The sequence below is a fragment of the Kamptonema sp. PCC 6506 genome, from assembly GCF_000180455.1.
GTDB classification, from domain to species: Bacteria; Cyanobacteriota; Cyanobacteriia; order Cyanobacteriales; family Microcoleaceae; genus Kamptonema; species Kamptonema formosum.
The window spans coordinates 1-57,671 of the sequence record NZ_CACA01000271.1; the positions used below are offsets into that span (position 1 = coordinate 1).

General features: G+C 43.1%; 43 protein-coding genes (1 of these 43 running past the window's edge). 20 read left to right on the plus strand and 23 right to left on the minus strand.

Annotation, left to right across the window (positions count from 1 at the left end; translation table 11 throughout):
• Positions 1-554 (minus strand): hypothetical protein (locus OSCI_RS14420; protein ID WP_039962329.1); only part of this gene is annotated, 554 nt, incomplete at its 3' end.
• Positions 555-967: 413 nt separating this feature from the next.
• Between OSCI_RS14420 and OSCI_RS14430 the strand changes: the two genes are divergently transcribed.
• Positions 968-2,164, plus strand: a complete 1,197-nt coding sequence (locus OSCI_RS14430) for a DUF2330 domain-containing protein (protein ID WP_007355734.1) — start codon at positions 968-970, stop codon at positions 2,162-2,164.
• Between the two features lie 55 nt (positions 2,165-2,219).
• On the opposite strand, the gene OSCI_RS14435 is transcribed toward OSCI_RS14430, so the two are convergent.
• Positions 2,220-2,615 carry a hypothetical protein gene (locus OSCI_RS14435; RefSeq protein ID WP_007355735.1) on the minus strand — a complete coding sequence of 132 codons (396 nt, stop codon included), beginning with the start codon at positions 2,613-2,615 and terminating at the stop codon, positions 2,220-2,222.
• A gap of 250 nt (positions 2,616-2,865) precedes the next feature.
• On the opposite strand from OSCI_RS14435, the gene OSCI_RS14440 reads away from it, so the two are divergent.
• A complete protein-coding gene (locus tag OSCI_RS14440; protein ID WP_007355736.1) occupies positions 2,866-3,603 on the plus strand; it encodes a cytochrome c biogenesis protein CcdA in 738 nt (245 codons plus the stop codon).
• Between the two features lie 190 nt (positions 3,604-3,793).
• On the plus strand, positions 3,794-5,197 hold the full coding sequence (locus OSCI_RS14445) for a cytochrome c biogenesis protein (RefSeq protein ID WP_007355737.1): 1,404 nt from the start codon (positions 3,794-3,796) through the stop codon (positions 5,195-5,197).
• A 174-nt stretch (positions 5,198-5,371) separates the two neighbouring features.
• On the opposite strand, the gene OSCI_RS14450 is transcribed toward OSCI_RS14445, so the two are convergent.
• The gene (locus OSCI_RS14450; protein ID WP_007355738.1) at positions 5,372-8,137 is read right to left on the minus strand and encodes a PAS domain-containing protein; all 2,766 of its coding nucleotides are present in this window, start codon (positions 8,135-8,137) and stop codon (positions 5,372-5,374) included.
• 288 nt (positions 8,138-8,425) lie between these two features.
• On the opposite strand from OSCI_RS14450, the gene OSCI_RS14455 reads away from it, so the two are divergent.
• The gene (locus tag OSCI_RS14455; protein WP_007355739.1) at positions 8,426-9,436 is read left to right on the plus strand and encodes a LysR family transcriptional regulator; all 1,011 of its coding nucleotides are present in this window, start codon (positions 8,426-8,428) and stop codon (positions 9,434-9,436) included.
• A gap of 230 nt (positions 9,437-9,666) precedes the next feature.
• On the opposite strand, the gene OSCI_RS14460 is transcribed toward OSCI_RS14455, so the two are convergent.
• Complete coding sequence (locus OSCI_RS14460) at positions 9,667-11,889, minus strand: serine/threonine phosphatase (RefSeq protein ID WP_007355740.1); 2,223 nt, start codon at positions 11,887-11,889, stop codon at positions 9,667-9,669.
• Positions 11,890-12,110: 221 nt separating this feature from the next.
• Here OSCI_RS14460 and OSCI_RS28525 point away from each other — a divergent pair, with 221 nt between their 5' ends.
• The 6 genes from OSCI_RS28525 (at position 12,111) to OSCI_RS14485 (ending at position 16,064) form a co-directional block, all read left to right on the plus strand.
• Positions 12,111-12,377, plus strand: coding sequence for a hypothetical protein (locus tag OSCI_RS28525; RefSeq protein ID WP_007355741.1), 267 nt, complete (start codon positions 12,111-12,113; stop codon positions 12,375-12,377).
• Between the two features lie 21 nt (positions 12,378-12,398).
• Complete coding sequence (locus tag OSCI_RS14465; protein WP_007355742.1) at positions 12,399-13,061, plus strand: hypothetical protein; 663 nt, start codon at positions 12,399-12,401, stop codon at positions 13,059-13,061.
• Positions 13,062-13,299: 238 nt separating this feature from the next.
• Positions 13,300-14,136: a hypothetical protein gene (locus tag OSCI_RS14470; RefSeq protein WP_007355743.1), complete on the plus strand. Its 837-nt coding sequence runs from the start codon at positions 13,300-13,302 to the stop codon at positions 14,134-14,136.
• Entirely contained in the window at positions 14,133-15,329 is a 1,197-nt protein-coding gene (locus OSCI_RS14475; RefSeq protein ID WP_007355744.1) for a tetratricopeptide repeat-containing sulfotransferase family protein, read from the plus strand. The genes OSCI_RS14470 and OSCI_RS14475 overlap by 4 nt, the downstream gene beginning before the upstream one ends.
• 173 nt (positions 15,330-15,502) lie before the next feature.
• Positions 15,503-15,691 (plus strand): hypothetical protein, encoded by a 189-nt coding sequence (locus OSCI_RS14480; RefSeq protein ID WP_007355745.1) that lies wholly within the window; start codon positions 15,503-15,505, stop codon positions 15,689-15,691.
• On the plus strand, positions 15,678-16,064 hold the full coding sequence (locus OSCI_RS14485) for a type II toxin-antitoxin system death-on-curing family toxin (RefSeq protein WP_007355746.1): 387 nt from the start codon (positions 15,678-15,680) through the stop codon (positions 16,062-16,064). Before OSCI_RS14480 ends, OSCI_RS14485 begins: the two co-directional genes overlap by 14 nt.
• A 211-nt stretch (positions 16,065-16,275) precedes the next feature.
• Here OSCI_RS14485 and OSCI_RS14490 read toward each other — a convergent pair whose 3' ends face one another.
• Both OSCI_RS14490 and OSCI_RS14495 read right to left on the minus strand, forming a co-directional pair.
• Positions 16,276-18,798, minus strand: a complete 2,523-nt coding sequence (locus tag OSCI_RS14490; protein WP_007355747.1) for an S-layer homology domain-containing protein — start codon at positions 18,796-18,798, stop codon at positions 16,276-16,278.
• 174 nt (positions 18,799-18,972) lie between these two features.
• Positions 18,973-19,656, minus strand: a complete 684-nt coding sequence (locus tag OSCI_RS14495) for a polysaccharide deacetylase family protein (protein ID WP_007355748.1) — start codon at positions 19,654-19,656, stop codon at positions 18,973-18,975.
• Positions 19,657-19,829: 173 nt separating this feature from the next.
• Between OSCI_RS14495 and OSCI_RS14500 the strand changes: the two genes are divergently transcribed.
• From OSCI_RS14500 to OSCI_RS14510, 3 genes are all read left to right on the plus strand, one after another.
• Positions 19,830-21,362, plus strand: a complete 1,533-nt coding sequence (locus OSCI_RS14500; protein ID WP_007355749.1) for a WG repeat-containing protein — start codon at positions 19,830-19,832, stop codon at positions 21,360-21,362.
• Between the two features lie 331 nt (positions 21,363-21,693).
• Positions 21,694-22,470: a ChaB family protein gene (locus OSCI_RS14505; protein ID WP_007355750.1), complete on the plus strand. Its 777-nt coding sequence runs from the start codon at positions 21,694-21,696 to the stop codon at positions 22,468-22,470.
• Positions 22,471-22,790: 320 nt separating this feature from the next.
• A complete protein-coding gene (locus tag OSCI_RS14510; protein WP_007355751.1) occupies positions 22,791-23,990 on the plus strand; it encodes a site-2 protease family protein in 1,200 nt (399 codons plus the stop codon).
• Positions 23,991-24,017: 27 nt separating this feature from the next.
• Here the strand turns inward: OSCI_RS14510 and OSCI_RS14515 are convergent, their stop codons facing one another.
• The 6 genes from OSCI_RS14515 to OSCI_RS14540 all read right to left on the minus strand — a co-directional run bounded on the left by OSCI_RS14515 (position 24,018) and on the right by OSCI_RS14540 (position 31,672).
• Positions 24,018-24,743, minus strand: a complete 726-nt coding sequence (locus tag OSCI_RS14515; RefSeq protein WP_007355752.1) for a lipoate--protein ligase family protein — start codon at positions 24,741-24,743, stop codon at positions 24,018-24,020.
• A gap of 219 nt (positions 24,744-24,962) precedes the next feature.
• Complete coding sequence (locus OSCI_RS14520; protein ID WP_007355753.1) at positions 24,963-25,463, minus strand: YbjN domain-containing protein; 501 nt, start codon at positions 25,461-25,463, stop codon at positions 24,963-24,965.
• A gap of 393 nt (positions 25,464-25,856) precedes the next feature.
• The gene (locus OSCI_RS14525) at positions 25,857-26,702 is read right to left on the minus strand and encodes a nitrate ABC transporter ATP-binding protein (RefSeq protein ID WP_007355755.1); all 846 of its coding nucleotides are present in this window, start codon (positions 26,700-26,702) and stop codon (positions 25,857-25,859) included.
• A 169-nt stretch (positions 26,703-26,871) separates the two neighbouring features.
• A complete protein-coding gene (locus OSCI_RS14530; protein ID WP_007355756.1) occupies positions 26,872-28,872 on the minus strand; it encodes a nitrate ABC transporter ATP-binding protein in 2,001 nt (666 codons plus the stop codon).
• A 339-nt stretch (positions 28,873-29,211) separates the two neighbouring features.
• A complete protein-coding gene (gene ntrB, locus OSCI_RS14535; protein ID WP_007355758.1) occupies positions 29,212-30,057 on the minus strand; it encodes a nitrate ABC transporter permease in 846 nt (281 codons plus the stop codon).
• Between the two features lie 226 nt (positions 30,058-30,283).
• Positions 30,284-31,672, minus strand: a complete 1,389-nt coding sequence (locus OSCI_RS14540) for a CmpA/NrtA family ABC transporter substrate-binding protein (RefSeq protein ID WP_007355759.1) — start codon at positions 31,670-31,672, stop codon at positions 30,284-30,286.
• Positions 31,673-32,158: 486 nt separating this feature from the next.
• Here OSCI_RS14540 and OSCI_RS14545 point away from each other — a divergent pair, with 486 nt between their 5' ends.
• Positions 32,159-33,178 carry a cysteine peptidase family C39 domain-containing protein gene (locus tag OSCI_RS14545; RefSeq protein ID WP_007355760.1) on the plus strand — a complete coding sequence of 340 codons (1,020 nt, stop codon included), beginning with the start codon at positions 32,159-32,161 and terminating at the stop codon, positions 33,176-33,178.
• A 94-nt stretch (positions 33,179-33,272) separates the two neighbouring features.
• On the opposite strand, the gene OSCI_RS14550 is transcribed toward OSCI_RS14545, so the two are convergent.
• On the minus strand, positions 33,273-34,172 hold the full coding sequence (locus OSCI_RS14550; RefSeq protein ID WP_007355761.1) for a ferritin-like domain-containing protein: 900 nt from the start codon (positions 34,170-34,172) through the stop codon (positions 33,273-33,275).
• A 375-nt stretch (positions 34,173-34,547) separates the two neighbouring features.
• Positions 34,548-35,969: a type I glutamate--ammonia ligase gene (gene glnA / locus OSCI_RS14555; RefSeq protein WP_007355762.1), complete on the minus strand. Its 1,422-nt coding sequence runs from the start codon at positions 35,967-35,969 to the stop codon at positions 34,548-34,550.
• A gap of 525 nt (positions 35,970-36,494) precedes the next feature.
• On the opposite strand from glnA, the gene apcB reads away from it, so the two are divergent.
• Complete coding sequence (apcB, locus tag OSCI_RS14560; protein WP_007355763.1) at positions 36,495-37,004, plus strand: allophycocyanin subunit beta; 510 nt, start codon at positions 36,495-36,497, stop codon at positions 37,002-37,004.
• A gap of 39 nt (positions 37,005-37,043) precedes the next feature.
• Here apcB and OSCI_RS29995 read toward each other — a convergent pair whose 3' ends face one another.
• Positions 37,044-37,205 (minus strand): hypothetical protein, encoded by a 162-nt coding sequence (locus tag OSCI_RS29995; protein ID WP_155523402.1) that lies wholly within the window; start codon positions 37,203-37,205, stop codon positions 37,044-37,046.
• Between the two features lie 5 nt (positions 37,206-37,210).
• Complete coding sequence (locus OSCI_RS14565; protein WP_007355764.1) at positions 37,211-37,411, minus strand: hypothetical protein; 201 nt, start codon at positions 37,409-37,411, stop codon at positions 37,211-37,213.
• Positions 37,412-37,844: 433 nt separating this feature from the next.
• Here OSCI_RS14565 and OSCI_RS14570 point away from each other — a divergent pair, with 433 nt between their 5' ends.
• The 3 genes from OSCI_RS14570 to cobA all read left to right on the plus strand — a co-directional run bounded on the left by OSCI_RS14570 (position 37,845) and on the right by cobA (position 41,180).
• Positions 37,845-38,723 carry a TlyA family RNA methyltransferase gene (locus OSCI_RS14570; RefSeq protein WP_007355765.1) on the plus strand — a complete coding sequence of 293 codons (879 nt, stop codon included), beginning with the start codon at positions 37,845-37,847 and terminating at the stop codon, positions 38,721-38,723.
• Between the two features lie 7 nt (positions 38,724-38,730).
• On the plus strand, positions 38,731-39,420 hold the full coding sequence (locus tag OSCI_RS14575; protein ID WP_007355766.1) for a hypothetical protein: 690 nt from the start codon (positions 38,731-38,733) through the stop codon (positions 39,418-39,420).
• Positions 39,421-39,572: 152 nt separating this feature from the next.
• Positions 39,573-41,180 (plus strand): uroporphyrinogen-III C-methyltransferase, encoded by a 1,608-nt coding sequence (gene cobA / locus OSCI_RS14580; RefSeq protein ID WP_007355767.1) that lies wholly within the window; start codon positions 39,573-39,575, stop codon positions 41,178-41,180.
• Positions 41,181-41,200: 20 nt separating this feature from the next.
• On the opposite strand, the gene OSCI_RS14585 is transcribed toward cobA, so the two are convergent.
• Complete coding sequence (locus OSCI_RS14585) at positions 41,201-41,413, minus strand: hypothetical protein (RefSeq protein ID WP_039962332.1); 213 nt, start codon at positions 41,411-41,413, stop codon at positions 41,201-41,203.
• Positions 41,414-41,435: 22 nt separating this feature from the next.
• Between OSCI_RS14585 and OSCI_RS14590 the strand changes: the two genes are divergently transcribed.
• Positions 41,436-42,632 carry a tetratricopeptide repeat-containing S1 family peptidase gene (locus OSCI_RS14590; protein WP_007355768.1) on the plus strand — a complete coding sequence of 399 codons (1,197 nt, stop codon included), beginning with the start codon at positions 41,436-41,438 and terminating at the stop codon, positions 42,630-42,632.
• Between the two features lie 171 nt (positions 42,633-42,803).
• Here the strand turns inward: OSCI_RS14590 and OSCI_RS14595 are convergent, their stop codons facing one another.
• Together OSCI_RS14595 and OSCI_RS14600 are read right to left on the minus strand one after the other, a co-directional pair.
• Positions 42,804-45,653, minus strand: a complete 2,850-nt coding sequence (locus tag OSCI_RS14595) for a calcium-binding protein (RefSeq protein ID WP_007355769.1) — start codon at positions 45,651-45,653, stop codon at positions 42,804-42,806.
• Positions 45,654-46,015: 362 nt separating this feature from the next.
• The gene (locus OSCI_RS14600; protein ID WP_007355770.1) at positions 46,016-49,789 is read right to left on the minus strand and encodes a DNA polymerase III subunit alpha; all 3,774 of its coding nucleotides are present in this window, start codon (positions 49,787-49,789) and stop codon (positions 46,016-46,018) included.
• Positions 49,790-49,937: 148 nt separating this feature from the next.
• On the opposite strand from OSCI_RS14600, the gene OSCI_RS14605 reads away from it, so the two are divergent.
• Entirely contained in the window at positions 49,938-50,543 is a 606-nt protein-coding gene (locus OSCI_RS14605) for a tetratricopeptide repeat protein (protein WP_007355771.1), read from the plus strand.
• A 249-nt stretch (positions 50,544-50,792) separates the two neighbouring features.
• Here the strand turns inward: OSCI_RS14605 and OSCI_RS14610 are convergent, their stop codons facing one another.
• The 4 genes from OSCI_RS14610 to OSCI_RS14625 all read right to left on the minus strand — a co-directional run.
• Complete coding sequence (locus OSCI_RS14610) at positions 50,793-51,998, minus strand: hybrid sensor histidine kinase/response regulator (RefSeq protein WP_007355772.1); 1,206 nt, start codon at positions 51,996-51,998, stop codon at positions 50,793-50,795.
• Positions 51,999-52,047: 49 nt separating this feature from the next.
• Positions 52,048-55,647, minus strand: a complete 3,600-nt coding sequence (locus tag OSCI_RS14615; RefSeq protein ID WP_007355773.1) for a response regulator — start codon at positions 55,645-55,647, stop codon at positions 52,048-52,050.
• A gap of 494 nt (positions 55,648-56,141) precedes the next feature.
• Positions 56,142-57,395, minus strand: coding sequence for an MFS transporter (locus OSCI_RS14620; RefSeq protein ID WP_007355774.1), 1,254 nt, complete (start codon positions 57,393-57,395; stop codon positions 56,142-56,144).
• A 143-nt stretch (positions 57,396-57,538) separates the two neighbouring features.
• Positions 57,539-57,671: the 3' end of an HlyD family efflux transporter periplasmic adaptor subunit gene (locus tag OSCI_RS14625; protein ID WP_007355775.1), read on the minus strand. It continues 1,526 nt past the right edge of the window; only the last 133 of its 1,659 coding nucleotides appear in the window; its start codon lies beyond the right edge, outside the window — the gene reads right to left on this strand; its stop codon occupies positions 57,539-57,541.

A 57,671-nucleotide genomic window follows, 5' to 3' on the forward strand; every position in this document is an offset into this window, starting at 1 on the left:
TTGATAGATGCAATGATATTTGTCACCATCTCCTCTTGCCTTGGAACTTCAATCATCAAGGCATAGTGATTATCTTTCAAGCTAGTATATCCTTCCATTTCGATCGGAAATTCTTGTGGAAATTCTGGCAAGAATTTCAGTGCATAACCTTGCCATTCAGGTAATGTTTGACCGTAAATATTAATATTTTTTGCCCATTGACTTTGAGATAAATTGTCTAGGCTAGAGGTATCTTTTACTTCTAGTAACAACAGACTATAATTAGGAATAAATAGCGTCCGTCGCTTTACTAAAGGAAGAAAATAATTAGTTTTACCATAAACATCAAGTGTTTTGCCTTCGGTGTCGCTATAGTGGCTAATCCAACCACAAAAACGATCGTTGGCATTTCGGTTAATGATTCGCATCCAGATGTCAAAAACATCGACTTTTGAGCAGTATGGATCGCCGCGAAATTGATAATTTAGTAAGTTATTTAGTTCGGCATTTGAGGGGGAATTGTGACTGCAAATAAGATTGATAAGATGACGCAGATCGTTATTTATTAGTACCATTAAATTATGTATATTACTAATGCAAAAGTGGGAACCTGACCACCATGATAAAAATCTCTTTGCCAGATTTCAAGAACATCTACGAATTTATCTAAGGTCAAATTGAGGCGATTAATCAAGGTATAGATCCCGAAAATCTGTCGCAGAATCTCATCATTCACAGGACTGTTTTCAATGATGTATTCTTCCAAATTTTGGATGATAAATGCTATAAACTTCGTAAATAATTTAAACATAAGCTAAATATCTTTCTGTAAAATAGTTGACTTAAATTAGCAATGTTTTAGATTCTTATTTCTATTTATAAGTTAAGATTTAATCGCAACTGCTTTGAGGGTAAGCTTAATAAAGCAAAAAGTGAGCTTGGGTGTGGTAAGCTGTTGTTCATATAAGTCTGGGAGGAAAATTGCTCTATGTCTAAAAGTTTAAGAAATTTATCTTTAAGTTTAACCGTGCTTCTGGCTTTACTATCCGTGAATGCCAGAAGTGTTTTAGCTTTCTGCGGTTTCTTTGTCGCCAAAGTCGATGCACAGCTATTCAATAACCGTTCTGAAGTTGCGATCGCACATCGAAATAACGACACTACTTATAGTCTAGCCTTTGACTACAAAGGCGATCCCAAAGAATTTGCTCTAGTTTTGCCAGTGCCCATAGTCCTGAAAAAGCAAGATGTCAAAGTCATAGATGCTAAACTATTTCAACGCTTAGATGATTTTACCGCACCTCGCCTAGTTCGATATCAAGATTTCCGACAGAATGCACCCGCTGGAGCCCCCAGAAGCGCAACTGAAACCAAAAGAGATCGGGCACCCGTAACAGTTGTTGAACGCTTTACTGTCGGGGAGTATGACGTTGTGATTCTGAGTGCAACTGAGTCCAATGCTTTAGAAACTTGGCTGAGGCAAAATAAGTATAGACTTCCTAATAATGCTGCTCGTTATCTCAAACCCTATATCGACCAAAAACTCTACTTTTTTGTCGTTCGGATTAATTTTAAAGAACAGCAAAGACTAGGCTTCCAAAACTTGCGACCATTACAATTTACAGTGGCAAATTCTAACCAAATTATGCTACCATTTCAGTTAGGAAAAATTAACTCAGAAGGCACTCAAGATATTATTGTTTACTTTCTGAGCGACAAAGGCAGAGCTGAAGCCAAGAATTATACTAATGTAATGATTCCCAGTAACTTTGGCGTTCCTGAAGAGATAGAATCCAAATTTGGGGAATTTTATAAAGGTTTACTGACGACTACGATTAAAGCAGTTGGTCGTGAAGCTGTAGTAACAGAATATGCTTGGGATACAGGTTCCTGCGATCCTTGCAGTACATCACCTTTAAATGCCCAAGAGTTAAAAGAATTGGGGATGAACCAGGAACGAGCTTTCATTACTCGATTGCATCTTCAATATACCAAGGATACTTATAACCGAGATTTGGAATTTCGCTTAACTGCCGATACCAGAACTTATCAGGGTCGATATATCTTGACTCCAAAAGCAACTTTAGCAGCAGATGCACAAGCTAACAAAGCTCAGGTACAAGCACCCTATGGTAAACCGCTATCCACTTTTCAACTACAACCTTTGTTTGAAAAGTATCAGCGATGATGGTTAATTGCTAATTACTTATTATTGATAGTAGTTAGCGATTAGCTGTTAAAATTTAAACATCAGCCATTTCATATTCAAAAGGGATGGAGAAGAATTTGCAGGCCATATACTCTGGGGGAAATTTCCCTGTGTCTTTTGTATCCCTGGGTTGCTGTCCCTGATTTTCAGAGGGATTTAGGCAAATTGCTAATATTCCTACTCCTGCCATGAGTGTAGCAACTCGGTTCACAAGGCTATCGATTTCTTCGATTAGTTCCTCTGCAACCCCAAGGGAGGGGGCGACAATAAAAAAGGTTTTGACTCCATCGGGGCTGGGGGCAAAACCTAGAATACACTCATTTAATAGGACTTGTGCTGAAACGGTTAAAGAGTCGTGGAAGCGATTGATTAAGGTGCGGTATAAGGATTCGCTTAGGGCGCGATCGCCAAAAATAGGTTGATACAACATCGTAGAATTCCTCAAGTGTGGCTAATTGGAGGTTATAAAATATATTAACACTTTTTAATGTAATTTATTTCTCGAAAGTGCTGTGTGATAGGAGTCTTGACAGATTGTGACAATTATGAGATAAGCGAGCGATTGCGATCAACTCTTAAGTGTGATATGGGTTAACACTATTAGCGATCGGCATCACTCATAACTATTGACTTCATTTCCGTTACAATCCTATACAGAATCCAGAACAGTACCAAGTCCGATGATTGAAACCCTGCAAACCCAACTTTACGAAATAGCGCAATTTGCTAACGCCTTAGTTAAAACTCAACTGACACATATTAGCAGCGTCAGCATCGGAGTCATATTTCTTGCAGGATTGCTCACCAGCTTAACCCCCTGTATGCTTTCCATGTTGCCGATTACCATTGGCTACATTGGCGGATATGAAGCTAAAAGCCGCATTCAAGCTGTCGCCCAGTCTACTTGGTTTTCCTTGGGATTAGCAACAACCCTTGCAGCTTTAGGTATCTTAGCATCATTTGCTGGGAAAGTCTACGGTCAAATTGGCATAGGCTTGCCAATCATCGTCAGCATCATCGCCATCTTAATGGGACTGAATTTACTGGAAGCATTGCCGTTGCAATTGCCATCATTTGACGCTGCTGGTTGGATTGCAAAAGATTTACCAGCCGGTGTACGCTCGTATTTATTAGGCTTAACCTTCGGTTTGGTAGCTTCTCCCTGTAGTACCCCTGTTTTAGCTACATTGTTAGCCTGGATTTCTACCACAGGAGATACAATTTTAGGAGCAGTTTTACTATTATCCTACACTGCTGGCTATGTCATGCCCCTGATCTTAGCAGGTACTTTTACTGCTAGTATTAAAAAGCTGCTAGAGTTACGTCGCTGGTCTAGTTGGATTACCCCAGTTAGCGGAGTATTATTAGTAGGATTTGGCGTTTTCTCTCTGCTATCGCGGTTAGCACCCATTACTTAATTTACCAAAGAAGGGATTAGGGGCTAGGGGCTAGGGGCTAGGGAAAGAGGGAAAGAGGGGGAGCAGGGGAGCGGGGGAGCAGAGGAGATGAGGAAACCCTTTCCCCAATTAGCAATTAGCAATTAGCAGTTAGCAATTAGCCATTAGCCATTAGCCATTAGCCATTACCAATTACCAATTACCAATTACCATGCCATCAAAAGAGTTATTTCTATCTAAAATTTCCCACTGGGTAAACACTCCTAAGCTATTTTTCCGCCGAGAATTATTGCCAGTGCTAGCCGATTTACGATTAGCAATTATTTTACTACTAGCGATCGCAATTTTCAGCATCAGCGGTACGATCGTCGAACAAGGTCAACCAGTCCAATTTTACCAAGCTAACTATCCCGAACATCCTGCCTTATTTGGTTTCCTAACTTGGAAAGTTTTGCTAATTCTAGGCTTAGACCACGTTTACCGTACTTGGTGGTTTTTGTCAATTCTAATTTTATTTGGAACTAGCTTAACTGCTTGTACATTTACTCGACAATTTCCCGCCTTAAAAGCCGCCCGTCGCTGGAAATTTTATGAAGAATCGCGACAGTTTGAAAAGTTAGCTTTGAGTGCAGAATTAGAAACATCTTCCTTAAATTCCCTAGAGGAAATATTGCAAAAACGTAGGTATCGCGTATTTCGCGAAGGCGATACACTTTATGCTCGGAAAGGCATAGTTGGAAAGATTGGGCCGATTATCGTTCACGCCAGTATGTTAATTATTTTAGCTGGTGCCATCTGGGGAACAATGACAGGATTTCTCGGTCAAGAATTAGTGGCCAGTGGCGACATATTTCAGATTAAAAATATTACCGATGCGGGGCCTTGGGCAGAGGCGCAAATACCTAAAGATTGGGGATTGCGGGTGAATCGCTTCTGGATAGATTATACACCAGATGGGAATATCGATCAATTTTATTCTGACCTCTCAGTTTTGGATGAAGAAGGGAAAGAAGTTGACAAACAAACAATTTACGTTAATAAACCTCTAAGATATCGCGGAGTCACTATTTATCAGGCAGATTGGGGAATTGCTGGAGTGCGAGTACGCATCAATAAAAGCCCCGTTTTACAACTACCAATGGCTCAGTTAGATACTCAGGGAAAAGGGCGCATTTGGGGAACTTGGATTCCTACAAAACCAGATTTGAGCGCAGGGGTTTCTCTGTTAGCCAAAGACTTACAAGGAACTCTGCTAATTTATGGTTCTGACGGCAAGTTGCTAACTACTGTGCGTGCGGGAATGGCAACAGAAGTTAACGGAGTGATGTTAACTATTGACGAAGTTATTGGTAGCACAGGGTTGCAAATTAAAGCCGATCCGGGGATACCGCTAGTTTATACGGGCTTTGGTTTACTGATGCTGAGCGTGATGATGAGTTATGTATCTCACTCGCAGATTTGGGCTTTACAAAAGGGCGATCGTCTTTATATTGGAGGGCGTACAAATCGGGCTCAAGTTACTTTTGAAAGAGAGATTGTGGAGATTTTGGATAAATTGGGAGAAGGAGACAAAGATGGTGCGATTGCGCCTACAACTCTTGCTAATCAAAGTTAATTGTAACTAAGTAGCTAGACAAAAATAAACACTGTCATTGCGAGCCCAGCGAAGCAATCTCAAAGCTTTGCGATTGCTTCGCGGAGCTCGCAATGACATGATTACATTTATTTATAGCAACCTTCTTGGTAGTTAGGACATTCTTCCTTCTTCCTTCTTCCTTCTTCCTTCTACTTATCTGCTTCTTTCGAGCAGTGGTAGCCTGATCGTGAAAGTTGCCCCCATTCCCTCTCCCGCACTCTCAGCGTGTACTGTACCGCCATGTATTGTCACAATATGTTGGACGATCGCTAAGCCCAGTCCCAGCCCTCCGTAAGATCTGGTTGTGGTACTGTCAGCTTGACGGAACCTCTCGAAAACATGAGGTAAAAACTTCTGACTGATACCAATTCCTGTATCGGTAATCTGAATTTCTGCATAAGAAATAATAGAGGAAGATAGGAAATTTTGAGTTTTGAGATTGCTTGGTTGCACTTCCAACGCTAAACCCTTTGGGTAGGCTTCACGATCGCGGTTTTGAGTTTGAATAGTAACTAAATTTCCTGCCTTTTCCATCTCTTCATCTTCCTTCTCCTTCCCATCTCCCCCTTCCCTCCAATCCCCCATCCCCAGTCCTAGCCGCACTTCTACCTGCCCTCCGTTGGGGGTAAACTTGAGTGCATTGGAAAGTAGATTCCAAATTACCTGCTGCAAGCGATTAGTATCCGCAAAAACTAGCCCCACTCTTTCATCATAGAAACTCAAAAGTTGAACTCCTTTTGCTTCAGCAATAGGACGCAGGGTATTGAGCCCGGCTTCAATGATTCCCACCAGTTCAACGGGCCCCAACTTCAGGGAAATCTTACCTGCCAGAATCCGGGAAACATCGAGGAGGTCTTCGATCATCTGCACCTGCAAACGAGCATTGCGTTCAATTGTCTCTAGAGCGATCGCCATTTTTTCCTGAGTTAGCTTTTTCTGCTGTAATATTTGCGACCACCCCAAAATTGCATTCAGAGGTGTTCGTAATTCGTGAGAAAGCGTTGCTAAAAATTCGTCCTTGATGCGGTTGGCTTCTTGAGCTTCCCAGTAAAGCCGTGCATTATCGATCGCGATCGCGGCGTGGTGAGCTAGACGTTCTGCTAAATCTAACTCAGTTCGTCCATAGCGTCGGCCCGACTCCCCACACAGTAAGGAAATAACTCCCAGTTTGCGCCCGTGAGCGATGAGTGGGACGCACATCGCTGATAATAAATCGTACTCGCGCAGCAAAGAGAGGGCTGCCTCATTGGGAGCAACTGCTTCGAGCACTGCGTCGGGAATATTTGCATATACCTTGGATTCCCCCGTCCGCAACACCTTCGCCACTCCGTGCCGTCCTTGGGGGTCAATCGGCTGGCCTTTCTCTATCTCCCACATCAGCTCTACTTTCTGAGCATCGCTGTGGGCAACTGCCACCAAGCGAATCGCTCCTTCGGGTTCCACCAAATGCACGCAACACCAATCTGCCAATTGCGGTACTGCCAAATCTGCCAAGCGTTGCAGCGTTGTTTCGTAATCTAATGAAGAAGCGAGCACAGCGATCGCCTCAGCGAGAAAATTAGCTCCTTCCTCTGCTTGCTTGCGTAAGCGAAGTTCGGCGTAGGCATCGCTAATATCGCTTGTCACCCCAATCCATTTGTAAGCCTTGCCCGTATCATCTCGCACCGCAGTACCGCGATCGATCCAGTAAAGAAACGTCCCATCTTGCTGCTGGATGCGATACTCCACAAAAAAGGGTTCGTGGGTCTGCAAATGCTGTTCGGCAGCCACACAAAGGCGATCGCGATCGTCGGGGTAAATGGCATTGAGCCAACCCTCTCTCGTCCTTGGAAATTCAGCTTTGACATATCCGAGAGCTTCGTCAATATGACCAAACCACAGGACGATGCCAGTATTAAGATCCCATTCATAAATCAAATCGCTGGCGCACTCCGCAGCAATCCGAAACCGCGCCTCTGACTGACGCAGAGCTTCCAGAAAACTATAGCGCTCCGTCACATCCAGAACTAGAGATAACACCGACACTAAGGAGCCAGCGTCATCGTACAGAGCCGAGTTATACCACTCGCAATAAACAATAGCTCCGTCTTTTCTATAATTACGGTTGGACGAAATATTGCGCGATTCAGCGCCCTCTCTCAACCGGGCTGTGGTTTTGCTGACGGCCTCTGCGTCTGGAGTAAAGACGAAGTTCCAATCGCTACCCTGCAAATTCATTACTTCCTGTGCAGTCCACCCAAAAATCTTCTCAGCAGCGGGCGACCACCGACAGACTCGATGAAAGGTGCTATCCCACTCGACTACTGCTAGCGGCGTGTTCTCAAAATGGAAAGTTAGTTTCTGGAGAGCATCTTGTAGTGACTCCTCTACCTGTTTTCGGGAAGCTATTTCGTTCAGCAATAGGTTGTTGCTTTGCCTAAGTTCGGCGGTGCGTGCTTCGACACGGCTTTCGAGTTCAATATTAGCCCTGTATAGGGCGACTTCTACTCGCTCGCGTTCAGCAATTTCAGCGGTGAGGGCCCGGTTTGCTGCTTCTAATTGTGCGGGTGAAGGCAGGGCAAGAGCTTTGGGCATTAATGGTATCAGTTCGGCTGCTGTGTACAGGGAGATTGCAGCGGTAATGGCTTTGATCGTGCCGGATAGCCAGTAAGCTGGATGCCATAGTGTCCAGACTTCCATGATGTGAGTAGTGCCACAAGAGATGATGAAGGCTCCGAACAGTAAGAATATCCAACTAAAGGGTACGTCGCGCCGTTTGTAAACAAAGTACACGAGCAAGGCGGGAATTGAATAATAAGCTAGGGCAATTAATAAGTCGCTCAGCAGGTGCAGCCCTACTAGCTCTCGCTGCCAGAGGTAACAGTGACCGTGCGGTATAAAATTTTCATTAAAGAGCATATTATTAATAGATTCCAACATTTCGGCTTGTCCTTTGCAGTTTAGTCAGTCGTTGTCGGTTCTTAGTTCCTAATTTCTAGTGTTGCAAATATTCCACACTTCTGTCTTCAGAATATACAATTCAGAATTCCAAGTTCTGCCTCGTGCCTCCTAACTCCTGTCTTCTTCCTGCCTTATTCCTGCCTCCTGCCTTCTGCCTCCTAACTCCTGCCTTCTGCCTTCTGCGGTATCAAAGTGTACTAAATTGTTTGAGGAAATCGGTTAAGGTCATTCAGAGCAATAAATTTTAATCTTTAAAGTTAAACCTCAATGCGCCTAGAGCAACTGCAAGCATTTCTTTCTGTTGCTGAAACTGGCAGCTTTCAGCAGGCTGCCCGTAAGTGCGGCGTTACCCAATCTACTATTAGTCGTCAGGTGCAGGTTTTAGAAGCTGAGCTGGGAATGCCTTTATTCCACCGTACTACTCAGGCTAAGCTAACTCTGGGGGGGGAAAGGCTGCTGCCTCACGCTCGCAAAATCTGTCTGACTTGGAATAATGCTACAGAAGAATTAGCTGATTTGCTGGCGGGGAAGCAACCTGAACTTTGTGTGGCGGCGATTCACTCAATTTGTGCTTCTTATCTACCGCCTGTGCTGCAAAGGTTTTGTCGGGAGTATCCAGATGTGCAGTTGCGGGTGACGGCTTTGGGTAGCGATCGCGCTCTGAAGGTGTTAAAAGATGGGATGGTGGATGTGGCGATCGTGATGAATAATCGCTTTTTTACTCAAGGGCCGGAAATGCTGGTGGAAGTGCTCTACAATGAGCCGATTGAGGTGTTGATGGCTGCTAACCACCCCCTGATACAATACGAACGGATACCTTGGTTGGAGTTGAGTCGCTACCCACAGGTAGTTTTTAAGGATGGCTATGGGATGCAACGCTTGGTACAAGAGCAGTTTGCGCGGATGGGTTCGACTCTGAATGCAGTTTTGGAGTTAAATACGCTGGACGCTTTTCGGGGTGTGGTGCGTCAGGGTGAATTGATTGCTTTATTACCACACTCGGCTTTGATGGAGGCCCGTACAGATTCTACTTTAGCAGTGCGCGCGATCGCACCTTGTCAGTCTAATTCTAAGGTTTCTGGGATTACGGAGGCGATCGCCGATCCGATTTGGAGCCGCCAAGTTGTTTTAGTCACTACTCACGATAGAATGCAAATTCCTCCTATTCAACATTTCTGGCGGCTGGTACGTGAATTAATATCACCTCAATTGTCCCTTATAAGTAAAGGGAAATCTTGGGTAAATGAGCAACCAGAGGCATTCAATATTAGAATTTAAGTTAATTGGTAATTGGTAATTGGTAATTGGTAATTGGTAATTGGTAATTAGCTAGGCATAAATAAACGCTTCTATAGCTTGTAAGGTGGGCGCTCGCCAATAACTATATTAGGCTATGAGTTACAGACTTGGGCGGCAAGCGCCAACCCTACGTTATAATTGTGTCTAACAACCAACAACCAACAACCAACAACCAACAACTAACAACTAACAACTAACAACTAACTAATTTAGAATCGGTAAGGTCGTACTTGTACACGAATAACAATAGCTGTAATGTTGTCATGACCATTATGCTGATTAGCTAAGTCGATTAACTCCTTCACACCTTGCTCCAAATTACTTTGGGGGTTGAGAAGAGGTTCGAGCTTACTTTGCCAGTGAGTTTCCAAGAAATTGTTGTCCGTCAGACCGTCGGAGGCCAAAATTAAGAGGGTATCTTCAAGTAGTTCTATAAACTGCACCTCTGGCTTGACAAAATTATTATCTCGTGGGCCGAGAGCTTGAGTTAGCTGATAGGCATCGGGGCGGGAGTATGCAGTTTGCGGATCGACACCCCGCTTAATTTCCCGTTGGCCTACTTCGTGATCGGTGGTAATTTTTTTGAGTTTCCCTCCTCTCCTGAGTCGATAAAGTCGGCTATCACCGACGTGGGCAACGGCAACTTGAGAGTCTTGAATTAAGACTGTAACAAGAGTAGTACCCATACGGGCGCTACCAGAGCGAACATCTTTTTGATTAACTTCATAGATGGCTTGGTTGGCTAACAGCACTGCTTCGCTGATGGTTTGGGCAGAGGGTAGCTCATCTCTCCAATGGGTTTGAAAGTATTGCTTGAGGCTTTCTACGGCTAATTGGCTGGCTACTTCACCGCTGGAGTGTCCGCCCATGCCGTCGCAGAGGATGTAAAGTCCTTTAATCTGAAGGATGCGACCAAGCGAGCTTTCTAGCTTGTTCGTCTGAGTCCAAATGGTGAAAAAATCCTCATTGCGATCTCGCTGGCGACCAACATCTGTGCGTCCGCAGTCTTCCAAACGGTAAACTTGCATGGGCAAGGGGAGGGTTGTACTGTCGTCGCCTGCATCAGCGAGCTTGTGCTGAAATTTGCCCAATTGCAGGTGGGTGAGGGCTGAGGTTGGGGTTGGTTCGGGTTGCAGTGAGCTGTGCATATTTTCTAGATGCGATCGCAGTAAGTCTATCGTTTGAATATTTCCCTGATGCAGATCGCGCAACAGGGCGGCCAAAGCACTAAATAGGGTGCGCTGAGACTGGTTAAATAAAGCCTGCCACAATTCTCCTAAAGTTTGAAGAGTTAGAGAGGATGGAGCTGTTTCTGGATAGAGTCTTTGCAGGCGGATTGAGGCTAAAGAGGCTGTGGGATTCGGATTTACCCGCAAATTTGTCATTTCTAGTAAGCTTTGACGGCTCTGCCAGGGTTCTAGTGCAGCCCAAAGCTCTGTCATCTCGTTGAGCCAATATAAGATTTGCTGGGTTGAAGTTTGGGGATTGCTCCACTGTGTTGATAGCAATGGCCAGTCTGAGCAGTCTTCTAAGAGTATTACTGCTTGTCCGTTTTCCTGCAAAGTGTCGTGAAGGCTGGGCAGGTTTTGGGGAAATTCTGACTTTAGAGTTAAGTAGGGTTGTGCAGTCGCAGGAATTTCTGACTTAGCTGCTAAGAGTGCTTTGAGTAAGGAAGTTTGTAGAGGATTACAGTCTAAGACCAACACCGTAACAGTTGCTTCAGTAGCTTTTAATACTAAGGGTTCTAATAGTTGGTAACGTTTCTGCGTATCTAAATAATCTCCCACAGATAAGGATGGGGGAGATGGGGGAGATGGGGAAGTTAAATCTTCTCTAGTCTCCGAGTCTCCGAGTCTCCGAGTCTCAGACTCTTCACTTTCTGGCTTATCTCCTTTAAGGAAATCCAGAGCGGGTATAGCATTTTGCTCTAATTTATCTATAAATTGAGCATCTTCGTTGGCTGGGAAGGATGCAGCCCCTTGCATATTAACCGAGCTAGTATCCTCAATATCTCCGTTGCCGATCTCGTCATCAGGGGGGATCTGAGGGCTTAAAACTGCTGTTTCTGGGGGTTGGAGGGGGGGGGATATTTCTGTGCTAATTATGTCTGATGCTGGCTCTACAAAACTTTCTGTTGATGCTGCACCAACAAAAATGTCTTGTAGCTGCTGAATTTGACCGTAGGCGTAGTCTGCCGAAGGTATTGCAAGTTCGGGTTCTGAAGTTGGAGTGGGTTGTAAATCTGGTTGCCACAATACTACTGCCCACCATACTTGGCCTGTCGCATTACCACAGTTTTGACACTGTTTGGCGCTAAAAGAGACTTTAGCACCGCACTCAGGGCAAAACTTGTCGGTGAGGGAAGTGCCGCAGTTTTGACAAAATTTGTTGCTATTGGGATTCTCAAACTGACACTGGAGACAGACAAGCATAGGGATTGAAGAATGGAGAATGGCTGATGAAGGATGGGGTTTGAGGCTAAGATTTTCTGTGCGGTTATCGGGGCAACCTCTGACACACTTATCCGATCGACTGCGTAATTCCTAAAAAAAATAAATAACAATGCCTAGTAACTATTCTAGGCGAATCCCTGTAATCTAAGGGGGCGATCGCACTCAAATGTCACTCGCCAATCTAAGACTACAAGCAATCTATGTCCACATCAAGGACTCTAGGAGCGAGGGGTTTCGTTAAAGACCTATTAGCGATCTCAAACTGGGTATTACTCATCCGGTTGCCTGCGGCGCGGAAACTGCTAGGGGCGATCGATACCAGAGACGTATTAGTGCGATGCCTACCGCCCTTACTCACCAAAGCTTACGCTAAAAAATTACCGCTGTCACAAATATTTAATATATTTATCCTGTCTCAGCTATTGACATTTGGCAAAATCCCAAATATGTTCGACTATAGATATTAATCTGCAAGGAACTAAACCCGTATGCTAACAGCTTACAAACCAGAAGTTTTCGACGGTTTAGAGGATTTTTTCACGGTCAGAGATCGGCTTGAATTAGTCAAGTATAATCTGAAAGAGTTGGGTGCGATTATCCGCAGCTACGGCTTGCAAAAACAAGTTGGTATATGCTTGCTTCACAAGCACTTCAACCTGTCTGCTGAAGAGCGGCTAGTTGAGGAGTTTGAAGGTAACAATTCTTACATTAAGCCGACCACAGAATATAGCGATGCTATTCCCTATATGTGGAAGGTTGAACAAAATCAAGTATCTGGTGAGTGGGTTTGGTTTCCGTTAGAATTTGTCCGCAATAATGAGCAGGTAGCAGCGGCAGTTGAACGCTCAGAAGCAGTTGTCAACAATCAAGAATTTCTCAGCGCTATTGCAGCTAAGCTGTCAGAGTTGGGAATGACTAATATGTTTGGCATCAGCATTTTACACCGAGATGGTATTAAAATTGCTGAGGATGAAATTTTGGTAGAAAATACAGATGATGAGGGGCGCGTCTTGACGTTTTCATCTGTTCCTAGACCAGAAGTTGACCCTGCAAGTTTAACACAAACTCTCTGGCAATTTCCAACAGCAGAAGGGTTTGAGGTTGCGGGTTTGTGTACGCATTGTACGCATTGTACGCACTGCACGCACTAGAGTAGTTAACGGTTAACTGTTAATTGTTAGCTGTTAAATAGTAGAATTAAACGTAGGGTGGGCGCTTGCCGCAAAAAACTTGTAACTTATAGCTATAAATGGTAGTCGGTAAGCGCCCACCTTACTTATTACACAGCAAGGTTTATTTGCATCTACCTACTTACAAGTTATAGAAGCTTACCAGTTAACAGTTAACAGTTAACTGTTAACTGTTAACTTTTAGATAATTTTTGCTTTGATGGTCAATCTTCGGGAAGGAATTAAAATTTTTCAATGCACTCCCAAGGATAAGAGTGAAATTCCGAGGGTGTGGCTGAGTTCTGGTACTGTGGCAGCAGGAGAAATTCTACCAGAGAGTGCTGGTTATTGCGATGGTGCTTTTGTGCCTAAAGAGCCTTGGAGATATCCAAATGCACAGGAGTCGGCACTGCTGTGGACAGAGGAGGTACCACCCTATTATGCTGGTATAGGAATTGTGCGTTTGCCCTCAAAAGTGTTAGCTCCGTTTGCAGAACAAGGTATTAGCGCGATCGCAACTCAAGAAGAATTAAAGGCTTTTGGCATCCGCGAAAATTGCCAGGAAGCTTTAGATAAAATTATTCACTATTTTACTCCTTTATGTTTCTCTAATTCTCCGCCTGCGATTAATGGCATTGGGGGAATGCCTCCGGGATTAACTACGTCAACAATTGACAGAAACCGAGGCTGCCATAATGGTTTGCATACTGATAATTGGGATAAATTACCGTTGAATCGCAAGCACGAAGCAACTAATCGTATTTGTGTTAATTTGGGGCTGGAAGACCGTTATTTTTTATTTATTAATCTGCCAGAAATGACTTTATTTGAGATGTTGGGAGGTAGCGAGGAGGGAATTCAACAAAATTGGATGCGATCGGCGAATGAGGAATTTATGAGGCGCTATCCAGAATATCCAGTGGTGAAGCTGAGAATAGCACCGGGGGAGGCTTATATTGCGCCTACGGAGAATATGATTCACGATGGAACTACGGCGGATAAGAAGCATTTAGATATTAAGGTGATGATGCGCGGTTATTATAGGATTCCGGCATGAATTTGGACTATTGTGCTTTGGGAGATGCGCTGAAGTTAGAGGGAAAATTAGAGGAGGCGATCGCGCATTACCGAAAGGCGGTTGAAATAAATCCCGATTCGCCTTTAGCTTACCACAATTTGGGGAAAGCGCTACAACAAAATGGGCAATTAGAAGATGCGATCGCAGCTCAGCAAAAGGCGATTATCCTACAACCCAATTTTACCCCTGCTTACTTTCCTCTGCGCTATGCGCCGCTTCCTAATAATTCTAGTTTAATTGACGATTTAATTGCCCTTTATCGCCAAGTTATTGAGATTTTACCTGACTTTCCTTTAGTTTACGTCCATTTGGCGGCAGCGCTGACAAAACAGGGAAAAATTGAGGAGGCGATAGCGGTTTACCAAACTGCTGTTTACAAGCAAACTTTAGTATCTCATCCCGAACTTGCACAAGTAAATTGTAATTTTGAAAACTTACGCAACCCAGATTTTATTATTATCGGTTCTCCTAGATGTGGAACTACTTCTCTTTATAAGTATATCACTTCTCATCCTCAAATTTTAGCGGCTGCTGAGAAAGAAATCTGTTTTTTTTCAGAACATTTTCATCGCGGTAAGGCTTGGTATGATGCTCATTTTTTCCCAGAAATAAATACACAATTTTTTTTGACTGGCGAGGCAACTCCTACCTATTTAAACTATCCGCTAGCGGCTCAAAGATTGCACGAATCTCTACCGCAAGTTAAGCTAATTATTATCCTGAGAAATCCTGTAGCCAGAGTTTTTTCTCATTATCAAATGTGGGTGAGACGGGGAACGGAAAAGCGCTCTTTTGAAGAGGCGATAAACGTTGAAATGGAGATATTAGCAAAGGCAAATGAAACGGATTTAGAAAATGCAATTTACTGGAAACAGTGCGAGTATCTTGATAAGAGTCTTTATGTTTATAGTATCAGACGGTGGATGAGGCTTTTTCCTAAAGAGCAGTTCTTAATTTTGCGAAGTGAAGATTTTTATGCTAATCCTGCTGTTGCACTTCAACAGGTTTTTGCATTTTTAGGTTTGCCAGATTATCAACTTCCTGATCATGAAAAGTATAATGCTGGGGTTTATCAGCCGCCGATTGATGCTATTCATGGGCGATTGAGTGAGTTTTTTCAACCATATAATTACAAGTTAGAAGAGGAATTGGGCAGAAAATTTTACTGGTAAGTTGCATTTTCTATAAGTTTTGTAGTAAGCTGGTAAGTAAAAGGATACAATTAAAAGTAAGGTAGGCTATTGCCACAAATAGCGATGTTTCTCATAGCCTAGATGTTTCTCATAGCCTAAAATGATTGACGGCGAGCGCCCACCCTACTTAGTATACTAATCTTTTCGGAAAAATGACTACTAAAGACTTACTGCTCCAAGAAATTGACCAAGTGCCAGAGCATAGACTAGAAGAGGTACTTGAGTTTGTGCGTTCCCTAAAGGCTAAGCAACAACCAGAAATAGACCCGAAATTATGGCAGGCATATCTAGATTCGGAACGCGAAAGAGAGGAGGTTTATCGCCGTCTTGCTAATTCCTAATTTTCTAAATAAAAGTGCGGTTTTAAGCATCCATGCCAGACAAATTGAAAAATTTGGTGGCAGTCAGGGTGTTAGGGATGAAGGCTTGCTGGAGTCTGCTTTAGCTCAACCGCAAGCCACTTTCGGCGGTGAGTTGCTGCATCCCACAATTCAGGATCAAGCTGCTGCTTATTTCTACCATTTAGCGATGAATCACCCTTTTATTGATGGCAATAAACGGACTGCTTTCGCGGCGATGGATAGTTTTTTACGTTTTAATGGCTATTCCCTAAATTTGACAGATGAGCAAGCATATAATTTGGTGATGCAGGTGGCACAGGGAAATATGAATAAGGGAGAATTAGCCGCGTTTCTGAAGGAAGTTATAGTCTGAATGTTTTTTGGCTGATTAATTTGACTGCGATCGCAAAGTAGTTGACAATGTTTTAGCAGGCAAAATAATACTTCTCCTTCAAATGTACATTCGTAGCGTTTACCTACGCACAGAAACCGGGTTTCTTAGAAAAATATTCGATTCTCTACGGAGATTCTACTCAGAAACCCGGTTTCTAATCTCATCGCGCGTAATTGCTGAAAAAACTTACTCACCTTTGGCTAACTTTGTCACTCATTTGCCAAATTTGAATAGAATTATCCTTACCTACGCTAACAAGAATTTGCCCGTCGCGGCTGAAGGCGATCGCACCCATCCCTTCCATTGAGTGCATCAGTTTCCCGGTACGTAGATTCCACAGTTTGAGAGTGCGATCGCTACTGCTACTAGCGAGAGTTTGTCCGTCGGGACTAATCGCGATCGCCTCTACCCCCGCAGAATGTCCGTCTAGGGTATAAAGCGCTTGTCGCTTCCGCAAATCCCAGACTTGGATGCGAGAATTTCCAGACATCGCGTGGGCGAGAGTCCACCCATCCCGACTGATAGCGATCGCCTTAATTCCGCCTCCCGCCACCGCTGGAACCGCAAGGGTACTGCGAAGTGCCCCCGTCACCACATCCCATAGCTTGATCTCGCTAGGCCCGCCGCTGCTGGCGAAAACCCGCCCTTGAGAAGCGATCGCCATCGGGTTAAATCCATCGAGACTATACAGGAGTTTTCCAGTAGTAACATCCCACAAATTAATCCCCTTATTATGACTGCAACTAATCGCAGTTTTGCTATCTGAACTAAAACCAACTGCATTAATCCACCCCCCTGTATGGGATAGATTGCGTCGGATTTCCCCAGTAGAAATATCCCACAAAATCGCGCTACCATCACCACTACCGCTCATCAAAGTTTGCCCATCTGGACTAATAGCTACAGACCAAACATTACCTTCATGGCCCGATAAGGTATTTAATATTTCTCCTGTTTCCAGATTCCAAAGTTTAATTTCCTGCTTACCACTGGCGGCTAAAGTTTTACCATCTGGGCTAATTGACACAGAAAAAACTGGGTTTTTGCTACCAGGTAAAGTGCGGACTAATTTAGGTGCGATCGCAGTCTCATTATCCTTAGTATCTGGCTTATCTTGAGGCTTAGCATCTGGCTTATCTTGAGGCTTAGTATCTGGCTTATCTTGAGGTTTAGTCTCTGGTTGAGCTTGAAGTTTAGTATCTGATCGATCTTGAGGCTTATTATCAGCGGTATTTTGACCAACAGCATAGCCATTACTCGCTAAAAATTGGCGTAATTGTCCCAAAAATTGAGCGCGATCGCTACCTTGATAAATCTTCTCAACTAATTGCCAACCTTCCACCTCTTGACCAAGTACATACTTACTTGCTAGGTAAGCCGCCAACACGCCTTTTATATCTTGATTATTGCTTTGACGAGTGCTACTTTCTACCCACAGTTCAGAGGCATTAGTGTAAACTTGTACGGGATATTGTTTAGTAACATCTAACATTTTGCCTTGACGATATTGCCAGATTTGCAAGGGCAATCGAGAATCAGTATAATTGGTAAATGCCTCTCTAAATCTTCCATCCTGACTTTTAAATTCCAGAATATTATCTCGATCTAAATCCTCAAGTTCGTAATTGACATTCCCCCAAGAATGTTGCGTAAGTACGTAGGTTTTAGGTGTCGCCTCGTAGCGGTAAATATAGGAATAGTTGTTGCGAATGCTATTACTTCTGCTTTTAGCAGACACCAAATCTACTAACACTTCCGGTTCCCCATCGCCATCTAAATCTCGCACTCGTAGAGATAATAACAGCCCTTCAGATATTTCATTTGTTGCTTTTCGATCTATGTTACCTGCAAGCGATCGCGTCGGCAATAGCACAGGTTCATCGAGGAATATTTGACCTTCCCGGCTAATTTTTATCCGCAAATTTTTGCCATCTTCACCTTGTTGTTGATAAGAAAATTCTGCACGAACTTTGCCAACTTCTGATATCTCTGTTTTAGTTGGTTGAATATCGGCGGGAACTTGGGCAATATATTGAGAAGGAACTAAAGCCGCTTGACCTGAGTTAGACACAGCTTGGCAAAGAAATGCAGCTACTTCTGCCCGACTTACATCTTGATTTGGTTTAAGTTGTCTAACATTAGGATAATTAACGACAACCTGTTTTTCAGCAGCAGCCGCGATCGCATTTTTTGCTAAATCTGGAATGTCCGCTGCATCGTCAAAAGTCGCGGTCAAAATGTTAGTCGCCGATTGCGTTGGGGAATACCTTAAACCATTACTTAAAGATACCACCACTTGCCAGCGAGGAATATTAAGAGTAGGATTAAAAACACTACCATTGTAGCTAGAAATAAATCCCGTTTGATAGGCTTCCATTATCGACTTATAAGCCCAATAATCAGTAGGAAGATCGACAAAAGTCATAGCTTCTCGAACTGGCTTAGCATTGGGAAAAGCTCTGCGGACGATGGCAGCAAATTCGGCGCGGGAAACGGGGCGATTGGGGCGAAAAGTTCCATCTTCATAATAGCCACTAATAATTTTTTTATCGGCTAAATCTTCAATACAAGCTTGGGCCCAATGGTTTTGAACATCCTTAAACCTAGTTTGGGCAAATGCAGGCGCTATCCTGTTATTAAAAAGCACCTCATTAGCTAAGATTAAACCCAAAGCTAAGGCTGTTACAGTTGGCGATTTATGCGATTTAACCATACAAAAACTCCTCTACTCACACAGATATTATGACAGATTCCGTAACGCCGCCATCTTGGCGGTGACTTGACCGCCAAGATGGCGGCGTTACGGATAGTTTTGCGTAAGTCCTGAATAAATGTCTTGTCAACACAGGTTTACTCAGAGATTATACTATCCGCCACTTTACCCAACTCAAAATCTGCCCTGTTGGATTTGGTTCCAGATTTTATCGATGGTAACAAAATTATAGCCTCGATCTAAAAGTAGAGGAATAATTTCTGCTGCTGAGAGTGCTACATCTTCTCCGCCACAATGTCCGTCGTGTAAGACAATAATTGAACCCCTACAAGTCTGCTGAATCACGCGATTAACAACCACAGAAACTCCCGGTCTTACCCAATCTTCAGGTACTACACTCCACATTACAGGGCGATATCCCCAACCCGTTAACAAATTTAATTGGCGGGGCGTAAAAAAACCATTGGGTGGGCGCACATCTCGGATTAATTGTGGTGCTAAACCGCAGGCTTCGTAAATATGATTTTGGGTATTTTCTAATTCCAATTTTAAGTTTGTTGGTGTTAACTTAGGGAAGGATATATGTTGATAGCCATGTAAGCCAATCCAATGACCGCTTTCATAAATAGCCTTAGTAATTTCGGGATAGCGTTGGACGCACAAACCGAGTAGAAAAAAGCTAGCTGTAATATTGTATTTATCTAAAATTTTGAGTAATTTTGGCGTGTGTTGCGGGTGGGGGCCATCGTCAAAAGTTAAGGCAATCTCCGGCTGATTGACATCTCCTGTCCACAGGCAATTTGGGAAAGTATGCTTTAAGATGGGATGGATAACTGGAAAGAGATGTGCTAATGCCATTAATTTATTTCCTTGTGATTGGAGTTGAAAAATGGAAGGGCAAGTCTGAAAGAAGATGTGAGGAGTTTAGCTAGGAAAATCAGATTTTTTCCTGATTGCTGGTTCGATCTAATTGTATCTTAAAGTATCCAGTGAAGAGAACTGTAGAATAGTTGAAAAACAGGAGCCTATTTATGACTAACACTGTAAATTTTTCCGACATTCAAAGCCATTGGGCGCAAAAATGTATTATTGAGTTGGCACAGCGAGGGATTATTAACGGCTATCACAATCGCACTTTTCGCCCAGAGGTAACTATTACTCGTGCTGAGTTTGCTGCTATTTTACTCAAAGCTTTTCCCAATTCCCCCATAGTCGCTACTGCCATTACTTTTACTGATGTCCCTGAGAATTATTGGGCCCACGAAGCAATTAAATTTGCTACGGAAAGAAAATTTTTTGCGGGTTATCCTGACGGCACTTTCAAGCCTAATCAAATGTTACCGCGAGTGCAAGCAATTTCAATTATAGCAAATGGGTTAAATTATCAACCTGTTTCACCAGCAAACGAGACATTAAGGAAGTATTTTGACGATGCAGCGGAGATTCTAGACTATGCCAGAAATGCGATCGCTGCTGCTACAGAAAACTACCTGATTGTCAACTACCCAAATGTCAGGAAACTTCAGCCCAATAAGAACACTACCAGAGGCGAAATTGCAGGCTTATTATGTCAAGCATTGAAAATAGCAAATGTATTGCCACCGGAGTATACGCCTTGGAGTGAATTCTTAGTAATCCCCCCCATTTTTGATGAAGCTGAGTCATTTTCTAGTGGGGTAGCTTGGGTGAAAATTGGTAAAAAATGGGGTGCGATCGACCAGACAGGAAAATTATTGATCCAACCAGAGTATTATCTACATTATCCTTTTGTTAAAGGGCTGGCATTGGTGACAATTGGTGGCAAGTTCCGCTATATTGACAGAACAGGTAATATTGTGATTCAACAGGATTTTGAGGAAGCTTCTTCTTTTATTGATGGGTTAGCGACTGTCAAGATCGGGGGCAAATTTGGCTCGATCGACACAAAAGGGAAAATGGTAATTCAGCCACAATTTGAAAGTGCTATTTATTTTTCGGAAGGGTTAGCAGCAGTGAAGTTTCAGGACAAAGATGGCTTTATTGACAAGACTGGTAAATTTGTAATTCCGCCCAAATTTAATTGGGCATTGCCTTTTTCCGATGGTGTAGCTTTGGTTGTGGAGGATGGTAAATCTGGCTTTATTGACAAGATGGGAAAGTTTACTGAGATAATTCTGGATTACACATTGACTGATGCTATAGGTAATTTTTCGGAAGGTTTTGCGCGAGTTAGTCTTAGTGTTGGTGAAGGATATATTGACAAAACTGGGAGGTTAGCAATTCCGCCTCAATTCAAGTATGCTTCGCCTTTTTCTGAAGGCTTGGCGGCAGTTTACAATGGTGAAAAATCTGGATATATCAATACAAAAGGAGAGCTGGTAATTCCTTTTAAGTTTAGTCGTGGCGGCTCTTTTTCTGAGGGTTTGGCACAGGTGGAAGTTGACGGGAAGTTTGGTTTTATAGACAAAAGTGGAAATTATGTTATTAATCCGCAGTTTAGTCGGTCTTATGATGATATTTCTGACGGATTTGCTCCGGTATCTTTTGGTTTTGGTAAGTGGGGATATATTCGCTCTCCTTTGTAGGTTGTTGTACCGTTGTTGATACCCTGAGATTGCTTCGCTACGCTCGCAATGACAAATAGATTATTACTCTGTTATTGAGAAGGGGTGACGCAATCTCTTGCTGCTAACAACCATCTTTGGGATTACTTCGCAAGGCTTATATAACAAAAATTGAGTGTTGCTAATCACAGAAAATAATAGATTGATTTCTATGAAATCCACCAGAAGATTATAGATTAATTTCTAGGGAATCTACCAGAAGATTGACGCAGGTACAGCATAGTATAGCCCTATACTGCAAGAAACAGTAACGTATCTACAAGTATTCAACAAGTATTCAAGGAGTCTCAAAATGCCAGAAGAATATAAAGCAGAGCGCACAGTTTCAGCAGTATTTAAGGAAGAAAAGCAAATAGATGGCGCGATCCGCCGCCTGCTCGATCGCGGTGTGTCTCGCGATCATATTTCCGTGATGGGCAAAAATTTTCAATCCGAAACCAGAATCGCGGGCTTTATTACTAAGAAAGATCTGATTCTCGGAGGCCTCCGAAACGGCGCAATTTTTGGTTCCCTATTTGGCTCGTTTTTGAGCTTGCTAACAGGTGTTGGCGTGTTATTTATACCCTTTGTGGGGCCTGTGGTAGCAGCAGGGCCTTTGGGTGCTGTATTGATCGGTGCTGCTAGCGGTGCGATCGCAGGTTCTGCTGGTGCGGGTTTAGTCTCCGCCTTAGCTACCTTGGGAATGCCTGAAGATAAGGCAACTATCTATCAAACGCGCCTAGAAGCAGGGGAATTTCTGGTGATGGCAGAAGTAGCCGCCGATAAATCGGGCGAAATTCAACTGCTGCTGGAAAGTGCAGGCGGTGAAGAAATCTCCGTCAGCGACATGATTTTGCCCCGCGCCAGTACAGGTCGGTGTTCGGGCCCGGCTGACTTGTCCCCTGAAGTGCGATCGCACCTATCTGAGGAAGCTCAAAAAACATTCATCGATCGCTACAATCAAGCCTTTGACGAAACTAACGACGCAAGTAAAGCAGAACACGCCGCTTGGGAGACAATTCATCAGCAGTACGAAGAAAATGAGCAGGGCATTTGGACTAAACCTTTGGCAGCAGGTTTAAAAGCATAAGGCAAAAGTTCGGCGGTTGAAACCGCTTCTTGTCAAGCAAAGGCCGTCAGGGGTTAAAACTCCCCTGTTATAGCTAAAGTCCTCGCTTAGTGGACTAATAAAAACTAATGAGTTTAACAGTCCTCTTTAGAGGACTTAAACTTTGAGGCGGGGGTTTTAACCCCTGCCGGACTAAGGGTTTGACCTTAAGTTGACACGAAGGGACTTTGCCGTGCCCTGACAAGAGCGATCGCATTCAGGACTTTTTCAGTCACAATAAAGTAAAGGGTTGATTGACTTTGGCTTAGGCGACCCTGAAAAATGCACTCAAGGAAAAATTCATGCAGGCAGGTTGGCGAATTGGCTCTTTATTTGGCATCCCGCTATTTGTGGATTCCTCTTGGTTTGTGATTTTAGCGCTAGCAACCTTTGCCAATGCTAGAAATTACCAGGGAGCTTATGGGCCTGTGCTTTCTTGGGTCGCTGGATTTGCACTAGCTCTACTGCTATTTGGCTCCGTTCTCATGCACGAGTTAGGGCATAGTTTAGCCGCTATGTCTCAAGGTATTAAAGTTAATTCCATTACTCTATTTCTATTTGGCGGTGTTGCTTCTATAGAGCAGGAATCAAAAACTCCCGGTCAAGCTTTTCAAGTGGCGATCGCAGGCCCAGGAGTCAGCTTCGGACTATTTTTAATAGTTGGTTTAGCAGCTATAACTCTGCCACCATCTAGCTTGATCCGCGAACTGGCAGAACGAATATCCGAAATTAATCTAATTTTGGGCATCTTTAATTTAATTCCCGGTCTACCCTTGGACGGCGGACAGGTTTTAAAAGCAGCAGTTTGGAAAATCACCGGTTCTCGCTTAGCTGGCGTTCGTTGGGCCGCGAAAACAGGGCAAGTTTTAGGTTGGTTGGCGATCGCATTAGGAGCATCACTCTTTTTGCTAGTTGGGCAACCAGGAGCCTTATGGATTGGACTTATAGGCTGGTTTTGCCTGCGAAATGCCACCTCTTACAACCGCATAGCCGATTTGCAGTCAGCCTTACTGAAAACGAAGGCTAGCGATGCTATGAGCCGCGAATTTAGAGTAATTAATGCTGACTTGACGCTGCGGCAGTTTGCCGAGCAATATTTGTTAGAAACTTCTCACTCTCAAATTTATGTTGCTTCTTCTAATGGTCGCGATCGCGGCTTAGTTTCTGTTGACGATATCCGCTTCATCGAGCGCAGTCAGTGGGAAAAGCAAACCCTCAAAGATATCGTGAAACCATTGAGCGAAGCCATTGCTGTTGGCGAGAAATCATCTTTAGTCGAAGTAATTAACTGCATGGAATCCCATCAATTACGGCGCATTGTCGTACTGTCGCCAACTGGTTCTGTAGCCGGAACAATTGATAAGGGTGACATTGTAAGAGCAGTGGCAAAATCCTTAAATGCCAAGATTACAGAAGCCGATATCAAGCGAATTAAAGAAGAGGGCAGCTATCCGCCCGGTTTACCGCTGAATGCAATAGCTAAATCAACAGAACAAAATTAAAAGCAATTACCAATTAGCCATTAGCTATTAGCCATTAGCCATTAGCAAAATAGCCTCCCACTCTTCCTCTGATAAAGGCTGCACCACTAACTCAATATCGAAACAGCGTGTAGCTGCTAAAGTCAAAGCCTCAACTACAATTTCAATCAAACTATCTCCCCGCTGAGATAAACGTAATTGCACAGCCTTCATTTCCTCACCAAATACCTGAGTAAATAAGCTATTATCTGGTTGCAAACGCATAGAACCATGCTGTAAAATAGCATCACCCCGCCGTAATTGAGCGCTACCAATAAATTTAAAACCCTCAGCCGAAACTAAATCCGCACCTGTTGCAGTACCAAAACAATTAGGGTTATGAATATAACCTCGTCCCGCCGAACCATAATGTAAATCTAAACCAAGCGATCGCCAACCTTCAATCAAAAATTGGCAGATAATTTGATAAGCTTCTGTGCGATTTTTACCCAATTCTGACGCAATTACAGCATAAGTTAAATCCCCTTGATGCAAGACAGCACGTCCACCACTAGGACGTTTAACTAATTCTAAAGGCATTCCTTGCCAAGTTATTTCCTGCCAAAATTCAGGCCAGCGCCGCTGGTGATAACCCAAAGAAATCGCCGCTGGTTCCCAAGTATAAAACCGCAAAGTTGGCGGATGTTTTCCCAAACGGTGTTGTTCTAGCAACCATTCATCAATTGCCATTTGAACGGTTCCAGATGCGGACATCAAGGGAATTATACGCCACATATTAAGTGGTAATTGGTAATTGGTAATTGGTAATTGGTAATACAGACAAACATCATTAAATGTAGGGTAGGCGCTCGCCGCCAAAAATATTGTAAGTTATAGCCACAAATGATGGTCGGCGAGCGCCCACCTTACAACTTACGAGGTAAAAGGAATTGCCCTGTTAACAATTAACAGTTAACAACTAACAACTAACAACTAACTGTTAACAATTAACAGTTAACTAAATTCAGCTTGCAAAGCGTCGTCATAATCATCAGCAATTGTTGCAACAACGGTAATGGCGCGGGAAATTTCCCCTGGCGATAACTCCGCTAAAGTGCGAGTTGATACTACTACAATTTGGCTATCAACAATTGCAAAATGAGATTCATAAGTTGACAGCCAGTTCATTTCTAGCAACTTCCGCATTAACAGTGGTTCATTCTTAGCAGGTAACGGCAGTACAGCAGCCCAAACAGTCAAGGAGTCATCTTCAGTTTCCCCTGTAAGTTGTACAAATACCTCAACGCTGCCGTACTTAAATTCCCAACGATGCCCTCCTGTTTCATTTTTGCCGACCATTACTTTTTGATCGATGGCCATACTGGCAATGACAGTTTCAATCTCTTCTACATAGCTGATAGTCGTTGCATCAGAAATTAATTCATTGGTGATAATATCGGAACTGGAAAGGCTTTCAGTAGAAACTGTTTGTACGTTAGGATCGGTGGTAGTCATAAAACTGTGTAGTTTATTGTTTTGAGCTATAGCAACCGCCAAGGCGGTTAGGGGCTAGGGGTTAGGGGCTAGGGGCTAGGGAAAGAAGGGAAGAGAGTCAATAGTTTGGGCCATGAGTGAGTATCTTAACCGTTGTGGCGGTTGATATATATCTATAACAATAGTATCGCGTGTTATCATCGTTCTTATCACCGGAATTGGGAAAATTGCCCCCGCAGCGACATTCTGCTGAGATTGTTGATTATGGTAGAGCTTAAATGTTTCAACATTCCCCTAATTAATCCTCAATGCTAAACTGGTTAAGCATTGTGAGCGATATTCCCCTAAAAATAGGGAAATGCTAGAGCTTAAATGCTCCAACATTCCCCTAGTTAATCCTCAATGCCAAAATGATTAAGCATCGTCATCGTGGGCAAAGCGGCGGAAGAGGAAATCTAGGGCATAATTTCGCAGATTATAATATTCTGGATCTTCCATGATTTGCACGCGATCGCGAGGACGCGGAAAAGGAATTTGCAAAACTTCACCAACTGTCGCCGACGGCCCATTAGTCATCATCACCAAGCGATCGGCCAAAAACAAAGCTTCATCAATATCGTGAGTAATCATCAACACCGTACAGCGATGATCGTTCCAAATTTTCAGCAATTCTTCCTGCAATTCTTCCTTAGTAATTGCATCCAAAGCCCCAAAAGGTTCATCCAAAATTAGCACCTGGGGGCGAATTGCCAAAGCCCGCGCGATCGATACCCGCTGCTTCATCCCCCCGGAAATTTGCGGCGGCCTTTTCTCCGCAGCTTCAGTCAAGCCTACCATAGCTAAATGCTCTTTAACAATCGCATTTTTCTCGACTTTTGACTTATTGGGAAATACCGCATTAACTGCCAAATAAACATTCTCAAACACCGTCCGCCAAGGTAGCAAAGCGTAACCTTGAAAGACAACCATCCGATCCGGGCCAGGCTTGGTAATTTTCTGCCCATTAATCGTTACGGTTCCTTGACTAGGTTGGCTAAAACCCGACACCATATTTAATAGCGTTGATTTACCACAACCGGAGTGTCCGATAATTGTAATAAACTCTCCTTCGGCTATGTTCAAGTTGACATTTTCTAAAGCCTTATAACCATTTGGATAGGACTTATAAACATTGTCCATCACCAAAAAAGGCTGGCGGCGAACGCTTCCTTGATTAAGGCTAGTTTTCGAGTTTTTCTCGTTGAGGGCAGTATTAGTCATGGGTTTAAATTTCTTGTTGTTGATTGTTGATTGTTAACGTTTAACTGTCGATTGCGAAGGAAGTTTGTAGGGTGCGTCAGACGAAATTATGGATTTATAGAATAAAGGTTTATACTTCTGACGCACCATACTCTATGTATTCAAATATTCCCTTAATTCTTCAAACTTTCTAAGCCGAACGACGACCCGAATCAAGTACAACTTCAGCCATTGTGAAATCGCGTTTAATTTCCAGGCTATTAAGATATCCAATCGGATCGTCAGAATTAAACACTGACCCATCAAACAAGGGAAGAGAACCGCGAGTATAAGTAATATCTGACAGCCCCAACTCTCGCGCCGCCGTACTAAAGGGGCCAACTCGCACCACCCGTTCCAGAATTTCCACCCAGTTGCGCGGAAACACCGTATCGCCCCAGCGTGCCATTTGTACCATGTGCCATAACTGTTCAGTTCGACTCGGACGGTTCACTCCGTCCCCATAAAATAAATGGTGGGCGTATTCCCGCATGGGAGTATCCAAATTACAAGCAGCAGAATTAGGATCGCCGAGTTGAATGTAATTTTTGTCAGTGGCGACATACTCGCGCCCCGCTACAATTTCGGCTACTTCAGCCGCGTGATTAGGATCGGCGCAATACTGAGAAGCTTCTAACAATGCCTTAATTAAGGCAATGTGAGTATTGGGGTAAGCATTCGCCCATTCTTCCCGTACTCCTAGAATTTTCCCAGGATGTCCCGGCCACAGTTCCAAATCCGTCGCCACTGTAAAGCCTACGCCTTCCATTGAGGCCCGCAAGTTCCAAGGTTCGCCGACGCAGAAACCGTCAATAGTGCCGCCTTGTAAGTCAACGATCATTTGTGCTGGGGGGATATTTTTCAGCAACACATCGCGATCGGGGTCAATGCCACCAGCAGCTAACCAGTAACGCAGTAACAGGTTGTGCATAGAGGAGGGGTGAACGATCGCCATCCTGTGAGTTTGCGCTGGTGTTCTTTGCAGCATGGCTTTAAAGTCTGCCAGAGTATAAATCCCTTGGTCGTAAAACCGCCTGGCAAGGGTAATTCCGTTACCGTTGCGGCTCATGGTGAGGGCTGTAACGGTTGGTATCGGCTTCTCTTGATGGCCTCCTAAGCTTAACCAGACAGCCATGCCAGAGGGCATTTGCGCGGCATCTAAGTAACCGCCGGCGATGCCATCTACGATGCCGCGCCAACTGGTTTCGCGGACGAGGTGGACTTCATCGAGGCCGTGTTTGGCAAATAGGCCTTTTTCTTTGGCGATCGCGAGGGGAGCACAGGCGGCGAGGGGGACGAATCCGAGTTCGAGGTTGACTTTTTCGAGGCCGTGACGGGCGATCGCGGGTACTTTTCTCGCCCTTAATTTTTTCACCCGTTTTTGTTGGTTAAGGAAGTAAATCATTTCGCTACGTAGGGCGTAGTAACTGGGGTGCGAGACTACTTCCATGCGTTTGCGGGGGCGGGGGATGTCTACTTCGAGAATGCCGCCTATTTTCGATTCTGGGCCGTTAGTCAACATGACGATGCGATCGCTAAGTAACACGGCCTCATCTACATCGTGTGTCACCATCAGCGCACTAATTTCGTACTCTTGGCAAATTTCCATTAATTTCTCTTGCAAATTGCCGCGAGTTAAAGCGTCTAAAGCACCGAAGGGTTCATCTAATAGCAATAGTTTAGGGCGTAAGGCCAGAGCACGCGCGATCGCCACCCGTTGTTTTTGTCCTCCTGATAGCAATGCAGGCTGTTTCTCGGCGTGGGGAGTTAAACCCACCATATCAATGTGTTTTTGAATGATATCGAGGCGTTCCGCTTTGGGTAAGCCTTTCATCACCGAATCTACAGCGAGAGTAATATTTTCTCTGACTGTGCGCCAAGGTAGTAGGGAATAGTTTTGAAAGACTACCATGCGATCGGGCCCTGGTTGGGTGATTCTTTGTCCTTCAATTGTTACTAATCCTTCTGTCGGTAAATCCAAACCAGCCACCATATTTAGCAGAGTAGATTTGCCACAGCCAGAGTGTCCGATTAAGGATATAAACTCGCCTTTTTTAATTTCCAGATCTATGCCTTTGAGGGCAATGTATTTGCCACCGTCTGATAAATTAAAGACCTTTTCAAGTTGTTCTACTGCAATTAAAGTTGACATGATTTTCTTGCCTCTGTGTAGATTTTGGGTTGGCTATCGGCATTCTTCGTTAGCAGTAACAGCTTACGAAGTCCACCAGGGGTTAAAACCCCTGTCTCATAGCTAAAGTCGGTTAAAACCGACTGAAAAATAGTTAGTGCATTAAACATTTCCAATCACTCTTGGATAGTAGGCAGCCTACCTGGTTTTCAGAGTCTTGTCTGGAGATATTTATTAGTCGTCTTCAGACGACTTTCACTATTAGGCAGGGGTTTTAACCCCTGACTAAACGACAAATTTGGTAAGCCTTGCACAGCTATCAGTTAACAGTTAACAGTTAACAGTTAACAGTTAACCAAACTACTTCCCTTGAGGAGGAGCAATCTTTTGCTGCAACCAAGCCATCAACCGATCCAGAATCAAACCAACAGCGCCAATGTAAACTACAGCTAACAAAATTTCGCTGATGTAGTTTTGCTGGTAAGCATTCCAAATAAAGAAGCCAATACCCGTAATCCCCGACATCACAATTTCTGCTGCAATAATCGCTAACCAAGCCAAACCAATCGCAATTCTCAAGCCTGTAAAAATGTAGGGAAGTGCTGAAGGAAACAAAATATTTAGATAATATTCCTTCCGCGAAAGTTGCAACACCTTCGCAACATTATTGTAATCATCAGGAATTTGGCGAACACCTTCAGCAGTGTTGATTAAAATCGGCCAAACCGAAGTTACAAAAATCACGAACAAAGCCGCAGGTTCATTTTGTTGCAAGGCAGCCAAAGCAATCGGAACCCATGCCAAAGGTGCAACCATCCGCAGAAATTGGAAAATCGGATCTAAAGCTTTATTAAGAAAAGGGTTTGTACCTACCAAAACCCCCGTACCAATTCCCACAACCGCCGCTAGAGTGTAGCCTTTCGCCACCCGTTCCAAACTTGCTAAAGTTTGCCAAAACAAGCCAACTCCATAAGTTTTGGAGTTCATAAAAGGATACATCAGTAAAATCCGCGTCCGTTCATCAGTCCACAAACTGCTAGGTCCCGGTAGCTTAATCAGTCCAGAACTTGATAGGAACTGCCAAACAAATAGAAACCCAAATATGCCCAAAAGTGGAGGTAAAATACTCTGAGAATTTTTCTTCCAAAACTCACCCAACATTCCTTGAGTATTTACTCCGCCTCTCCGATTTGTACTTACAGCCATCCTACTAATCTCCTGTGTTTTTACTATGGTTTTGCGAGACTAACAGGAATTACACAACCGACACATATCGTAGGGTGCTCTACTAAGCTGAAACCCTCGATAATCGTTATAGAATTTAGTCTGACACACTCTACAAGTCGATTTGAGCGTGACAGTTGCGTAAGTCCTGACTAAATTTTGGGTTAACTATTAACGATTAACAGTTAACGGTTAACTGTCAACTGAATCAAACTTTTTTAATTGCCAAACTCTTGAGATAATCTTCGGGTTTGTCGGGATTAAATTCTTTCCCATCAAAGAACTTTTCCACACCGCGAGAAGTACTTGTAGGAATGTCAGCCTCAGCAACTCCAGCTAATTTAGCGGCTTTTTTCCAAATATCTTCGCGGTTGACTTTGTCAATGATTGTCTTGCGATCTGTCAAAGTTGTTGTAGGCAGAAAACCCCAACGCACGCTTTCGGTTAAGAACCACAAATCGTGACTTTTGTATGGATAAGAAACGTTGCCAATCCCATCATGCCAGTACAACGGACCCATTTTAAAGTCGTCGATTTCTGGTTGGTTATCACCCATCATGTATTTACCTGAATAGGGTGGGATTAAAACTTCTGGAGGTACATCAAAGAAGTTTTTACTAGAAACAATGCTAACTAATTCGGCTCGATGTTCAGGTTTATCACACCACTGTTGGGCCTCAATTAATCCTGCTAAAATGGCTTCTGTAGCCTTCGGATGTTTATCTACCCAGTCGCTACGAATTGCTAAATATTCCTCTGGATGACCTTTCCAAATTTGAGAAGTAAGGGCTGACATAAAGCCAATCTTTTCTTTCACAATTCGCAGCGGCCAGGGATCGCCGGTACTGAAACCATCCATACTGCCAGTTTTCATATTAGCGACAGTTTGGGCTGGCGGTACTGTGAGCAAACTAACATCTGTATCGGGATCAATGTTGCCTGCTGCTAACCAATAACGAATCCAGAAGTCCTGATTAACCTTGGGAAAGGTGTAGGCTGCTTTAAAGGGAGTGCCCGCTTTAGCAAGGTCTTTAATATAGTCGTGGGCAGATTGATCTAGTTTAAGACCTAAGCCTTTACCTTCGTGTTTAAGTGAGACAGCAATACCATTTCCCTGAGTATTTAACTGGGCTAAAACATACATTGGGATTTGGACGCTACTCTTAGTAATTAACCCTTGGCTAATTAGATAAGGCATCGGCATTTGCCACTGGCCGCCGTCTATCCCACCACCTGCAGAACCAATTTCTACGTTATCTCTGGCTGAACCCCAGTTAGCTTGCTTGGCAATTGTAACTTCGGTCATGCCATATTTGGCAAAAAAACCTTTTTCTTGGGCAATAATTAATGCTGCGGCTTCAACGATGGGAATATATCCCAAGGTGATTTTTGTAGTTTCGATGCCTTCGACTCTTTTCTCGTTGGCAACAGCAAGTACTGAAGTGGCAGTACCGCCGCCAGCACTGGTATCTGCAACGGGTTCTGGGGGATTTCCCAAACAACCTTTAAGCAGTATTGAACCCAGGGCAGATGCACCTGCTGTGGCGATAAACTTACGCCGAGAAAGGGGAGAAAATTGATCGGAAAACTTAGTCATAGCCTAGCCTCGCTGCAATTCATAATCTTCTGTAACGACATTCACTGAAGGTTATCAAAGCGCTTTTTTGATGTTCGCTAATTGAGGTTTAGCGAACTATTTCGAGCGCAGGTAGGCAGGAACTAAAGATTTATTGCTAGAGCATAAGTCTTTAAACTATCCCTGCTGACTTGACACTTTTAATTAAAGCGATATTTTGATTGGCCGAGTTGTGTGAGCTACCCTTGTTGGGAGCAGCACGTTTTCTTGACTTGGTTATTAACTCTACCTTACTCTAACTATAATGATAAAACAATTATTAAATTTGATTGATAAGTAAATGTTGTAGGATAATACTATCCACCAAATAAATAGAATTTATTTAAATAATCAGTCTTGATTATAAGATTGATGGTAAGTCTGTTTTCAGGTAATGCGTTGCCTTAAAACCGACTGGCGATCGCAGAGCGTGTTAAAACGCTAGTTAAGCAACAAAATTTTGCTCCTATGGAAATAGTTGTCACACTGGTGCTGAGTTCGCTACTGTTTGTTTGGGGAATGCGTTTCGGGCGCGTCTTAGTTCGATCGGGAGTGACAGCTAACGATTTATTTAAGGGCAAAGATGCGATCGCCCTAGCTTTTTTGGCTTTCTATGTCGCTTTGCTGCTGTTGGCTTTAAATCTGCCTCAAATGCCTGCTTTGCCGATTGAGTGGCGTTTTCACGGGATGCAGGTGACTTGGACTTTGCTGCGGGTAATGCTGGCGGGAGTCTGCGGTATTGGCTTTACAGTCAGTTGGGAGACAGCGCGATCGCAAGTAGCCGCAGTAATTTTAATTGGCTTGTTAGGATTGGGGGGATTTACGGGGGCTGAATCCTATTTTCTCGCTCCAATTTATCCTGAATTAGTAGATAATCTGCAACCAAATGGTGTATTTCGACAAACTTCTAACAGCAGTTGTGCCCCGGCGGCTTTGGCGACAGTATTAAAAAGATGGGGAATGGATGCGACGGAATCAAGTGTTGCGCGTTTAGCCAGAACCAGCCGTTTAGGAACTTCGATGCCGCAGTTAATTGTAGCAGCAAGAGCTTTAGGAATGGATGGTATTGAGCTAACTCCCAGTTGGGAGCAAATGCAGCAAATTAATCGCCCTGGAGTGTTAGCGGTTTGGCTGTTTGACGGGGGGAGAAAGCTGCCACACGCAGTGGCTTTGCTGGCAATGAACGACGATGTAGCTATTATTGGCGATCCCTCGCGGGGAAGAATTTTTAATTTTAATAAAGCCTCTTTTGCTGGAATTTGGCGGGAACAATACATTCCCATTTTCCGTTCTACGGATATCTCCATAACTGACCAGCAAGCTATTAATTATTTAACGAAATTAGGATATAATTCTGGTGTTTTGAAAACAGATATCGAGCAGTTTCAAAAAGATAAGAATTTGAAGGTTAGCGGCAACTTAGAGCCGATGACTGTGTTAATGTTGAGCGGCCCTTTTTTGGAAGGCGTGCCGCAATTAAAGTTTTAATATTACGATCTGTCATTGTTCGCTGTGCGAAGCAATCGCAGAGACTCGGCGATTGCGGAGCACAGCGAACAATGACAAGTATTTAATGCGAGATTTACTTACTAGCCGCTGTTTTAGTACGGTTATTCTCAAGACCCTTCATACCATTGAGAAACATGGGCACAAATTTTTCCATAAATGCCTGCGGATCTCGCTGCCAAGCTCTTTGAGCCACGTCAATTCTGGTCATTTGCAACTCAGGTGATAGCAATGCCTGCGGTAGATGTTCCATCAGGTATTGAGGGCGTTCCCACATTGGCATTGTATTAGCAATATCTACGAGGTTGCTAACGCGGCGGAGTTCAGCACCCAGCATAATATCCATTCCCGACTCAAAAGCAGCTTGTTCGATCGCCACATACTTGCGCCTTGCTTGTTCCACCTTCTCGCGGTGTTCTGGGCTTTGGGCCGCAATTTGGGCTAGCCATCGGTTTCCCCAACGGACGTGACCGGCTTCTTCTGGGAAAATCTTTTCGATGGTTTCCCGAATTTTGACGTTTTCTTCCGTCTGGGGAGCGTTTTTCAGGGCGTAGATATGAGCTGAAAAGTATTCGCAACCACGTTTTTCGGTAACATTAATTGCGGCTAGGGAAGAAATTACAAAATCATCCCGATTTTTGGCGGGGTCTATCTGCTGGAGTAGCTTTTCAAACTCGTTAATATACAATACTCCCGGCGGCGTACCGACACTAACGCCTAAATCTATCAGCAAGTCTGTGAGCCATGAGGCATGGCGGGCCTCGTCGGAGATGTGGCGGGAAAGGTCGCGCACGAGTTCGGCTGGCTTACCGTCGAGTAGTTCGATTAAATCGGTGAGGTCTTTGCAACTGCGCTGCTCGCTGTAGCGGTAGCGGTTGATGGTGATCAGATGAATTTCGCGATCGCGCACTACCTGCTCTAGAATTTCTCGCGCACCCAAAGCATTGCGAAGTTTGTGGGGATAGGCAACAGTCATTGTTTTATGTTTTTTTGTAAAGGCACTTTTCAAATTGTAACGCAATAGAAGGCAGGAGGCAGGGGGGCAGGGGGTAGGAGGCAATAATAGAAAGGGTTAGGATACTCGCTCATGACCCAAACCATTGACTCTCTTCCCCTCTTCCCCTTCTTTCCTGAGCATCGGAGCATCCTAGCCCCTATCCCTTCTTCCCCTTCTTTCCCTAGCCCCTAGCCCCTAGCCCTGAGCATCGTAACCGCTGAAAGCGGTTGCTATAATCAAATTCAAAGCATAAAAAACGCCGCGTTAACTAGCGGCGAATTCATTAATTAAAAACTAAGAACTAAAAATGAAATTATTACCATTTTTAATCTTTAATTTTTAATTTTTAATTTTTTAGCAATCGTAGTACAGACCAAACTCATAAGGATGGGGACGTAGGCGCATGGGGTTGACTTCATTATCCAACTTGTAAGAAATCCAAGTATTGATAAAATCTTCCGTAAACACCCCTGGCTCGGTCATAAAAGCGTGGTCTTTCTCCAATGCTTCCAGGGCCAATTCCAAAGAACCGGGAGTCGAAGGTATCTTGCTTAACTCTTCAGGGCTGAGGTCGTAAATATCCACATCCAAAGAGTCGCCGGGGTCAATTTGGTTCTTGATACCATCTATACCTGCACAAAGCATTGCTGCAAAGGCGAGATAAGGGTTAGCAGTTGCATCTGGACAGCGGAACTCTAAGCGCTTCGCCTTGGGGTTGCCCCCCGACAGAGGAATACGAATCGAAGCAGAGCGGTTTCCTTGGGAGTAAGCTAAGTTCACAGGGGCTTCAAAACCAGGAACCAAACGCTTGTAAGAGTTGGTGCTGGGGTTAGTCAATGCCAACAAAGCGGGTGCGTGCTTGAGCAAGCCACCGATGTAGTGTAGTGCCATCTGACTCAAATTGGCGTAGCCGTCACCCCAGAATAGGGGTTGGCCGTCTTTCCAGATGGACTGGTGGGTGTGCATCCCGGAACCGTTATCGTTGAACACCGGTTTCGGCATAAAGGTGACTGTTTTGCCGTACTTCTTAGCAACGTTCTTAATGACGTATTTATAGGTCATTAGGTCGTCAGCCGCCTTGATCAAGGTACCAAAGCGGAAACCGAGTTCGCACTGACCGCCAGTGGCGACTTCGTGGTGATGCTTTTCGATGGGTACGCCGCATTTGGCCATCGTTAGCAACATTTCCGTCCGCATATCTTGGGAGGTATCCGTCGGTGCGACGGGGAAGTAACCTTCTTTGTAGCGGGGTTTGTAGCCTAAGTTGCCGCCTGGTTCTTCGCGACCAGAGTTCCAGCGACCTTCTACGGAGTCTACATAGTAATAGCCGCTGTGCTGATTTTGGTCGAAGCGCACATCGTCAAAGATGAAGAATTCGGCTTCAGGGCCAAAGAAGGCTGTATCGCCGATGCCTGTTGTAATTAGGTAATCTACAGCTTTCTGGGCAATGGTGCGGGGGTCGCGGCTGTAAGGTTCGCCAGTCCGAGGTTCGATGATGCTACAGATAACGCTGAGAGTGGGTTCTGCCATGAAGGGGTCGATCCAGGCAGTTTTGGGATCGAGTACCATCGCCATGTCTGATTCGTTGATCGCTTTCCAGCCACGAATGCTGGAACCGTCAAAAGGCACGCCGTCCGTGAAGGCTGTTTCGTCAATTTGGTCTTGATAGAGCGAGAGGTGCTGCCATATACCTGGCGTATCAATAAACTTGAGGTCGATGATCTGAATGTTATTTTCTTTAACGTAGTTCAAGAACTCTTGTGGGGTCTGGAACATTACTTAACTCCTTATTTTGGTTATCTCTCGGCGATCGCAGATTCTTTGACAGACGATTTGAGCGATCATAGGCATTCGACTGTCACAAGTTTGTATTTCTTGATACAAAAGCTTAGTCTTGTAGCTGGGAACAGGATCTGCGTGCCTGCTGCTACCTCCCTGCTCTGATTGCTTTCAAATCTTACACCTCAAATCTCTAATCCAATGTGGTAAATTAGGAATTCTTGTAAATATTCAATATGCTTTGTTAGGACTTAGGCGACCGATCCCGTAAAATCATAAAGACATCCAAAATCACAAACACCAAATAAGCACAACCTCGAATTCGAGCGAGTGTGTATAGGCTTTTTGGCTAAGCCATTGCGCGTTAGGTTCGCCTAGCCCTCAAGAATCCCATCTCCGATCGGGGTGGGAGTGTCAAATTTAGTCAAGAATCTCATCTCCGTTCGGCACAGCTCACGGCGAAGCCTTCAGAGGTGGGAGTGTCAATTAACTGTGTATAAAGCTTGTTGGGAGAAAAATTTCATGCGGGATGCAGTAACCAGCCTGATTGGAAATTACGATGTGACGGGTCGGTATCTAGACCGGGATGGGATTGAGCGGTTAAAATCCTATTTTGGGACGGGTACTGCACGAGTGCAGGCAGCAAGAGTAATTAATGGTAATGCTGGGGCGATTGTTAAACAAGCTGGAACGCAGCTTTTTGCGGAACAGCCGGAACTTATTCGTCCGGGTGGAAATGCCTACACTACTCGCCGCTATGCGGCTTGTCTGCGGGACATGGATTACTACTTACGTTATGCTACTTACGCGCTGGTAGCTGGAAGTACAGATGTACTCGATGAGCGCGTGCTTCAAGGCTTGCGGGAAACTTACAATTCGCTGGGGGTTCCAATTGGACCGACGGTTGTAGGGATTGGCATTTTGAAAGATATTGTCAATGCTGAAGTGGCAGCAGCAGGAATTGAAACTGGGGCTTTCTTGGATCAACCTTTTGATTACATGATCCGTGAGTTGAGTGAGAAAGATATCTAGTTGATGCGGGTGGCGATCGCGTCTGTGCTTTCCTACCAATTATTTAACAGAGTGGAAGGTAGCTGAGGGAAAAGAACATCGCTGTACGCAGGGTGGGCAAGTTTGGAAGAGAGCGATCGCTCCTTTGGCACCGCAGCTAAAGAGCGATCGCTCTTTTGCTTGGGATGTTGGGGGCGAACCAATCTTTTTTTTAGTTCCCACCGCTTTTAAAACTCTTCAAAACATCCCCAAACCAGGCATTTGTCCAGGGGCATCTTGGTTTGACGGCGATCGACTTGCTCAGCGGTAGTTACTTCTACTTCCCCATTAGGATAAAGAATGTGAATAATATCACCGCTGAAAATAGCGATCGGATTTTCTTGGCTTTTGCAGGGATTTTCTAGGGGAAAGTTAGCGAAAGTTTGCATAGGTTTGCTAGATATAAATCTATAGAGAGTTGACGTTTTATATTCGTATCATCAGCTAAATTCTAGAGTTTCTATGTGATCCTACGGATGCTCGTTTGTGATCGTAATCTATGAGATAAGTGATAGCAATCACTGTAGGGGAAGAAGGGGCTAGGGGAAGAAGGGACTAGGGGAAAAAGGGGCTAGGGACTAGGGGCTAGGGGCTAGGGGCTAGGGAAAGAAGGGAAAAAAGGGCAGAAGGGAAAAAAGGAAGAGAATCTATGGTGGCAGGATCTCAGAACGTCCTAATCGCCTTGGCGGTTGCTATATCTTGAGAAATATTTATTTAATTAAAATTTCAAGTCGTAATATATTATTGATTGTGTTGTATGTAATAAAATGTCAAAAAACTTTAGGCTAGTTTTACTAACTTTATCTATCAGAATGAAATTCCTTGGCTAAACAAAGACTGGACGCATTATTGGTAAACTTAGATTTGTGTGCCTCAAGGCAACAAGCTCAACGTTTAATTAGGGCTGGGGAAGTCACGGTTAATCAACAGGTGATTGACAAACCAGGTACCGAGGTAGACATTCTGGCTGTCATTAAAATTAAAGAGCGACCCCCCTTCGTTTCCAGAGGGGGCGAAAAACTAGCTAAAGCTTTGGATGTTTTTAATATTCCCGTAGCAGGTAGAATTTGCCTAGACGGAGGTATTTCTACTGGAGGTTTTACGGACTGTCTGCTGCAAGCTGGTGCGGCTAAGGTTTATGGTGTAGATGTTGGGTATGGGCAAGTTGACTGGCGGTTACGGAACGATACTAGGGTGATTTTGAAAGAACGCACCAATTTGCGATATTTGACAGCTACGGAGCTTTACGGAGAGTTACCTCTTAAGGATGGTGGAAATTACGCAGATTTGGGTGTAGCAGATGTATCGTTTATTTCGCTGACTAAGATTTTACCTGCCTTATCGGAGCTATTGATATCACCAAAAGAGCTAGTATTACTGGTGAAGCCGCAGTTTGAGGTAGGGCGCGATCGCATCGGCAAAAAAGGTGTCGTGCGTTCTGCGGTTGACCAAGCGGATGCAATTTATCAGGTGTGCTGTGCCGCGATCGCTTTAGGATGGGAATATCGTGGTTTAACTTGGTCGCCTTTAGTTGGCCCTGCTGGTAATATTGAGTATCTTCTCTGGTTAGGGGCAGAAAATTCTACTGTCGTTAATACTGGTGCGATCGCGCTACCAGTTGACAAGCAACAGATTACAGAAATCGCCCAAACGGCCCAACGGGAACTTGCCAATCCCACCTCTAAGCACTCAATCACCTGATAGTTCTATGCAGTTATTAAAACTACTAGGCCTGATTTTACTCTATATTCTTGGGGCTTTTGCCTATGTTGCCTGTACAGTTGCTCTTGTGAGCATAACCATCTTAATCAAAGTAGCAGCTTTGCTATTGGCAGACAGGTTATTATATCCCATATTTATCGTCGGAGATTTATTCAAAGGCATAGAAGTTGTCGAGTTATTAAATATATTAGTATTTGCTATTCTGGGCATGGGTTTTGGTGTAGCAACAGTTCTTTTATATCATAAATTAGGTCGTCAAACCAGTGCTATTTTGTTAATAATTTCCGTACCTTTGATTTTTATTAGCACCCCCGTAGTCAGATATAATATTTGGCTACAAACTGTCGGAGTAGAAGAGACTTTATCGCCCGAACAAGCAGAAAAATTAACTAACTCTTTTTTAAACAAAAGAGTGGGAAATGACGGTTTTCTCGGTTTCTACTTATATACAGCCCAGTTTCCAATTCTGCCTACTAAACAAGTTCAGATGAATGACTTGGATAACTTTGAAAAAAAAGTCAACTCAAAATTTGTTCAATTAACAGGAGTACCGCCAACAATTGTTTCTTGGTTAATGGCAACTTGCTTTTGGTGTCTGCGAATTTTTTACTTTTCTATAGCCGTCATTGCTACAATTTCTCATTTTCGTGAAGGTTTAAGAATAGTTAAACGTTAAGAAGAAGGGGCTAGGGGCTAGGGGCTAGGGGAAGAGGGGGAGATGGGTGATTAGCAATTACCAATTAGCAATTACCAATTAGCAATTACCAATTAGCAATTACCAATTAGCAATTAGCAATTACCAACTAACAACTAACAACTAACAATTTTATGAAAGAAAGCAGGGGAAAAGTATATTTAGTAGGTGCGGGGCCAGGAGATTGCAGTTTAATGACTGTCAGATCGCACGAACTTTTAGCGCAAGCTGAGGTATTAATTTATGATGCCTTAGTTGATGTTCCGCAACTAGAATTAATATCGGCGGATTGCCTAAAATTAGAAGTAGGCAAGCGGGGAGGTAAACCTTCAGTTCCACAGCAAGAAATTAACCGTTTGTTAGTGAAACACTGCCAAACAGGGAAATTAGTAGTAAGATTAAAAAGTGGCGATCCGTTTATTTTTGGTCGTTCAACTTCGGAAATTCAAGCATTGAGAGATGCTGATTGTGAGTTTGAAGTGGTGCCGGGAATTTCCTCAGCTTTAGCTGCACCTTTACTAGCAGGAATTCCTCTGACAGATCCGGTAATGAGTCGCTGTTTTGCGGTAATGAGTGCCCACGATACAGATGCTCTTGATTGGGAAGCGTTAGTACAAATTGAAACCTTAGTAATTTTAATGGGAGGAGGTAATTTAAAGGAAATAGTGCGGCAATTGCAAAGACATGGGCGATCGCACCAAACACCTACGGCAATTATCCGCGATTGTGGACGGGCAGACAAACAGATTTGGATCGGTACAATAGCGGACATCGCACAGAAAACGGCAGGTCAATCTCTTTCTCCTTGTGTAATTGTCATTGGGGAAGTGGTGAGACTACGTGAATATTTAATGCAGAAAGAAGAAGTTATAAATTTGCAAGATTCTCAAGCAAAAATTCCTAGTTCTACAAAACCTCTGGCTGGCAAAACTATTTTAGTGACTCGTTCAATGGGTCAGAATAGTGAATTTAGCGATCGCCTTCAGCTAGAAGGAGCACAAGTCATAGAAATGCCAGCCTTGGCGATTGGGCCGCCTGCGAGTTGGGAGGCCCTCGATAGTGCGATCGCACAACTGTCAAACTTCAACTGGTTAATACTCACATCCACCAACGGTACTGATTACTTTTTTCAGCGACTAGCTGCCAGCGGTAAAGATGCACGGGCTTTATCTGGGATTAAAATAGCTGTAGTTGGTAAAAAAACTGCCGACAGTTTGCGATCGCACTCCCTAATTCCCGACTTTATCCCCCCAGACTTCATCGCCGATTCCCTCGCCGCCAATTTCCCCGACAATTTAGATGGGTGCAAAATTCTCTTTCCAAGAGTAGAAAGCGGCGGTAGAGAAGCTTTGGTAAAAGAATTAACTGCCAAAGGCGCACAAGTAACAGAAGTACCCGCCTATCAATCCTGCTGTCCTGAGACTATTCCACCAGCAGCCTTAGCAGCACTTCAAAATCGATCGGTTAATATCATTACCTTTGCCAGTTCCAAAACAGTCCAGAATTTTTGTCACTTAATAGAAACCTACCCAGAATTATCTTTACCTAGCGATTGGGAAAATCGCGTTTGTATTGCTTCTATCGGCCCCGAAACTTCTAAAACCTGTAAAAATCTGTTCGGGTGGCTAGATGTAGAAGCGAAGGAATATACTTTAGATGGATTAAGAACAGCGATAGTGGAATGGACGATCGCAAATTCCGGGAGTATGAATCCGACTACTGGGGAACAAAACCGCCACTAACACTATCACAAAGATAGGGCTTACGCAGAACAGATCCGCAAAGCCTGAAAATCGGGCTTTGATGATTCCTTCGTTTTGAAGCTTTTCCCCCTTTTTAATTGGTTACGGAAAATGGCAGGGTGAGAGGCCAGGAAAAGGTAATCGCTATCCGCTAAACACCGATCGGGTTTGATGCCATCGCCTGTTAACAATTGCGATCGCCAACAACAGACAAATGCCAACGAAATACGCATATCATTGCTAAGAGTTTAAAATATGAGCAGAAATTTTTCTCGTTTCAACTCCCTTGCCTGCCTCCTAGCAGGGACAATTCCCGCCATAGTAGTAGTAGTCAGCCAACCCACAGCCGCGATCGCGAAAACGCCCCAAGAAATTGCTGAGATTGCCGGGCCGATTACAGTTCAGGTTAACAGTTCCCTCGGCGACGGTTCCGGCGTAATTATTGCCAAAGACGGTAATACTTATACCGTATTAACAGTTAATCACGTAGTTGAGACAACTGACGTAAAATACACCATTCGCACCTCCACAGGCAAAAACTATCAAGCAACTAGCGTGACGCGGCTGCAAAAAACTGAAAGAGATCCCGATTTAGCGATCGTCAAATTTGAAAGTCCAGAAGAATATCAAATTGCCACAGTTGGAGATTCAGACCAAGCAGCCATCGGTGCTCAGATATATGTTTATGGCTATCCCGCTACAGGGGGTTTATTTGGGGCGGAACGAGAGGCAGAACTCTCTCCCGGACTGGTGACGAGCCGCCCTCAGAGTCGCCCGGAGGGATATAATTTACGGTATCAGGCAGTGACTTGGAGCGGGATGAGTGGCGGGCCTGTATTTGATGCTGATGGCCGCCTTGTAGGTTTGCATGGACAAGGGGAATTTGGATTTGCTCAAACCAGTTCGGGAGAAGTAGCCCCGATTAAAACAGGCTTTAACGCCGCAGTTCCGATTAATATGTTTATCGCACGTTTGGCGGACGCGGGAGTGAATAAATCCGAGTTGAAAGTGAACAATTCCCCAGCATCGCGGGGCCCCGTATCTTTGGGTAATCCCCAAAATGCCGAAGGTTATTATTTGCGGGGTCTTTCCCATTTGGATCAAGGAAAGCTAAAAGATGCGATCGCAGATTTCAACCGTTCTTTGGAATTAAATCCCAAAAATTCTGAAGCTTATTTTAACCGAGGCGTTGCCTATGCTTATCAAGAGCCTACACGCAGCGGCTCTAATGTATTTGACCCTTTAAAACAAGCGATTGAAGATTACACTTTAGCAATTAAAGCCAATCCTGGTTATGCCGATGCTTACTATAACCGAGGTGTCGCACATTTGGCAAATAATGATAAACCCGGAGCGATTGCCGATTTTCAGAAAGCAGCAGAGCTTTATCAGAAGTTAGGACGGAAAGATGATTATCAACAGGCACTCAAGAAAATTAAAGAGTTGCAGTAATTGTTAACTGTTAACTGTTAACTGTCACTAATGGCCAAGAAGCTGTTTTTTTACAAACAGGACTTACATAAAAGTATCCGTAACGCCGCCATCTTGGCGGTTATTTGCTCTCTAGGGTGGCGGCGTTATGTAAAGCGTGGGTAAGTTCTGTTTACCTTAAAAGTAGGGTTTTTACAAAAGTGGGATGCTACCCGTGAAGTCCTCAGATGCGATCGCAGTGGGTACGACTCCCTGAAGAGTTACTAAAAGTTCGCCACTATTAGCAATCCGAATTAAAGTGGTAGCACCGCTAACATCAGCACCAGCAGTGATACTCAACATTCCAAACGTTAAATCCCCTTTTAAGCCTAGCAAATCTTGACCTTTTTCAAAGTCAATAACCCGATCGTTGCCCTCACCAATTGTCAACACAAATATATCGCGCCCTGCTGAACCAATTAAAGAATCATCTCCTGCACCACCAATTAGGAAATCATCGCCGATACCGGCCATCAATAGATCGTTACCGCCGTCGCCTTTGAGAGTATCATTGCCAACACAACCATCAAGGGTATCTGCACCATCTCCACCGTAAAGTAACTCGCTGCCACTGCCACCACAAAGAGTATCATTGCCACTTTCACCAGATAGAAAATTATTCCCATTTCCCCCTTTAATAATGTCATTGCCACTGCCTCCAAGCATGATATTATCACCAGCACCACCATCTAAAAAGTCAGCACCATCGCCGCCATTTAAGCTGTCATTCCCTTGGCCGCCAATGAGAGTATCTGCCCCTAAATCACCTATTAGTTTATCATCCCCATCTCCACCTAAGATAGCGTCGTTGTCCTTGCCTGCAAAAATGAGGTCGTTGCCACTACCAGCGTCGATCAAATCATCTCCTTGATTGGCAGAGATTGCGTCATTTCCGCCACCGCTGATGATAGTATCGTTGCCTAAGTCGCCGAGGAGTGTATCGCTTCCTTCTCCCGCTGCGATCGCATCATTATCTTTGCCAGCAAAAACCAAATTATCTCCGCCACCGGCATTTATGTAGTCATTTCCTTCGTTTGCTGATATCCAGTTGTTGCCGTTTCCTCCATATAAGTTGTCATTACCGATCATGCCTATTAAAGTATCATTGCCGCCAAATCCATTGATAGAATTATTAGCAGAGTCGGCTTTGAGAAAATCATCAGACTCGGTACCTTCGAGATTTGTGTCAACAGAGTTGGGGTTGATGGTAGCGATCGCGAGATTGGGAGTCGGAAAGCGATCGCCAAGGCAACTTGTATCTGCTGGGGTTGGTGTGGGTGTGGGAGTAGGCGTTGGCCCTGGCGTTGGGATGGGAGTCGGTGTTGGCAGTGGCGGGGGTACTGGAGTTGGTGTGGGAAGCGGTACTGGTGTGGGAGTAGGCGTTGGTATTGGTGTTGGTACTGGTGTGGGAGTAGGCGTTGGTACTGGCGTTGGTACTGGTGTGGGAGTAGGTGTTGGTACTGGTGTGGGAGTTGGTGTGGCGATCGCGCCAAACTCAAAGGAACCAACATCTATTTTGCCATCTGTGCGCGTAGCACCGCGTGCGTCAACCGTAACCCCAGAGACACCTACTCCAGCATCGATCGCAGGACTTCCTGCTAGCAAAGCGTGGGTAAAAATACCACCGCCATTGTCTTGCAACGGGCCAAGCTTGGGGTCAGCAATAGTAATGCCTGTGGTGATATTTATATCCTTGGCGGCCGGAAATTGGATATTATTTCCCCCATCATTTAATGGCGCGATCGTCTGCCACTTAATCTCGCTACTATTGCCGGCCGTATTGTTAGCAAAAATCGAATTTTGGACAGTAGCTTTATCATTACTTCCCCAAAATGCCCCACCCATAAAACCAGCAAAATTATTAGCAATCGTGGAGTTAATGATTTGTTGCAGATTGGAAGAAGCAACCATCATCGCTCCACCATAACCATCTTTCCCATCAGCACTTACTGCTTTATTGCCAGATAAAGTCGAGTTGATAATAGTACCCTGGACTCCTTCACCCACCCAAAAACCGCCAGCATAATCCGTTGCTGAGTTGTTAGTAATCGTAGATTTGCTAATAGTATAAGTACCTGAACCGCCAATCCGCAAACCTCCCCCGATACCAGGTCCTCCCGAAACAGGTGGGAGAGCTTCATTATTAATAATTGTGGTATTTTCAATCACCAAGTTCTCGCGAGAAGATACAAACAAGCAAACCCCGCCGCCTTGACCTTTGGCTTTACTTCCCTCAATCCGAGAGTTGCGAAGCACAAACAAACCGCTAGTTTCACCAATTGCCGATTCGCTAGCACCATCGGTATAAATTGCCCCGCCGTAACCGTTAGTTGCTCCAAAACCTCCATTGAGCGTATCGTTATTAAGGAAGGTGCAATCTTCGATAGTCATGTGACTATTGAGATTATTAATTGCCCCGCCGTTGATGCCTTTATTGTTAGTAAAACTAGAGCCTTTAATAATATGAGAAGCTCCGGTTTTAGTTGCGATCGCACCTCCTCCGCGCTCTTCTTTACCTAAGAAACCTTCATTGCCATCAAAGGAACTATTAATAACAGTTAAGTTGCTGGTGAATCCTGTAAAAATTGCCCCGCCGCCGTAGGTAGCAGCATTCTTATTAAATTGGCAGTTTTCAACTGTTAAATTATTCCCCATATTGGTCTTAATTCCTGCTCCTGCACCATCTTCACCCGTACCTGATGCCTTACCATTGGCGACAATTAAGTTACGCAGAGTGACGTTATAGGGAGCAGTTCTAGAACCTTCTGGCAATTCAAAGATACGGCTAGTATTATTGCCGCTAATGGCGATACCAGGAGCAGCAGCACCATCTATAATTAGAGTTTTGTTAATATTAATTTGACCGCTAGTTAAGGTAATCGTCTGACTAGCGAGGCTAGGGTCAAATACAATTGTATCTCCAGCAGCAGCGGCAGAAATTGCAGCTCTCAGCGAACCAGAACCGCTATCTAGATTGTTAGTGACAGTAAAAATATTGGACATCTTGAAACTCCAGGAGTGCGTTGATTATTCATACGCATCTGGAGCCAGAAATCAGACAAATTTGCAAAATTTTTCTAACATTAATTATAGATAATAATTAAGATTACCCCTTTTTTATTGTACTGGAATCTATTGGTTTCTCCATCCGCAAATATACGGAATTTTCAATCTAGGTAGATTTACCGTAGATTAGTTAAACCAAACTTTTTGTTAACAGTTAATTGTTAACTATTAAGCGGTGGACATAAATAAACGCTATACCATACACTTACGCAAAAGTATCCGTAACGCCGCCATCTTGGCGGTATCTTCACCGCCAAGATGGCGGCGTTACGTGAGGCGTGCTTAAGTGCAATTACCAATTACCAATTACCACTCAAAGAAGAAACTTGAGCATTAAATCCAGAAGACTGGAGACGGTTTACCGTTTCCTCAGCACTTTCTACCCAAAACTCGCTCCCAAACCGAACCAACTGACGATAATATTGACCTACTACAATTACACCTACTGGCACTTTAGCATTTTCTCTGCGGTCTGAAAGTTCCTGCAAAAGTGCCTTTAAATGATTCAATTTTTCAGTATCTTCAACTTGCAATGGTGTCAACTTCAACATTACCATTTCTGATGCTTTTACAAATTTTACTTCCTCGGCAATTTGTAAGACTTCCCTAGGTTTTTCAGCTTTCGATTTTGCAAACTCTACAAGCTCAATTGTCTGTTCAACAATCTCTACAATTTCTATTAACTGTTCATCTTCGTCATTTTTGGCAACTTGTTCTAGTCCAACTTCTTTAGCATCTTCTACAATTATCTGAAGACCATCATCGCGCTTGTCTGGTTTACCACTAATCATCAGCAAAGCATTATCTTGCAACAGCAAGTGAACTTTTTCATAAGTCTTGGGAAAAACTACAGCTTCTAATTGACCTGTTAAATCTTCTACTTGCAGAATTGCCATACGATCGTTTTTCTTAGTTGTTACTAGCTTAATTGCTGTAACCATCACAATCAATTTCACCACGTCTTTGCCTTTTTTATCTGCTAACTGAGCGACAGTTACAGTCTCTTCATTTTGAGTTGCTAGCAGTACCGATTTCAGAGGGTGATCTGATACGTAGAAACCTAATAATTCCTTTTCCAAACTCAACTTTTTTTGCTTATCAAAATCCGGTACAGGCTTATGCTTAGGGATAGAATCATAGCTATTTGCTGTCTCTCCAAAGCTCATTCCTAACAAGTCAAATAGATTACCCTGTCCGCTTTCTCGATCTTTTTTACGGTCTTGGGCCCATTTAACTACGCCATCGAGATCGTGCATTAATTGATTACGATTAGAATTGAGACGATCTAAAGCTCCGCATTGAATTAATGCTTCTAAAGCACGGCTATTAACAGCCTTGAGATCGACTCGTTCGCAGAAATCAGCCAGAGATTTAAAATTACCGCCTTCCTCTCGTGCTTTCAAAATATTCTCAATCGCACTGTCTCCTAAATTTTTAACAGCAGACATTCCAAACAAAATTTTATCTATTTCTGCATCTGTTACCTGTTTAGGTAGTGGAGTAAAAGTCACTTTTGAGCGATTAATATCTGGCGGCTCGATCTCAATCCCCATCTTAATACAATTAGCAATGTATTTCTGTACCTTATCCTGGTCGCCACTATTAGCAGTTAACAGTGCAGCCATGTATTCTACGGGATAATTTGCCTTTAAATATGCGGTTTGATAAGTAACATAGGCGTAGGCCATTGAATGGGATTTGTTAAAGCAATATTCAGCGAATTGAAGCATCTGCTCGAATAACTTTTCAGCAATTCTTTGGCTAACTCCATTCTTAGTCGCACCATCAATAAATGTTTCTCGCTGCTTCTGCATTTCGTCAGCTTTTTTCTTCCCCATTGCGCGGCGTAACAAGTCAGCTTGACCCAAAGAATAGCCAGCTAAATCTTGAGCAACACGCATGATTTGCTCCTGAAAACAAAGGGTTCCATAAGTCTCTTTGAGAATCGGCTCTAACAGGGGGTGATCGTATTCAACTAACTCTCTCCCATGCTTCCGATCGATAAATTGGGGAATCAAACCTGCATCTAAAGGCCCCGGTCTGTACAGCGCTAAAATTGAAGAAATATCTTCTAAACAGGAGGGTTTTAGTTTCTTAACTACATCAAGCATCCCCGACGATTCTAACTGAAAAATTCCTTCTAAATCGCCTTTTGCTAATAATTTATAGGTTTTAGATACATCTTCTGGTAATTTTTTGCAAGTAACAAAAGCTTCTTGTGCTTTGCGTTCTATATCAGAAGGTAGCATTTCTGGGTCAATATCGCAATCTCTTGTTTGCTTGATATACTCAACAGTTTTTTGGAGCATTGTTAAGTTTTTTAAGCCCAAAAAATCCATCTTTAAAAGACCGAGGGATTCCAAGTCTTCCATATAATACTGCGTAATTACAGCCCCCTCATTATTCCTTTGTAGCGGTACAATTTCATCTAATGGTTGCGCGGAAATCACGACTCCAGCCGCGTGAACGCCATAGGTTTTATTCGTTCCCTCAATCCGAATTGCCATATCAAGCCACTGGCGAACTGCAATCGTTTTTTCTTCAGTTCCATCGTTATTTTTAGCTTGAAGAGTCTCCTCTTCATAAGCTTGTCTAAACTCCGGTGCTGGCGTTTGTTCTGAAATCATTACCGCTAATTTTTCCGGTTTTCCCCGCGATACAGGGATTAACTTTGCCATTTCATCGGCTCGTTTGTAAGGAACGCCTAATACTCTGGCAACATCTTTCAATACAGATTTGGATGTTAGGCGGTTAAAAGTGATAATTTGAGCTACACGCTCAGCACCATATTTTTCAGTCACATATTTAATCATGTCATCTCGTCTTTCTATGCAGAAATCTGTATCAATATCTGGCATAGATTTACGTTCTGGGTTAAGAAATCTCTCGAATAGTAAGCCATGATGTACTGGGTCAATATTCGTGATTTTCATGGCGTAGGCAACTAAAGAACCTGCCGCCGAACCCCTTCCTGGCCCCACAGGAATGTTATTTCTGCGAGCATAATCGATGTAGTCCCAAACTACTAAAAAATAGGTGGAAAAACCCATGTCCTGAATCATTTTTAATTCGTATTCCAGCCGTTCTTTATAAACTGGCTTGATCTCTTTGCGCTCTTTGGCTTTAAATCGTTCTAGCAATCCTTGCCATGCAACATATTCTACATAAGTATCTGCTGTGTGATCTGGAGGGATTTCATAGGTGGGAATGCGAGGTTCGTCAAAAATTTCGTATTTTTTGATTTTACCAGCGACTTCTAAAGTGTTAGCAATTGCTTCTTTGATGACATCATCTGGTAAATGATCTCTAAATAGTTGCGCCATTTCTTCAGCAGATTTCAAATACTCAGTTCCGCTGTAGCGCATCCGCTTTTCATCCTCAACCAGTTTGCCAGTTTGAATGCACAGCAAAGCATCGTGAGCTTCGACATCACTACAAGCTGTAAAGTGGGAATCATTGGTAGCAACTATTTTAATTCCCAGTTCTTTACCAATTTTTACCAGCTCAATATTCACAATTCTGTCTTCCCAGAAACCATGATCTTGAATTTCTAAATAGTAATCATCGCCAAATAAATCTTTGTACCATTTGGCTACTTTTCGAGCCTCTTCTAGATTGCCTAGATCGATCAGGCGGGGGACTTCGCCTGCTCTGCAACCGCTGGTGACGATCAGACCTTCATGATATTGTTCCAACAGTTCTTTGTTAATGCAAGGACGGGCAAAAAGACCTCTTTCTGGCATTCCTTGTAAGTGAGAAATGGTCGTTAATTTAACTAGATTTTTATAACCTTGAGTATTTTTAGCTAAAACAACTTGATGGTATTTTTTTCTGCCTTTAACTTTGACAGAAATATCGCCATTGACTACATACATCTCATTGCCAATAATGGGTGTAATATTTTTATTACGGCAAACTTTAATAAGTTCGATCGCGCCGTACATAACTCCGTGATCTGTAAGCGCGATCGCGGGCATACCCAACTCCACCGCTCGGTCGATCAGGGGCGGTAGCTGAGATGCTCCATCAAGCAGGCTATAGTCACTGTGAATATGGAGGCCGACAAAAGACATGGCGATTTAGGATTTTAGACTTTAGACTTTAAATTTTACAACATATAGTGCATAAGTGGCTCTAGGGTGGGACATATATTCAAATGAGCCGAATACTATCGGTCTAAAATTCTTCTATCTGACCCCAAGACTACAAATTACAAAAACCATGAAATCTATATACAAAGCCATCACTTTTTTAGGACTTATTGCAGCTTTAAGCGGACTACCTTCTGCTGTTAAAGCTGAGCTATCGCCCATAATTACTGCTCAAAAGAGCATCGACCAATTTTTTGACCGAGGTGTAGATAAGTTACTAAAAGGCGATTACTCTGGAGCGATTGAAGACTTCACCGAAGCGATTCGCCTCAATCCTAACCAGCCTGGAATATATAGTAACCGAGGTTTAGCTCGTGCTAGCAAAGGCGATATTCAGGGAGCGATCGCTGATTACAACCAGGCAATTCGTATCAATCCCAACTATGCGATCGGCTACCTACATCGAGGTCTGGCTTACTCTGCATTAAAAAATTATCAGTATGCACTTTCCGATTACGACCAAGCCCTCCGGCTTAATCCTAATTTAGGCGAAGCTTACTACAATCGCGGTAATATTCGCCACTACCTTAAAGAAAAGGAAGCAGCACTCGCAGATTTTAAGAAAGCCGCAGAAATCTATCAGCAACAAGGCAAAACTCAGTATTATCAAGATGCAGTTGAGAAAATTCAAGAGCTAGAGCAACCTAGTAAAGTATCTCGATTGAATTGGAGCTAATTTTATTACTATGAAGAGGGAAGATGGAAGAGGGAAGAGGGAAAAGCTTACGACCTAATGGATTATGAACCAGAGGTAACACGCTTGAGTTGCCCTAAAGGACGAAAGCGGTTGCTATAATTAAAAGTTAAAAATTAAAAGTTAAAACTTAAATCTCACAATTTTTAATTTTGCATTTTTAATTTTTAATTGATTAAGTTGCTCCCTCATTTCCCCCATCTCCCCATCTCCCCATCTCCTGACTGCTAATTATTCCTCAAGCTGTTTGGGTAAAATAACCGTAAACACGCTACCCTTTTTCAGTTTACTGCTGACGGCGATTTCTCCTTTAAAAGGTTTTAAAAGTTCAAGACAAGTATAAAGTCCTAGTCCAATCCCTGTAGGAACTCCTGCTTCCCTATCTTCGTAATTTGCTAACTTTGTTGTGTAGAAAGGATCGAATATTTTTGACATATTTTCAGATGCAATTCCACAACCGGTATCTTTAACGTCTATGTAGATTCGGCGATCGTCTTGCCTAGTAATAATAGTTAGTTCTTTAACTTTTTCTCCCCACATCGCATCAATTGCATTCTCAGCCAAGCTATGAAATATCTGGGAAATATGACAATATATTAAAGGAATACTGACTATTTGCTCGTCAAATATATATTTCTTTTTAATGGTCGAGTTGAACTGAAAATCTGCTTCTAATAATTGAATCTCGCGCCGCAAAAGTTCGTTGATATTAATCGGTTTTAAATCTTGCTCTTGTTCTTTTCTGCTTTTGAGCATTAGGGTATTTACGATATCATTTATTTGGTTAACAGCAGTGTTAATATACCCGCCATACTTTAAACATACTATATCTTCAGTTTCTTGCGCTTTTGTTTCGATCAGATTAACGGTAGTTAAAATAACTTGAAGAGGATTTCTTAAATTGTGAAATAATCCTTGGGTTAACCTCCCAATGATAGCTATTTTTTCTTGTTGAACCAGTTGTTTAGTCTTTTGTTCTATAAGTTTTTCTAAGTTGTCGTTGACATCGAGAAGCTCTGCATTTTTTTCCTGAAGTTTCTTTTGTAGATTGCGGATAGTTAGATGCGTGTTAAGTCTGCTTAATACCTCTTCATACTGAAATGGCTTAGTGATGTAATCGACAGCACCTACTTGAAAACCCTGGACTTTATTGACTGTCTCAGAAAGTGCAGTCATAAAAATTACTGGAATGTCTTGGGTAGTGGGATTGGTTTTCAGCCTACGGCAAGTTTCAAAACCATCAATTCCTGGCATCATCACATCCAAGAGAATCAAAGTAGGATGAATGCGTTCAATTTGCTTAATTGCACTTTCGCCGTTAAGAGCTACTAAGACTTTAAAACCGGACTTCTTCAATAAATCGAAAAGCACATCCAGATTATTTTGATTGTCGTCTACGATGAGTATGATATTTTTTTCAATTTTTTTATCTGTCATTTTAAATTTAATTGCTGATTGAGTTTAAAGGAAAATTCAACAGGTTTAATTAATATTGTGCCAGATATCCCTGAAGGAGTTTTTGAATTTTATAGAGCTGAAATCCTTTAGCTAATTGGCGCATATGACTGGCAAAGGGTACTAATTTAGTATCTAAGTTTTCCAGCCTAGCAGCTTCCTCCAAAATTTCTTCGATATCCCCGATTTCCGCTGAGCTTAACAAAGCAGCGATTGAGTCTTTAGAAGGGGGAAGAAAGCAGGATGTTTCCGTTAATGTGGAGATAAAGGGCTCATCACTCTGTAAACTGCACGCAGTCTGAAAAGAATCCAGGGGTTCATCCTTCTTTTTTCTTTTTCCCCCTCGATCTTTGTAAATCCATTCTAATCCTAGACGTAGTTGTAATCTGTCTAAAAGCTGCTTTACTTCGATCGGTTTGATCAGAAAATTATCACTACCTCCCAATAAAAAATCGAGTTTAGTATTATCGAAAGCACTGGCACTAATCGCGAGTAAAACTATATCTTTTAGTTCTGGTAAATACCGCAATCGCCTAGTAGCTTCAAAGCCGTCCATTACGGGCATTACTAAATCCATTAAGATTACATCTGGCTTGAATTCTACAGCCTTATTCAGGCATTCTTTACCATCGGCAGCTTCAATAATCTCAAACCCTAAAGGTTCAAGAAGATTGCGTAAGATATCGCGATTTATCTGATTGTCATCCACTACTAGAACTTTGCGCTTATGGCCTAAAAAGCCAACAATCTGGGGTACTTCCTTTGTTTCAACCAGTGGGTAACTGTTTTCAACTAATGGTAATTCTAAATCCACCCAGAAAATGCTGCCTTTATTCAAGGCACTTTTAACGCCGATTTCGCCGCCCATCATCTTAACTAATTTTTGGCTGATCGATAGTCCCAGTCCCGTACCTTCAGTAGAATAAGCGCGATCGCTTACTTGGTGGAACGGTAAAAATATTTCTTCTAATTTACTTGCTTCTATACCAATGCCAGTATCTTCTACTTGAAAGCGAAGTTTGATAATTGGTAATTGGTAATTGTTAGTTGTTCGTTGTTCGTTGTTACCGATCGTTCCCAGTCCCCATTCTCCACCTTCTAAACAGCCGACTTTAAAAGTTACACCGCCGCTGTTGGTAAACTTAACTGCATTGCCTAGTAAATTAATTAGAACTTGCCGTAATCTTTTCTCGTCAGCGTAAATACTCCTGGGTAATTGCGATAATTCTTCACAAGTAAAGGCAATATTTTTTTGGCTAGCTCGCATCTGGAAAAGATCGCTAATACTTTTAATAAAGTTACGAAAATCTAACTCTGTAGGGTATAGTTCCATTTTCTCCGCTTCAATTTTGGAGAGATCTAAAATGTCATCAATTAGAGTTAGTAAATGTCCGCCGCAGTCTTGAATAGTCTGGAGATTATCCTGCTGCTGAGAAGTTAAATTGTCGTGCATTTTCAGGATTTGAGTATAGCCTAAAATGCCGTTCAAAGGCGTTCGCAACTCATGACTCATATTAGCAAGAAATTCGCTTTTGGCACGGTTGGCAGCTTCAGCGGCTTCTTTAGCTTGTTGCAGAGCTAATTCTGCTTGCTTGCGCTCGGAAATTTCGATTTGCGCTTGTTCAAAAAGTGTCGATTGTTGGATAGCAATTGCCAATTGCACGCACAACTGTCTGAGGGATTCGATTTCTGAGGAGTGCCAAACACGAGGGCCTTTGCAGTGATGGACTATTAGCAGACCCCATAATATATTTTTGATTTTTGATTGGGAGCTTTCGCCATTAACTTCAGACTCCTGACTATTTTGCAAAATTGGTACTACCAAATTAGCTTTAACTTGAAATTTGCTGAGAAAATCAAGGTAACAGTGCTTTAAACCAGCAGTATAAATATCTTCAATTGCACAAATATGACCTTCCTGGTAAAGGGAAATATAATTTTCAACAAAGCAATTGTCTTGAATATCTTTTCCGCAAATAGGCATCCAGTCCTCTCCCACTGACTCGACAGCTATTGCCCCTATCCCATCAGGATTAAAGTGATAGATTGCTACGCGGTCAGTTGACAAAAAATAACGCACTTCTTCCACAGCAGTTTTCAGCACTTCTTCCAATTTCAGAGACTGGCGAATCCGCTCGATACTTGCTCCTACTAGCCTCTCCCGCAAAAATTGCTGCTGTAATGCTTCTTCTGCTTGTTTGCGTTGAATGTGGGAACCTAGCTGAGTTGCCACAGCATTTACTAGCTCAAGTAAGCGCCGATCTTTTAGGCTTTTTGACCGCTTAAAGAAAACTAAAACAGCTAAAACTACTCTGTTAGCACAAATTGGTACGCCAAAACAAGCTTTTAACCCCATTGCTGCGGCGATGCGCGTCCGTCCTATGAAAATAGGATTCTTATAATCACAAATATTTTCTATCCATTCTGGCTCTCCAGAAGACCAAATACGGCCTGGTAGTCCGATCCCTGATGCAAAGGTGAATCTTTTGCTAAAACGCCGAAACTCTTCAAGTGATAAGTCGCTGCCATACCAACCTTCACTACAAACTAAAACTGTACCCTCTCTACCCGCAGGAATCCAAGCTTCGGCAAAATCCCATCCGATGCTGGTACAAAATAAACCGAGAATTACTGTTAAAGCATCTTGAAAATCTAGGGAGCGATTAATAGCTTGAGTTGTTGCTAGTAGCAAACGAATTTCATCTTCAGTTTGCTTTTGCTCGGTGATATCGCTGGCTGTACCTAGAAGTTGTTTGACTTGGCCTTCGGGAGTTCTGACAAATATCGCATCTCGGCTCTTCAACCAGCGCCAAGAACCGTCTTGATGTTTCATCCTATAATCAAATTCAAATATATTGCCGTTGGAGCAGTTCTTAATTTTTTGATAATATTCTTGTAGTTTGACAATATCTTCTGGGTGTATTAGATTTGAGAGCAACTTACAACCCATATTTTGAATTTCTTGGGGAGTATAACCGAGAACTTGGCGAATTTGACCATTAATATAAATATTGCGTTGCTCGATGAGGTCGTGTATGTATAATATATTTGGGCTGGCTTCGGCGATTTGCTGAGTAAATCGCTCGCTTTCCCTTAGCGCTGCTTCTGCCTGTTTCCGATCGCTGATTTCTTTTTGAAGGATTTTGTTTTGCTCTTGCAGGACTTTCTCAACTCCTAAGCGAGTCTTAATTTCTGCTTGCAGAATTTGATTTTGTTCTTTGAGCTGCTTTTGCAGCCTCTGCATTGTTAATTGATGTTCTACACGAGCTAAAACTTCTTCCGAGTGAAAAGGCTTGCTGATGTAGTCCGCTCCGCCTGCGGCAAATGCTTTTACTTTTTCAAAGACTTCACCTTTGGCGCTCAAGAAAATCACTGGAATGTCGCAGGTTTTCTCGCCTGATTTGAGTTGTTTGCAGACTTCGTAACCGTCTACAACCGGCATTACTATGTCTAGTAGAATCAAATCCGGTGGGTTTGAGTTACAAGCTCTAAGTGCCAGTTGCCCATTAATGGCGCGGCGGCATTCATACCCCCGCTTTCTCAATAATGCGGATAAAACCCGCAGGTTATCTGGTTGGTCGTCAACTATTAAAATGTATCCTAATGGGGCTTCCGATTGTTGGCTGTTCATGCTAGATATACTCTATCAAAATCGGGGTTTAGGGGAGGTCTGCATTCATAGCGTCAACTGCTGTCTTGGTGGTTGATTAAAACCCTGTGGACGGCTGGTGTTACGAATTTTTCCATAACACCTATCTCGATCGCAGTTTCCTAGTTGACCACCCGACAACTGCAATATAGTATAGTTGGCTTGCCATAACACCTAGATTCGGCAGCTTCAAGAAAAATCTTATCACAAATTAAAAAAGTTGGTGTTGATTCCAGAAACCTGTACGAGCTGTCTTTTCCGTTTAATTACGTCCTTCTACTTACCACTCCGATCTCGGTGTTACAACACATCACCCAGAGGGCGGTATTAAGTAGAAGGAAGAAGGAAGAAGGAAGAAGGAAGAAGGATTTAGTTATCTAGGAGAGAAGGAAGAAGGAAGAAAAATTTAGTTATCTAGGAGAGAAGGAAGAATGTTTATACAGTCGGCTTTTTAGCGATCCTTATCTTATATTTAATTAGGTGGATTTACTTAATAAACCCATTTCCATATAAATCGGTCTAACTAAGCGCCTTAACGTTGGTAACTGCTTAGCAAAAATAAATGAGCTAAAAATACAAATCATACCTCCAATCATTAATGTATTAGGAGCACCGATATAATTAGCTAACCCACCAGCAATTAAATTGCCAAAAGGAGTAGCACCAAATAATGCCATCGCGTAAATACTCATTACTCGCCCCCGTTTGTCATCTTCAACTATTGTTTGTAAAAAGGTGTTGCTTGATGTAACATTGAGGATAAAACCAATGCCAATTACCAACATCATTATTAATGAAAGCCACAACTGGCGCGAGGCTGCAAAACCGATGAGTCCTAAACCCATAATTGCGGGCGAAATAGCAATTAATTTGCCTAACCCTAGTACACTTTTTCGCGTACTCAAATAAATCGCAACCGATAAGGCTCCGATTCCTGAAGCTGCCATTAAAAAGCCCAAAGTTTCAGGGCCTCCATGTAGAATGTTGGTAGCAAAAATTGGTGCTAGAATTGTATATGGCATTCCAGCAAAGCAGATTAATGCTAATAATATTAAAATAGAACGAATGGGATGAAAACCAAAGACATAAGCAAATCCTTCTTTAAATCTTTCTAAAGGATTAGTAGTAATGACTGCTAGTTTCCGAGGCTTAACATTCATCGCTAACAAACTTGCAATTACTGCGATGTAGCTGAGACCATCAATTAGAAAACAGTAACCTGGCCCAACGTTAGCTATTAGCAAACCTCCAATTGCAGGCCCGACTAATCTTGCTGCATTGAACATCGAAGAATTGATCGCGATCGCATTTGCTAAATGTTCTTTCCTTTCTACCATTTCAGGTACAAAAGCTTGACGCGCTGGCGCATCAAAAGCGGTGATTGCACCTTGACAAAAACTCAGGATAACGATTTGCCAAATATTAATTGTTCCTGTTAGTGCCAAAAATGCTAGTGCTAATGACTGGATCATAGCAAGTATTTGAGTAATAACTAGAACTCGGTGGCGATTCCACCTATCTATTAAAACTCCGGCAAATGGTATGACAATCAAAGTGGGAAGTTGACCAGCAAATCCAACTACACCTAGTAAAAAAGCTGATTGGCTTAAATGATAAACTAACCAAATTGAAGCGATTTGTGTCATCCAATTGCCAATTAGAGAGATTCCCTGTCCGGCGAAAAATAGGCGGTAGTTTCTAGAACGTAGTGCTGGGGGAAGTGCGATCATTGTTAATTGTTAATTGTTAGTGGTTAGTTGTTAATTGTTAGTAGTTGGCTTTTGTCATTACGCAGGCTACGCCAACGCAATGACAACTAACCACTAACAGTTAACCGTTAACAGTTAACAGTTAACAGTTAACCGTTAACTAACTATTTAATTTCAACGTTGACAACAGCAGACATTCCCGGTGCAATCCGCGATTCATATCCTTTGACACTTTCGCCATCAAACACAACTTTTACTGGAATCCGTTGGACAATTTTTGTAAAGTTGCCAGTAGCA

Coding starts and splice junctions, on each gene's coding strand:
- OSCI_RS14430 (WP_007355734.1), top strand. CDS start 968: ATGTCTAAAAGTTTAAGAAATTTATCTTTAAGTTTAACCGTGCTTCTG.
- OSCI_RS14435 (WP_007355735.1), bottom strand. CDS start 2,615: ATGTTGTATCAACCTATTTTTGGCGATCGCGCCCTAAGCGAATCCTTA.
- OSCI_RS14440 (WP_007355736.1), top strand. CDS start 2,866: ATGATTGAAACCCTGCAAACCCAACTTTACGAAATAGCGCAATTTGCT.
- OSCI_RS14445 (WP_007355737.1), top strand. CDS start 3,794: ATGCCATCAAAAGAGTTATTTCTATCTAAAATTTCCCACTGGGTAAAC.
- OSCI_RS14450 (WP_007355738.1), bottom strand. CDS start 8,137: ATGTTGGAATCTATTAATAATATGCTCTTTAATGAAAATTTTATACCG.
- OSCI_RS14455 (WP_007355739.1), top strand. CDS start 8,426: ATGCGCCTAGAGCAACTGCAAGCATTTCTTTCTGTTGCTGAAACTGGC.
- OSCI_RS14460 (WP_007355740.1), bottom strand. CDS start 11,889: ATGCTTGTCTGTCTCCAGTGTCAGTTTGAGAATCCCAATAGCAACAAA.
- OSCI_RS28525 (WP_007355741.1), top strand. CDS start 12,111: ATGTCCACATCAAGGACTCTAGGAGCGAGGGGTTTCGTTAAAGACCTA.
- OSCI_RS14465 (WP_007355742.1), top strand. CDS start 12,399: ATGCTAACAGCTTACAAACCAGAAGTTTTCGACGGTTTAGAGGATTTT.
- OSCI_RS14470 (WP_007355743.1), top strand. CDS start 13,300: ATGGTCAATCTTCGGGAAGGAATTAAAATTTTTCAATGCACTCCCAAG.
- OSCI_RS14475 (WP_007355744.1), top strand. CDS start 14,133: ATGAATTTGGACTATTGTGCTTTGGGAGATGCGCTGAAGTTAGAGGGA.
- OSCI_RS14480 (WP_007355745.1), top strand. CDS start 15,503: ATGACTACTAAAGACTTACTGCTCCAAGAAATTGACCAAGTGCCAGAG.
- OSCI_RS14490 (WP_007355747.1), bottom strand. CDS start 18,798: ATGGTTAAATCGCATAAATCGCCAACTGTAACAGCCTTAGCTTTGGGT.
- OSCI_RS14495 (WP_007355748.1), bottom strand. CDS start 19,656: ATGGCATTAGCACATCTCTTTCCAGTTATCCATCCCATCTTAAAGCAT.
- OSCI_RS14500 (WP_007355749.1), top strand. CDS start 19,830: ATGACTAACACTGTAAATTTTTCCGACATTCAAAGCCATTGGGCGCAA.
- OSCI_RS14505 (WP_007355750.1), top strand. CDS start 21,694: ATGCCAGAAGAATATAAAGCAGAGCGCACAGTTTCAGCAGTATTTAAG.
- OSCI_RS14510 (WP_007355751.1), top strand. CDS start 22,791: ATGCAGGCAGGTTGGCGAATTGGCTCTTTATTTGGCATCCCGCTATTT.
- OSCI_RS14515 (WP_007355752.1), bottom strand. CDS start 24,743: ATGTGGCGTATAATTCCCTTGATGTCCGCATCTGGAACCGTTCAAATG.
- OSCI_RS14520 (WP_007355753.1), bottom strand. CDS start 25,463: ATGACTACCACCGATCCTAACGTACAAACAGTTTCTACTGAAAGCCTT.
- OSCI_RS14525 (WP_007355755.1), bottom strand. CDS start 26,702: ATGACTAATACTGCCCTCAACGAGAAAAACTCGAAAACTAGCCTTAAT.
- OSCI_RS14530 (WP_007355756.1), bottom strand. CDS start 28,872: ATGTCAACTTTAATTGCAGTAGAACAACTTGAAAAGGTCTTTAATTTA.
- ntrB (WP_007355758.1), bottom strand. CDS start 30,057: ATGGCTGTAAGTACAAATCGGAGAGGCGGAGTAAATACTCAAGGAATG.
- OSCI_RS14540 (WP_007355759.1), bottom strand. CDS start 31,672: ATGACTAAGTTTTCCGATCAATTTTCTCCCCTTTCTCGGCGTAAGTTT.
- OSCI_RS14545 (WP_007355760.1), top strand. CDS start 32,159: ATGGAAATAGTTGTCACACTGGTGCTGAGTTCGCTACTGTTTGTTTGG.
- OSCI_RS14550 (WP_007355761.1), bottom strand. CDS start 34,172: ATGACTGTTGCCTATCCCCACAAACTTCGCAATGCTTTGGGTGCGCGA.
- glnA (WP_007355762.1), bottom strand. CDS start 35,969: ATGTTCCAGACCCCACAAGAGTTCTTGAACTACGTTAAAGAAAATAAC.
- apcB (WP_007355763.1), top strand. CDS start 36,495: ATGCGGGATGCAGTAACCAGCCTGATTGGAAATTACGATGTGACGGGT.
- OSCI_RS14565 (WP_007355764.1), bottom strand. CDS start 37,411: ATGCAAACTTTCGCTAACTTTCCCCTAGAAAATCCCTGCAAAAGCCAA.
- OSCI_RS14575 (WP_007355766.1), top strand. CDS start 38,731: ATGCAGTTATTAAAACTACTAGGCCTGATTTTACTCTATATTCTTGGG.
- cobA (WP_007355767.1), top strand. CDS start 39,573: ATGAAAGAAAGCAGGGGAAAAGTATATTTAGTAGGTGCGGGGCCAGGA.
- OSCI_RS14585 (WP_039962332.1), bottom strand. CDS start 41,413: ATGCGTATTTCGTTGGCATTTGTCTGTTGTTGGCGATCGCAATTGTTA.
- OSCI_RS14590 (WP_007355768.1), top strand. CDS start 41,436: ATGAGCAGAAATTTTTCTCGTTTCAACTCCCTTGCCTGCCTCCTAGCA.
- OSCI_RS14595 (WP_007355769.1), bottom strand. CDS start 45,653: ATGTCCAATATTTTTACTGTCACTAACAATCTAGATAGCGGTTCTGGT.
- OSCI_RS14600 (WP_007355770.1), bottom strand. CDS start 49,789: ATGTCTTTTGTCGGCCTCCATATTCACAGTGACTATAGCCTGCTTGAT.
- OSCI_RS14605 (WP_007355771.1), top strand. CDS start 49,938: ATGAAATCTATATACAAAGCCATCACTTTTTTAGGACTTATTGCAGCT.
- OSCI_RS14610 (WP_007355772.1), bottom strand. CDS start 51,998: ATGACAGATAAAAAAATTGAAAAAAATATCATACTCATCGTAGACGAC.
- OSCI_RS14615 (WP_007355773.1), bottom strand. CDS start 55,647: ATGAACAGCCAACAATCGGAAGCCCCATTAGGATACATTTTAATAGTT.
- OSCI_RS14620 (WP_007355774.1), bottom strand. CDS start 57,395: ATGATCGCACTTCCCCCAGCACTACGTTCTAGAAACTACCGCCTATTT.